57 protein-coding genes and 2 tRNA genes (2 of these 59 running past the window's edge) are annotated in these 54011 nt (G+C 67.6%); 29 read left to right on the forward strand and 30 right to left on the reverse strand.

Annotated elements, in window-relative coordinates; all coding sequences use genetic code 11:
* The 4 genes from PAM7066_RS13545 to PAM7066_RS13560 form a co-directional block, all read right to left on the reverse strand.
* A protein-coding gene (locus PAM7066_RS13545) for an FtsX-like permease family protein (RefSeq protein WP_085854765.1) crosses the window boundary here: on the reverse strand, nt 1–91 show its beginning. 2285 nt of this gene lie to the left of the window's left edge; only the first 91 of its 2376 coding nucleotides appear in the window; it begins with the start codon at nt 89–91; the stop codon falls past the left edge of the window.
* A complete protein-coding gene (locus tag PAM7066_RS13550; protein WP_085854766.1) occupies nt 88–753 on the reverse strand; it encodes an ABC transporter ATP-binding protein in 666 nt (221 codons plus the stop codon). The genes PAM7066_RS13545 and PAM7066_RS13550 overlap by 4 nt, the downstream gene beginning before the upstream one ends.
* A gap of 60 nt (nt 754–813) precedes the next feature.
* Nucleotides 814–1203, reverse strand: coding sequence for a DUF1178 family protein (locus PAM7066_RS13555; protein WP_085854767.1), 390 nt, complete (start codon nt 1201–1203; stop codon nt 814–816).
* Nucleotides 1204–1270: 67 nt separating this feature from the next.
* A complete protein-coding gene (locus PAM7066_RS13560; protein ID WP_085854768.1) occupies nt 1271–1735 on the reverse strand; it encodes an NUDIX hydrolase in 465 nt (154 codons plus the stop codon).
* 115 nt (nt 1736–1850) lie between these two features.
* Between PAM7066_RS13560 and PAM7066_RS13565 the strand changes: the two genes are divergently transcribed.
* Nucleotides 1851–3008, forward strand: coding sequence for an acetoin utilization protein AcuC (locus PAM7066_RS13565; RefSeq protein ID WP_085854769.1), 1158 nt, complete (start codon nt 1851–1853; stop codon nt 3006–3008).
* Here PAM7066_RS13565 and PAM7066_RS19000 read toward each other — a convergent pair whose 3' ends face one another.
* The 4 genes from PAM7066_RS19000 to PAM7066_RS13580 form a co-directional block, all read right to left on the reverse strand.
* Nucleotides 3009–3158, reverse strand: a complete 150-nt coding sequence (locus PAM7066_RS19000; protein WP_175484652.1) for a hypothetical protein — start codon at nt 3156–3158, stop codon at nt 3009–3011.
* Between the two features lie 113 nt (nt 3159–3271).
* A complete protein-coding gene (locus PAM7066_RS13570) occupies nt 3272–3754 on the reverse strand; it encodes a flavin reductase family protein (RefSeq protein WP_085854770.1) in 483 nt (160 codons plus the stop codon).
* Entirely contained in the window at nt 3751–4635 is an 885-nt protein-coding gene (locus tag PAM7066_RS13575) for an aldo/keto reductase (protein WP_085854771.1), read from the reverse strand. Before PAM7066_RS13575 ends, PAM7066_RS13570 begins: the two co-directional genes overlap by 4 nt.
* Complete coding sequence (locus PAM7066_RS13580) at nt 4635–5789, reverse strand: LLM class flavin-dependent oxidoreductase (RefSeq protein ID WP_085854772.1); 1155 nt, start codon at nt 5787–5789, stop codon at nt 4635–4637. The genes PAM7066_RS13575 and PAM7066_RS13580 overlap by 1 nt, the downstream gene beginning before the upstream one ends.
* A 159-nt stretch (nt 5790–5948) precedes the next feature.
* Here PAM7066_RS13580 and PAM7066_RS19355 point away from each other — a divergent pair, with 159 nt between their 5' ends.
* The 4 genes from PAM7066_RS19355 (at nt 5949) to PAM7066_RS13600 (ending at nt 8607) form a co-directional block, all read left to right on the forward strand.
* Nucleotides 5949–6221 (forward strand): twin-arginine translocase TatA/TatE family subunit, encoded by a 273-nt coding sequence (locus PAM7066_RS19355; protein ID WP_085854773.1) that lies wholly within the window; start codon nt 5949–5951, stop codon nt 6219–6221.
* Between the two features lie 33 nt (nt 6222–6254).
* Nucleotides 6255–6767, forward strand: coding sequence for a Sec-independent protein translocase protein TatB (tatB, locus tag PAM7066_RS13590; protein WP_085854774.1), 513 nt, complete (start codon nt 6255–6257; stop codon nt 6765–6767).
* The gene (tatC, locus tag PAM7066_RS13595) at nt 6764–7675 is read left to right on the forward strand and encodes a twin-arginine translocase subunit TatC (protein ID WP_085854775.1); all 912 of its coding nucleotides are present in this window, start codon (nt 6764–6766) and stop codon (nt 7673–7675) included. The genes tatB and tatC overlap by 4 nt, the downstream gene beginning before the upstream one ends.
* Nucleotides 7676–7767: 92 nt before the next feature.
* Nucleotides 7768–8607 (forward strand): ATP-binding protein, encoded by an 840-nt coding sequence (locus PAM7066_RS13600; protein WP_085854776.1) that lies wholly within the window; start codon nt 7768–7770, stop codon nt 8605–8607.
* A 2-nt stretch (nt 8608–8609) separates the two neighbouring features.
* Here PAM7066_RS13600 and uraH read toward each other — a convergent pair whose 3' ends face one another.
* Complete coding sequence (gene uraH, locus PAM7066_RS13605) at nt 8610–8960, reverse strand: hydroxyisourate hydrolase (RefSeq protein ID WP_085854777.1); 351 nt, start codon at nt 8958–8960, stop codon at nt 8610–8612.
* A gap of 126 nt (nt 8961–9086) precedes the next feature.
* On the opposite strand from uraH, the gene puuE reads away from it, so the two are divergent.
* From puuE to PAM7066_RS13625, 4 genes are all read left to right on the forward strand, one after another.
* Nucleotides 9087–10484, forward strand: a complete 1398-nt coding sequence (puuE, locus tag PAM7066_RS13610) for an allantoinase PuuE (RefSeq protein WP_085854778.1) — start codon at nt 9087–9089, stop codon at nt 10482–10484.
* Nucleotides 10481–10954 carry an ureidoglycolate lyase gene (locus PAM7066_RS13615; RefSeq protein WP_085854779.1) on the forward strand — a complete coding sequence of 158 codons (474 nt, stop codon included), beginning with the start codon at nt 10481–10483 and terminating at the stop codon, nt 10952–10954. The genes puuE and PAM7066_RS13615 overlap by 4 nt, the downstream gene beginning before the upstream one ends.
* Nucleotides 10955–10959: 5 nt before the next feature.
* Nucleotides 10960–12399 (forward strand): xylulokinase, encoded by a 1440-nt coding sequence (gene xylB / locus PAM7066_RS13620; protein WP_085854780.1) that lies wholly within the window; start codon nt 10960–10962, stop codon nt 12397–12399.
* 62 nt (nt 12400–12461) lie between these two features.
* Nucleotides 12462–12815: a hypothetical protein gene (locus PAM7066_RS13625; protein ID WP_245749687.1), complete on the forward strand. Its 354-nt coding sequence runs from the start codon at nt 12462–12464 to the stop codon at nt 12813–12815.
* On the opposite strand, the gene PAM7066_RS13630 is transcribed toward PAM7066_RS13625, so the two are convergent.
* The 5 genes from PAM7066_RS13630 to PAM7066_RS13650 all read right to left on the reverse strand — a co-directional run bounded on the left by PAM7066_RS13630 (nt 12812) and on the right by PAM7066_RS13650 (nt 19233).
* Nucleotides 12812–14380 carry a Ppx/GppA family phosphatase gene (locus PAM7066_RS13630; RefSeq protein WP_085854782.1) on the reverse strand — a complete coding sequence of 523 codons (1569 nt, stop codon included), beginning with the start codon at nt 14378–14380 and terminating at the stop codon, nt 12812–12814. The genes PAM7066_RS13625 and PAM7066_RS13630 overlap by 4 nt on opposite strands.
* Before the next feature lie 63 nt (nt 14381–14443).
* Nucleotides 14444–15175 carry an NAD(P)-binding domain-containing protein gene (locus tag PAM7066_RS13635; protein ID WP_085854783.1) on the reverse strand — a complete coding sequence of 244 codons (732 nt, stop codon included), beginning with the start codon at nt 15173–15175 and terminating at the stop codon, nt 14444–14446.
* Between the two features lie 67 nt (nt 15176–15242).
* Complete coding sequence (locus PAM7066_RS13640; protein ID WP_085854784.1) at nt 15243–17420, reverse strand: RNA degradosome polyphosphate kinase; 2178 nt, start codon at nt 17418–17420, stop codon at nt 15243–15245.
* On the reverse strand, nt 17417–18124 hold the full coding sequence (locus tag PAM7066_RS13645) for a P-loop NTPase family protein (RefSeq protein ID WP_085854785.1): 708 nt from the start codon (nt 18122–18124) through the stop codon (nt 17417–17419). The genes PAM7066_RS13640 and PAM7066_RS13645 overlap by 4 nt, the downstream gene beginning before the upstream one ends.
* On the reverse strand, nt 18124–19233 hold the full coding sequence (locus PAM7066_RS13650; RefSeq protein ID WP_085854786.1) for an AI-2E family transporter: 1110 nt from the start codon (nt 19231–19233) through the stop codon (nt 18124–18126). The genes PAM7066_RS13645 and PAM7066_RS13650 overlap by 1 nt, the downstream gene beginning before the upstream one ends.
* Nucleotides 19234–19365: 132 nt before the next feature.
* Here PAM7066_RS13650 and PAM7066_RS13655 point away from each other — a divergent pair, with 132 nt between their 5' ends.
* The 3 genes from PAM7066_RS13655 (at nt 19366) to PAM7066_RS13665 (ending at nt 22870) form a co-directional block, all read left to right on the forward strand.
* On the forward strand, nt 19366–20169 hold the full coding sequence (locus PAM7066_RS13655; RefSeq protein ID WP_085854787.1) for a glycosyl transferase: 804 nt from the start codon (nt 19366–19368) through the stop codon (nt 20167–20169).
* 64 nt (nt 20170–20233) lie between these two features.
* On the forward strand, nt 20234–21583 hold the full coding sequence (gene proS / locus PAM7066_RS13660; protein ID WP_085854788.1) for a proline--tRNA ligase: 1350 nt from the start codon (nt 20234–20236) through the stop codon (nt 21581–21583).
* 72 nt (nt 21584–21655) lie between these two features.
* Nucleotides 21656–22870, forward strand: coding sequence for a urate hydroxylase PuuD (locus tag PAM7066_RS13665; protein ID WP_085854789.1), 1215 nt, complete (start codon nt 21656–21658; stop codon nt 22868–22870).
* Nucleotides 22871–22911: 41 nt separating this feature from the next.
* Here PAM7066_RS13665 and PAM7066_RS13670 read toward each other — a convergent pair whose 3' ends face one another.
* The gene (locus PAM7066_RS13670) at nt 22912–23625 is read right to left on the reverse strand and encodes an LrgB family protein (protein WP_085854790.1); all 714 of its coding nucleotides are present in this window, start codon (nt 23623–23625) and stop codon (nt 22912–22914) included.
* On the reverse strand, nt 23618–23974 hold the full coding sequence (locus PAM7066_RS13675; RefSeq protein ID WP_085854791.1) for a CidA/LrgA family protein: 357 nt from the start codon (nt 23972–23974) through the stop codon (nt 23618–23620). The genes PAM7066_RS13670 and PAM7066_RS13675 overlap by 8 nt, the downstream gene beginning before the upstream one ends.
* Before the next feature lie 205 nt (nt 23975–24179).
* On the opposite strand from PAM7066_RS13675, the gene PAM7066_RS13680 reads away from it, so the two are divergent.
* The 7 genes from PAM7066_RS13680 to PAM7066_RS13710 all read left to right on the forward strand — a co-directional run bounded on the left by PAM7066_RS13680 (nt 24180) and on the right by PAM7066_RS13710 (nt 30428).
* Nucleotides 24180–24470: a hypothetical protein gene (locus PAM7066_RS13680; protein WP_085854792.1), complete on the forward strand. Its 291-nt coding sequence runs from the start codon at nt 24180–24182 to the stop codon at nt 24468–24470.
* A 108-nt stretch (nt 24471–24578) separates the two neighbouring features.
* A complete protein-coding gene (gene deoC, locus PAM7066_RS13685; protein ID WP_085854793.1) occupies nt 24579–25508 on the forward strand; it encodes a deoxyribose-phosphate aldolase in 930 nt (309 codons plus the stop codon).
* 7 nt (nt 25509–25515) lie between these two features.
* On the forward strand, nt 25516–27843 hold the full coding sequence (locus PAM7066_RS13690) for an aldehyde dehydrogenase family protein (RefSeq protein ID WP_217639970.1): 2328 nt from the start codon (nt 25516–25518) through the stop codon (nt 27841–27843).
* A 128-nt stretch (nt 27844–27971) separates the two neighbouring features.
* Nucleotides 27972–29609 carry an alpha-glucosidase gene (locus PAM7066_RS13695; RefSeq protein WP_085854794.1) on the forward strand — a complete coding sequence of 546 codons (1638 nt, stop codon included), beginning with the start codon at nt 27972–27974 and terminating at the stop codon, nt 29607–29609.
* A gap of 107 nt (nt 29610–29716) precedes the next feature.
* Nucleotides 29717–29793 (forward strand) — tRNA-Asp (locus PAM7066_RS13700).
* A 30-nt stretch (nt 29794–29823) separates the two neighbouring features.
* A tRNA-Asp gene (locus PAM7066_RS13705) sits at nt 29824–29900 on the forward strand.
* A gap of 90 nt (nt 29901–29990) precedes the next feature.
* Nucleotides 29991–30428: a VOC family protein gene (locus PAM7066_RS13710; protein WP_090929048.1), complete on the forward strand. Its 438-nt coding sequence runs from the start codon at nt 29991–29993 to the stop codon at nt 30426–30428.
* Between the two features lie 5 nt (nt 30429–30433).
* Here the strand turns inward: PAM7066_RS13710 and mazG are convergent, their stop codons facing one another.
* Nucleotides 30434–31264, reverse strand: a complete 831-nt coding sequence (mazG, locus tag PAM7066_RS13715) for a nucleoside triphosphate pyrophosphohydrolase (protein WP_085854796.1) — start codon at nt 31262–31264, stop codon at nt 30434–30436.
* 99 nt (nt 31265–31363) lie between these two features.
* Between mazG and PAM7066_RS13720 the strand changes: the two genes are divergently transcribed.
* The 4 genes from PAM7066_RS13720 to PAM7066_RS13735 all read left to right on the forward strand — a co-directional run bounded on the left by PAM7066_RS13720 (nt 31364) and on the right by PAM7066_RS13735 (nt 34689).
* Nucleotides 31364–31786, forward strand: a complete 423-nt coding sequence (locus tag PAM7066_RS13720; protein ID WP_085854797.1) for a DUF1499 domain-containing protein — start codon at nt 31364–31366, stop codon at nt 31784–31786.
* Between the two features lie 31 nt (nt 31787–31817).
* Nucleotides 31818–32867 carry a peptide chain release factor 1 gene (gene prfA, locus PAM7066_RS13725; protein WP_085854798.1) on the forward strand — a complete coding sequence of 350 codons (1050 nt, stop codon included), beginning with the start codon at nt 31818–31820 and terminating at the stop codon, nt 32865–32867.
* Nucleotides 32864–33688: a peptide chain release factor N(5)-glutamine methyltransferase gene (gene prmC, locus PAM7066_RS13730; protein ID WP_085854799.1), complete on the forward strand. Its 825-nt coding sequence runs from the start codon at nt 32864–32866 to the stop codon at nt 33686–33688. Before prfA ends, prmC begins: the two co-directional genes overlap by 4 nt.
* Before the next feature lie 227 nt (nt 33689–33915).
* Complete coding sequence (locus tag PAM7066_RS13735; protein WP_085854800.1) at nt 33916–34689, forward strand: DUF4167 domain-containing protein; 774 nt, start codon at nt 33916–33918, stop codon at nt 34687–34689.
* Nucleotides 34690–34702: 13 nt separating this feature from the next.
* Here PAM7066_RS13735 and rsmA read toward each other — a convergent pair whose 3' ends face one another.
* The 6 genes from rsmA to lptF are packed head-to-tail and all read right to left on the reverse strand — an operon-like array spanning nt 34703 to nt 42089.
* On the reverse strand, nt 34703–35545 hold the full coding sequence (gene rsmA, locus PAM7066_RS13740) for a 16S rRNA (adenine(1518)-N(6)/adenine(1519)-N(6))-dimethyltransferase RsmA (RefSeq protein WP_085854801.1): 843 nt from the start codon (nt 35543–35545) through the stop codon (nt 34703–34705).
* Nucleotides 35542–36528 (reverse strand): 4-hydroxythreonine-4-phosphate dehydrogenase PdxA, encoded by a 987-nt coding sequence (pdxA, locus tag PAM7066_RS13745; protein ID WP_085854802.1) that lies wholly within the window; start codon nt 36526–36528, stop codon nt 35542–35544. The genes rsmA and pdxA overlap by 4 nt, the downstream gene beginning before the upstream one ends.
* Entirely contained in the window at nt 36525–37736 is a 1212-nt protein-coding gene (locus PAM7066_RS13750) for a peptidylprolyl isomerase (protein ID WP_175484653.1), read from the reverse strand. The genes pdxA and PAM7066_RS13750 overlap by 4 nt, the downstream gene beginning before the upstream one ends.
* A 41-nt stretch (nt 37737–37777) precedes the next feature.
* Nucleotides 37778–39877, reverse strand: coding sequence for an LPS-assembly protein LptD (locus PAM7066_RS13755; protein WP_085854804.1), 2100 nt, complete (start codon nt 39875–39877; stop codon nt 37778–37780).
* Nucleotides 39877–40974, reverse strand: a complete 1098-nt coding sequence (lptG, locus tag PAM7066_RS13760; protein ID WP_085854805.1) for an LPS export ABC transporter permease LptG — start codon at nt 40972–40974, stop codon at nt 39877–39879. The genes PAM7066_RS13755 and lptG overlap by 1 nt, the downstream gene beginning before the upstream one ends.
* Nucleotides 40971–42089: an LPS export ABC transporter permease LptF gene (lptF, locus tag PAM7066_RS13765; RefSeq protein WP_175484654.1), complete on the reverse strand. Its 1119-nt coding sequence runs from the start codon at nt 42087–42089 to the stop codon at nt 40971–40973. Before lptF ends, lptG begins: the two co-directional genes overlap by 4 nt.
* A gap of 124 nt (nt 42090–42213) precedes the next feature.
* Between lptF and PAM7066_RS13770 the strand changes: the two genes are divergently transcribed.
* Both PAM7066_RS13770 and PAM7066_RS13775 read left to right on the forward strand, forming a co-directional pair.
* On the forward strand, nt 42214–43677 hold the full coding sequence (locus PAM7066_RS13770; RefSeq protein WP_085854807.1) for a leucyl aminopeptidase: 1464 nt from the start codon (nt 42214–42216) through the stop codon (nt 43675–43677).
* Nucleotide 43678: 1 nt separating this feature from the next.
* Nucleotides 43679–44137: a DNA polymerase III subunit chi gene (locus PAM7066_RS13775; protein WP_085854808.1), complete on the forward strand. Its 459-nt coding sequence runs from the start codon at nt 43679–43681 to the stop codon at nt 44135–44137.
* A gap of 68 nt (nt 44138–44205) precedes the next feature.
* On the opposite strand, the gene PAM7066_RS13780 is transcribed toward PAM7066_RS13775, so the two are convergent.
* The 4 genes from PAM7066_RS13780 to PAM7066_RS13795 form a co-directional block, all read right to left on the reverse strand.
* Nucleotides 44206–44661 carry a PRC-barrel domain-containing protein gene (locus tag PAM7066_RS13780; RefSeq protein ID WP_085854809.1) on the reverse strand — a complete coding sequence of 152 codons (456 nt, stop codon included), beginning with the start codon at nt 44659–44661 and terminating at the stop codon, nt 44206–44208.
* Between the two features lie 106 nt (nt 44662–44767).
* A complete protein-coding gene (locus PAM7066_RS13785) occupies nt 44768–45346 on the reverse strand; it encodes a retropepsin-like aspartic protease family protein (protein WP_085854810.1) in 579 nt (192 codons plus the stop codon).
* Between the two features lie 36 nt (nt 45347–45382).
* On the reverse strand, nt 45383–46012 hold the full coding sequence (locus PAM7066_RS13790; RefSeq protein WP_085854811.1) for a MarC family protein: 630 nt from the start codon (nt 46010–46012) through the stop codon (nt 45383–45385).
* Nucleotides 46009–47865, reverse strand: coding sequence for an ABC-F family ATP-binding cassette domain-containing protein (locus tag PAM7066_RS13795; protein ID WP_085854894.1), 1857 nt, complete (start codon nt 47863–47865; stop codon nt 46009–46011). Before PAM7066_RS13795 ends, PAM7066_RS13790 begins: the two co-directional genes overlap by 4 nt.
* A gap of 169 nt (nt 47866–48034) precedes the next feature.
* Here PAM7066_RS13795 and ndk point away from each other — a divergent pair, with 169 nt between their 5' ends.
* Nucleotides 48035–48457 (forward strand): nucleoside-diphosphate kinase, encoded by a 423-nt coding sequence (gene ndk, locus PAM7066_RS13800; protein ID WP_085854812.1) that lies wholly within the window; start codon nt 48035–48037, stop codon nt 48455–48457.
* A gap of 69 nt (nt 48458–48526) precedes the next feature.
* Here the strand turns inward: ndk and PAM7066_RS13805 are convergent, their stop codons facing one another.
* Entirely contained in the window at nt 48527–48937 is a 411-nt protein-coding gene (locus tag PAM7066_RS13805) for a DUF4112 domain-containing protein (RefSeq protein ID WP_085854813.1), read from the reverse strand.
* A gap of 187 nt (nt 48938–49124) precedes the next feature.
* Here PAM7066_RS13805 and PAM7066_RS13810 point away from each other — a divergent pair, with 187 nt between their 5' ends.
* Complete coding sequence (locus PAM7066_RS13810; protein ID WP_085854814.1) at nt 49125–49949, forward strand: manganese catalase family protein; 825 nt, start codon at nt 49125–49127, stop codon at nt 49947–49949.
* 35 nt (nt 49950–49984) lie between these two features.
* On the opposite strand, the gene ilvN is transcribed toward PAM7066_RS13810, so the two are convergent.
* Both ilvN and PAM7066_RS13820 read right to left on the reverse strand, forming a co-directional pair.
* Entirely contained in the window at nt 49985–50542 is a 558-nt protein-coding gene (gene ilvN, locus PAM7066_RS13815) for an acetolactate synthase small subunit (RefSeq protein WP_085854815.1), read from the reverse strand.
* 128 nt (nt 50543–50670) lie between these two features.
* Nucleotides 50671–52425, reverse strand: a complete 1755-nt coding sequence (locus PAM7066_RS13820) for an acetolactate synthase 3 large subunit (protein WP_085854816.1) — start codon at nt 52423–52425, stop codon at nt 50671–50673.
* 346 nt (nt 52426–52771) lie between these two features.
* Here PAM7066_RS13820 and PAM7066_RS13825 point away from each other — a divergent pair, with 346 nt between their 5' ends.
* Nucleotides 52772–53587 (forward strand): YihY/virulence factor BrkB family protein, encoded by an 816-nt coding sequence (locus tag PAM7066_RS13825; protein WP_139838417.1) that lies wholly within the window; start codon nt 52772–52774, stop codon nt 53585–53587.
* 99 nt (nt 53588–53686) lie between these two features.
* On the forward strand, nt 53687–54011 hold the beginning of the coding sequence (locus tag PAM7066_RS13830; protein WP_085854818.1) for a TRAP transporter substrate-binding protein. Its footprint extends 752 nt past the window's final position; only the first 325 of its 1077 coding nucleotides appear in the window; it begins with the start codon at nt 53687–53689; the stop codon falls past the right edge of the window.

The following is a 54011-nucleotide window of genomic DNA, read 5'->3' on the forward strand; positions in this document are numbered from 1 at the left end:
TCGCCGTGGCGAGCCCGACCATCAGCGTCACCAGCTGGAACGGCCGGCGCCACCAATGGGACAGCAGCGCCCGAAGCGTCGCGCCGATCATGCGACGCGACCCCGCGACAGCACCAGTCGCCGCTCCATCCGGCTGGCGAGCGCGGTGGAATGCGTCACGCAGAGAAGCGCGGCACCCGTCTCGGCCACCAGTTCGAGCATCAGGTCGACCACGCGGCTCCCGGTCTCTTCGTCCAGGTTCCCCGTGGGCTCGTCGGCCAGCACCAGCTCGGGCCTCACCGCAAGGGTCCGGCCGATGGCGACGCGCTGCTGCTGGCCGCCAGACAGTTGCTCGGGGTATTTCGACAGGTGCCCGGCCAGTCCCAGCCGCCGGGCGAGCGTGTCGCACCAGGCGGGGTCGTGCCGCCCCGCCAGCCGAGCCTGGAAGGCGAGGTTCGCGCCCACGTCGAGCGACGGGATCAGGTTGAACTGCTGGAACACGACAGACACCCGCGACCGCCTCAGCGCCGCGCGCCCCCGGTCGTCCAGTGCGGTCACCTCGGTCTCGCCCAGCCGGACCGCGCCGCCATCCGCCGTGTCGAGCCCACCCACAATGTGCAGCAGCGTCGATTTGCCCGATCCGCTTTCTCCGGTCAGCGCCAGAGTCTGCCCTGCCGCCAAGTCGAACGTGACGCCCTGCAGGACCGGCACGGGGCCATCCGCGGCAGGGAAGGACTTCTGCAGGTCGCGGACGGAAAGAAGGGGGGTGCTCATGCCGTGGCACCTAGGCTTGGCGCGGCACCCGGACAGGGGGTGCGACCGCGCGGCCGCGGGTCAGTTCGCCTTGGATTTCGGCACGAAGGGCAGGGGCGCCGCCGGGATGCCGTCCTCGATCAACGCGCGGGCCTCGGCGGGGCGGGCCTCGCCCCAGATCGGCCGGTTGGGCGCGTCGCCCTCGTGGATCGCGCGGGCCTCTGAGGCGAAGCGGGTGCCCACATAGTCTGCCTTGGTCTCGATCTCGCGCCGGAGCCGGGCGAGGGGGTGCTCGGCCTCGTCTGCGCCGGTGGCGACGCGGGGCGCCATCGGGGCCTTCTCGACTTCGGACGCACCGCATTCGGGGCAGGACAACTGTCCGGCCGCGCGCAAGCTGTCGAAGGCCCCGGCCGAGCGGAACCAGCTGTCGAAGGAATGCGCCTCGCGGCATTTTAGGGCGTATCGGATCATCTGCGAAGTCCGTAACTGGCGAGACGCTTTACATAATCGACGCCCGGCCGCCGCGCAATCGGGCGTGTCAGCGCAACAGGATCAAAAGCGTCGGGTCCGAGAGCAGCCGCGCCAGGTCGGGCTCGGATACCAGCCGTGCCGCCTTCTTCAGCGACACCCATTTCCGCTTGCGTGACTTCCGTTCATTCCAGTCGTCCAGCAGCCGTGTGACTTCCAGCGGGAAAACCGCCGAGATTACGGGCAGACCGCTGCCCTTGCTGTAGGTGAACACGCCCACGCAGCGTTCCGAGGCGATGCCGATCACGCCGGCTTCCTCGTACGCTTCGGTCGCGGCCGAGGCGGCGGGGGTCTTGCCGTCCATCGGCCAGCCCTTCGGGATGACCCAGCGGTCGCCGTCACGGGTGGTGACGAGAAGGACCTCGACCTTGCCGTCGTGACGGCGCCACGGAAGGGCGGCGAATTGTGCGCGCATGTCGCGCTTTCCCTGGTCCGCCATGTCGACGGGGCGGACGGGTTCGAAACTGCGTCCCATGGTGCTGCTCGCCTCTCTGCCTCGTTGGAAGGTCTGGTTTTTCGTCGAGGGTAAGATCTCGCCCTGCGATTGCAACAATTCTTGACGGGTGGGGCGGCGAAAATACCTCGTGCCCATGCCGGATCGCAACGCGCCCGCCCCTGACGACCCGATCCGACCGGCGCGGTTCATCGGATCCGAGATCTACCGCGGGTCGAGCTACGGCGGCGCACATCCCTTGCGGATCCCGCGGGTCTCGACCGTGATGGACCTTGCCCGGGCGTTGGGGTGGCTGCCGTCCGAACGCTACCTGACCTCGCCCCGCGCGAAACCCGCGGCGCTGACGGTGTGGCATACGCAAGACTACGTGGCCGCGTTGCAACGCGCCGAGGCGGCGCAGGCGGTCCCGGACGAGGTGCGGCTGCGCCACAAGCTCGGCACCCTGTCGAACCCGGTCTACCCAGAGGTGTTTCGTCGGCCCGCAACGGCGGCGGGCGGCACCATCATGGCGGCCGCGCTGCTGCGCGACGGCGGCCGCATCTACAACCCCGGCGGCGGCACGCATCACGGGATGCCGGACCGGGCGAACGGGTTTTGCTACCTGAACGACCCGGTGCTGGGGATCCTGAACCTGCGCCACGCCGGTGTGCGCCGGATCGCCTATGTCGATATCGACGCGCATCATTGCGACGGTGTGGTGGCGGCGTTCGGAGACGACCCCGAGGTGCTGATCGTCTCGACCCACGAGGAAAGGCGGTGGCCCTTCACCGGTAGGATCGACGAACGGGGTGCGGGGAACGTCTGGAACCTGCCGCTACCGCGCGGGACCCATGACGGCGACATGGCGCGGGCGCGGGACGAGATGATCCTGCCGCGCGTAGCGGATCACCGGCCCGAGGCGATCATCCTGCAATGCGGTGCGGACGCGATCGAGGAAGACCCGCTCTCACGCCTGTCCATGTCGAACAACGCGCATCGGGCGGTGCTGCAGGGGTTGATGCCCCTGGCGCCGCGGCTGCTGGTCCTTGGGGGCGGGGGGTACAACCCGTGGTCTGTGGGGCGGCTCTGGACCGGGATCTGGGCGACGCTGGCGGGCGAAGAGATCCCGGATCGTCTGCCGCCGGAGGCCGAGGCGGTGCTGCGGCGCCTCAGCTTCGATCACCTGAGGCTGGGTCGCAATCCGCCCGAGGCGTGGTTCACCACGCTGGCCGACCCGCCCCGGGAAGGGGCGCCCGGTGCCGGGATTCGCGAGAGGCTCACCCTGCTGAAGAACCGGGCCCGGGCCGAGGTCTGATCAGAAGAGCTCGGGATGCGCGGCCTGCATCGCGGGCGTGGCGTGCGTCCGCTCGAAGGTTGGGATGCTCGCGTTGATGCCTGCGCTGGCGGCGACGCCGGCGAGGACCATGAGGATGGCGAGGGCGGCGGTTCTGGTGGTCTTAGTCATGTCATGTTCTTTCGGTCATCGCGGAGGGTCCGCATATCAGCCGAGGAACACCGGGCGCACCAGGCAGTTGCGTGCGTTCGCGCACAGACAGGGGGCGATTTCTTGCGTCCCGGTCAGTGCGCCGAGAACACCCCGTAGCGCCCGAAGGCGAAGACCAGCGGCTCGCCCTCGCGGTGCTGGGCGTCCAGCACGCGGCCGACGACGATGGCATGGTCCCCCGCGTCGTGGACGGCATAGGTCTCGCAATGGAAGCGCGCCAGGCAGTCGTCTAGCAGGGGCGTCCCGTCCTCGGCCTCGGTCCAGGGCGTGTCGGCGGGCATGGCGCCTTCGCGCACGAAGTGTTGCGAGACGCCGTGCTGTCCTTCGCCCATGACATGGATCGCGAAGCGCTTGCATTCCGTGAAGGGCGCGAACCGGCCCGAGGCGCGGGCGGGTTGCCACAGCACCAGCGGCGGGTCGAGCGAAACCGAGGCGAAGGAATTGGCGGTAATACCGACCGGCCCGCTTGGCGCGCGGGTCGTCACCACGGTCACGCCGGTGGCAAAGCGCGAGAAGGCGTCGCGCAGTTCGCGCGCGGTGAAGGGTTCCAGGCTCATGCGACCTCGTGGCCAAGCGCGTGGGTGTAGAGTTCGAACCAGGTTTCGCGATCGATCCTGAGGTCCAAGGCCGCGCCGACCTTCGCGATCCGGTCGAGGTTGTTTGTGCCGACCACCGGCACGATCCCTGCCGGATGCGCCAGCAGCCACGCCAAGGCGACGGCGGCGCGGTCGGTGCCGGTTTCGCCAGCGATCCGGTCCATGATCTGCTGCAGGGGCCCCTCGTCGGTCATCAGGTGCCCGCCGCCCAGTGGCGACCACGCCATCGGGTGCAGCTTGCGTTCCTGCAGGAAGGCCAGTTCGCCGTTGGTGAACGGGTCGAGGCGGCCGAGGCTCATCTCGACCTGGTTGGTGACGAGCGGGGTCTGCATCGCCGACTGCAGCAACGTGAAGTCGTGGGGCAGGAAGTTCGACACCCCCACGGCGCGCACCTTGCCCGACCGCACCAGATCGTCCAGCGCGGCACCCGTCTCGGCCGGGTTCATTAGCGGGTCGGGCCGGTGGATCAGCAGCAGGTCGATCGCCTCGATCCCCATGAGCCTCAGCGAAGCCTCGACCGACGCCTCGATATAGGCGCGGGAAGTGTCATAGTGCTTGCCACGCGCATCGGCGTGACGACCGGTTGGTGCGACGATGCCGCACTTGGTGACGATCTCGATTCGGTCGCGCAGGGCGGGGGTCAGGGCGCGGCCCAGAACCTCTTCGGCCATGTAGCCGCCGTAGATGTCGGCCTGATCCATGGTGGTGATGCCATGGTCGAGGCACGCCTCGATCTTGGCCTGCACATGGGCGGGCGAGGTGTCGGCATCATCGGCCAGCCGCCACATGCCATAGGCGATGCGGCTGAAGTCGAGGTCGGGCGTCAGGCGGACGCGATCCATCAGTGGCGCTCTCCGGTTCCGAGTGGCGTTGCGGGGGTGCCCTCGGGCACCCGGCCATAGACATGGGGCAGGGAACAGGTCGTCAACTCCGGCAGGACAAGACGGCCGAACTGGCGGCATTCGTCAATATGGGGATAGCCCGAGAGGATGAAGGCGCGGATGCCCATGCGGCGGTAGTCCTCGAGCTTCGACAGCACCTGGTCGGCCGAACCCACAAGTGCCGCACCGCAGCCCGAACGCGCGCGGCCGATGCCGGTCCACAGGTGCGGTTCGACATAGCCGAACCGGTCGGCCAGTTCGCGGGCGCGGGCCTGGTGACTGACGCCGAGACTGCCGGAATCGTGCGCACGCTCGCGGATCATGCGCCCGTATTCATCGTCCAGCTGCGCCACGAGGTGATCGGCGTACTCCCTCGCCTCGGCCTCGGTGTCGCGCACGATGACGTGGACGCGCAGGCCGTAGTCGAGCGTGCGGCCGTACCGTTCCGCGACCGCGTGGACGGCACGCATCCGCTCGGCCAGTTGCTCCTGCGGCTCGGGCCACATCAGGTAGGCGTCGCAATGCTGCCCACAAAGCTCCAGCGCGTCGGGCGAGTAGCCCCCGAAATACAGCAGCGGCCCGCCGGTCTGGTAGGGCTTGGCGGGGTCGGTCGGCACGTTGTCGAACTGGTAGACCTCACCGTCGAAGTCGATCCGGTCGCGCGTCCAAGCCTGCTTGAGGATCTCGACCACCTCGCGCGAACGGCGGTAGCGGAAGGCGCTGTCGGCCTTCTCGCCCGGAAAGTCCGACGAAATCACGTTCAGCGTCAGCCGCCCTTCAAGCATATGATCGAGCGTCGCCACGGTCCGCGCCAGCATGATCGGCTGCATCTCGCCGCAGCGGATCGCGGCGAGGAAATTCATCCGGTCCGTCAGGGGCGCCATACCGGCCACGAAGCTGAGCGTGTCCTGCCCGACCTGGTAGGAAGAGGGGCATAGGATGTTGCGAAAGCCCTGCGCCTCGGCTTCCAGCGCGATGTCGCGGCAATGTGCCCAGGACGAACGCAGGTCATCCTCGGGCACCCCGAGCTGGCGGTAGTCGTCGGAGCAGAGCGCCGAGAACCACGACACCTCGGCGGCATCGAGATCGGCGGACGTGACGGGCACGACGGTCATGGCTGGATCCTCCCCTTCGCGCAGGCCTAGCAGCCCGTCGCGAAGCCGGCAATTCGCCCTGCGGAGGGCATGCCTGAAGACGTGAACGGTTTCTCCTTCAATTCGGCCAAGCGATCCTATAGATAGAGGCCGTTACAGCCGGGGGATTAGGAGTTACCCATGCTCAACAATATCGGCCTTCCGGGCCTGCTGCTCATCGCGATCGTCGTGCTCGTCCTCTTCGGCCGGGGCAAGATCTCGTCGCTGATGGGCGAGGTCGGCAAGGGCATCACCGCCTTCAAGAAGGGCGTGGGCGAAGGGTCCAAGGAAGACGAGGACGAGACGGCTGCCAAGAAGGACCGCGAGCTTGCCGCGCCCTCCGTGCGCAACGAGTCCGTGGCCCCTGCGACCGACAGCACCGAGCGCGAGACGGTCGAGAGCCGCAACAGCTGAACCTGACCTGACCGCCCCGGGAGGCGCGTACCCATGTTCGACATCGGGATGACCGAGCTTCTGGTCATCGGCATCGTCGCGTTGATCGTGGTGGGGCCGAAGGACCTGCCGGGAATGTTCCGCACGCTCGGCCGGTTCACCGGAAAGATGCGGTCGATGGCGCGCGAGTTCCAGCGCGCCATGGAGGACGCGGCCGACGAATCGGGCGTCCGCGATATCCACAAGGACCTGAAAGGCTATTCGAATCCCAAGAAGTACGGCCTCGACAAGCTGAACGAGGCCGCAGACAGCTTCGACAAGTGGGATCCGATGAAAGAGCCGCGCAAGAAAGGCAGCGCCGGAAGCGGCCCCGCCACGCAGGCGCTCAGCGAAGAGCGCCGAGAGAAGGCCGAGAAGTTCAAGCAGGCGGCGGCCGACCGGGCGCAAGCGCGCCGTGACCGCGAGGCCGCCACAAGCGCCGCCGATGGGCCCGCGACCAGCGCTCCGGCAAAGGATACCGGCACGGCCGCCGACACGCCGCTGACCTCCGAGGATGACAAGGCATGAGTGCCGCCGACGACCGGGACGACCTCGAAGACAGCTCGGCCCCGCTGATCGAACACCTGGCCGAGCTTCGAAAGCGGCTGATCCGCGCGATGATCGCCTTCATCATCGGCATGGTGATCTGCTTCACCGTCGCGACGCCGATCTTCAACTTCCTGACCCAGCCGCTGTGCCAGCAGCTGGCGCAACGCGGGCAGGATTGCGACCTGATCTTCATCTCGCCGCAGGAAGGCTTCTTCGTCGCCGTGAAGGTGTCGCTTCTGGGGGGGCTGTTCCTGTCCTTCCCGATGATCGCCTACCAGCTCTGGCGGTTCGTCGCGCCCGGCCTCTACCGGACCGAGAAGGGCGCGATGCTGCCCTTCCTGATCGCGTCGCCCTTCATGTTCGCCATCGGCGCGGCCTTCGCCTTCTACGTGGTGACGCCGCTGGCCTACGACTTCTTCCTGGGCTTCCAGCAATTCGGCACCGAGGGCGAGGCCCTAACGCCTGAGGTCGGCGCGCCGCTTTCGGTGGTGTTCCAGGGTTCGGCGCAGGAATACCTGAACCTGACAATGAAGTTCATCGTATCGTTCGGGCTATGTTTCCAGCTTCCGGTGCTGCTGACCCTTCTGGGCAAGGCCGGACTGGTGTCGTCCAAGGGGTTGGCCGACGTGCGCAAGTACGCGGTCGTGGGCATCCTGGTGCTCGCCGCCTTGGTCACGCCTCCTGACGTCATCACGCAGCTCATTCTCTTCACCGTGGTCTACGGTCTTTACGAGGTGTCGATCTTCCTGGTGCGGCGGGTCGAGAAGAACCGGGTCGAGCAACTCCGTGCCGAGGGCGTGCTGGGCGAGGACGAGGACCTCTACGATCTCGATGATGACGAGGACCTGGCCGACGACGAGCCCGAGGACGACACGAAACGTCCATGAGCGGCTTGCGGAAACGGGGGCGGGCAGGGGTGACCTTGCCCGCCCCCGTTTCGTGACATACCCACGGCGAAACGGGTGAATGGGCGAGCGACATGGATGCGAACGGGCTGAACCGAATTGCCGCGGCGCTGGAGCGGATGTCTCCGCCGCCGGCTCCGCTGCCCGAGATCTCGGCGGCCGATGCGTTCCTGTGGCAGACCTCGCCCGACCGGCTGACGCCGGTTCAGCGCGTGAACCGGGTCGAGCTGTCGCTGCTCGTGGGGATCGACCGGTCCAAGGCGACTCTGCTGGAGAACACCCACCAATTCGCCCGCGGATTCGCTGCAAACAACGCCCTGTTATGGGGTGCCCGCGGGATGGGAAAATCTTCCCTTGTCAAAGCGGTACACGCCAAAGTTGCGACGGAACATCAACTGAAGCTGGTCGAGCTGTCGCGCGAGGACCTGTCCTCGGTCACGCGGCTTCTGGAGGTGCTGCGGGCAGCGCCCGACACAAGGTTCCTGCTCTATTGCGACGACCTGTCGTTCAGCCATGACGACCAGCATTACAAGTCGCTCAAGGCGGTGCTGGATGGCGGGATCGCGGGGCGGCCGGACAACGTGCTGTTCTACGCCACCTCGAACCGGCGCCACCTGATGCCCCGCGACATGATCGAGAACGAGGCCGGCCGCGCCATCCATGCCGCCGAGGCGGTGGAAGAGAAGGTCTCGCTTTCGGACCGGTTCGGGCTGTGGCTGGGCTTTCACCCCTGCGACCAGGATGAATACCTCGCGATGATCCGAGGTTATTGCGATGCCCACGGGGTTGAGATCGACGACGCCACCCTGCGCGCCGAGGCGATCGAGTGGCAGGCCACGCGCGGCAGCCGTTCGGGCCGTGTCGCGTGGCAGTTCTTCACCGACCTGGCAGGACGCCGCGGCGTCCGGGTCTGAGGTCAGCTGCCCCGGTAGGTGGAATAGCCGAACGGCGAAAGCAGCAGGGGCACGTGGTAGTGATCCTCGACCGCCATGCCGAAGCGGATCGGCACTTCGTCGAGGAACAGCGGGTTGGGCAGGCCTTCCCCGGTTTGGCGCAAGTAGTCTCCGGCATGGAACACCAGTTCATAGGTGCCCGGGGTGAACTTGGCCTCGGGCAGGATCGGCCCGTCCGTCCGGCCATCCGCGTTGGTCACGGCCGAGGCGACCTCCAGGCGAGTCTCGTTCACTCGGAACAGCGTGATCCGCAGTCCCGCTGCGGGGCAGCCGCGGGCGGTATCGAGGACGTGGGTCGTCAGGTATCCGGGCATGGGGGCCTCCTTCGATCTCGTCTCCCGGAGTAGAGCGCGTGGGGCCGGCGGCGCAAGCCTTGCGCCGAGGCCTTTTCCCCGGTGCGGGGATGAGGATAGGGTGCGCCGGCGACGAGGAGCACCGTGATGAACAGATACCCCCGCGACATGAGAGGCCACGGCCCCACACCGCCCGACGCCGCCTGGCCGAACGGCGCACGGATCGCGGTCTCGCTGGTGCTGAACTACGAGGAGGGGGGCGAAAACAACGTCCTCCACGGCGACGCGGCCTCCGAGGCGTTCCTGTCCGAGATCACCAACGCCGCCCCGTGGCCCGGTCAGCGGCACTGGAACATGGAGTCGATCTACGAATACGGCGCGCGAGCCGGGTTCTGGCGGCTCCACCGGTTGTTGTCGGACACGGCGGTGACTGTGTACGGGGTGGCAGATGCGCTGGCCCGCAGCCCCGAACAGGTCGAGGCGATGCAGGCCGCCGGATGGGAGATCGCCAGCCACGGCCTGAAATGGGTCGAGCACAAGGACATGCCCGAGGCCGAAGAGCGCGCGCAGATCACCGAGGCGACGCGCCTTCATGCCGAGGTGACGGGCGCTGCGCCGAAGGGCTGGTATACCGGACGCTGCTCGGTGAACACGGTGCGGCTGGTGGGCGAAACCGGGCTCTTCGACTACGTGTCCGACAGCTATGCGGACGACGTGCCCTACTGGATCGAAGTGAGCGAGCGCGACCAGTTGATCCTGCCCTACACGCTCGACGCCAATGACATGCGCTTCGCCATCCAGGCGGGGCACCCGGACGGCGCGTCATGGGAGCGCTACCTGATCGACTCGTTCGACACCCTCTATGCCGAAGGGGGGCGGATGATGTCGGTCGGCCTGCATTGCCGCCTGGCTGGCCGTCCGGGGCGGGTGGCGGCGCTGCGGCGGTTCCTCGACCACGTGCGCGGGCATGACGGCGTCTGGATCGCGAGGCGGGAAGACATCGCCCGGCATTGGGCCGAGGCGCATCCTCACCACCGACACGAGCGTACCTCGCAGATGGACCGCGCGGAATTCGTCGACCGGTTCGGCGGGGTCTTCGAGCACTCCCCGTGGGTTGCCGAGCGGGCCCACGCGCTGGAGCTTGGCCCCGCGCATGATTGTGCCGCCGGGGTCCACAATGCCCTGTGCCGGGCCTTCCGCACCGCGCCGCAATCCGAAAGGCTCGAGGTGCTGCGTGCGCATCCGGACCTCGCCGGGAAGCTTGCCGATGCCAAGCGCCTGACGGCCGAGTCCACCGGAGAGCAGGCCAGCGCGGGCCTCGACGCGCTGACCGATGACGAGCGCGCGCGGTTCAGCGACCTGAACACGCGCTACATGGACAAGCACGGCTTCCCCTTCATCATCGCGGTGCGCGACCACGACAAGGCGGGCATCCTGTCCGCCTTCGAGCGACGGATCGACAATGCCCGCGAGGCCGAGTTCGACGAAGCCTGCCGCCAGGTCGAGCGCATCGCGCGGCTGCGCCTCGGGGCGATGCTGGGATGATCGCGCCCCGTCCTCTGACGGCCGAGGCGTTTCGCCCCTTCGGCGACGTGCTCGAGGCCACGGGCGAGCCCGACCGGATCATCAACCAGGGCCTCTGCGGGCGTTTCCACGACCGCGCGCGGCTGGATTTCGGGGACGGGCGGGCCGGTGTCTCGATCTTCGAGGCGAAGCCGCGGTCGCTGCCCTACCGGCTGGAGATGGTCGAACGCCACCCCGCAGGCAGCCAGGCCTTCGTGCCGATGTCACACGCCCCGTTCCTCGTGATCGTGGCCGAGGGTGCAGGTGCCCGGCCGGGTCCCGTCCACGCATTCCTCTCCGAGCCGGGACAGGCGATCAACCTTTTGCGCGGGACGTGGCACGGGGTCCTGACCCCGCTGCACGCGCCCGGACTTTTCGCGGTGATCGACCGGATCGGCGACGGTGCCAATCTGGAAGAGCACTGGTACGACCACCCCCTAACCATCGGATGACAGGCATGTTTCTGGGACTTGATATCGGCACTTCGGGCGTCAAGGCGCTGTTGATCGACGAACGCGGCAGCGCGGTGGGGCAAGCCCATGCCGAACTGACCGTTCAGCGCCCCCATCCCGGCTGGTCCGAACAGGACCCGGACCACTGGATCGCCGCCTGCGAAAGCGCCATCGACGAGTTGGCGAAACAGCAGCCCGAGGCCATGCGGCAGCTCCGCGGGATCGGCCTGTCGGGCCAGATGCACGGTGCGACCTGCCTCGGCGCGGATGACAAGCCGCTGCGCCCCGCGATCCTGTGGAACGACGGGCGCAGTGCGGTCGAATGTGGCGAACTGGAAGAGCGCGGCGATTTCCGCGGGATCGGCGGCAACATCGTCATGGCTGGCTTCACCGCGCCCAAGCTGCGCTGGATCGAGAAGCACGAGCCCGAGATCTTCGCCAAGATCGCCAAGGTGCTGTTGCCCAAGGATTACGTCCGCCTGTGGCTGACGGGCGGTCACACAAGCGACATGAGCGATGCTGCGGGGACGCTGTGGCTCGACGTGGCGGCGCGGAACTGGTCGGACAAGCTGCTGGAGGCGACGAACCTCAGCCGCTCGCAGATGCCGGGCCTTGTCGAGGGGTCGGAACGCTCAGGGATTCTGCGGGCGGCGCTGGCCGAGCGATGGGGCGTGTCGGAGGTGCCGGTGGCGGGCGGCGGCGGCGACAACGCTGCAACCGCTTGCGGCATGGGCCTGACGAAGCCGGGCACGGGTTTCCTGTCGCTTGGCACCTCGGGCGTGCTCTTCGCCACCACGGACCGGTTCGCGCCGAATACCGAGGCCGCCGTGCACGCCTTCTGCCACGCAGTCCCCGACACCTGGCACCAGATGGGCGTGATCCTGTCTGCCGTGGATAGCCTGACCTGGCTGGGCGAGATCACCGGCAAAACGGGTCCCGAGCTGACCGCAATGCTGCCCGAGCGGATCGAGGGTCCCTCGGCCGCGACCTTCCTGCCGTATCTGTCCGGCGAGCGGACGCCCCACAACGCGCCCGACGCGACCGGGGCATTCCTGGGCCTGCAGCGCGGGATGACGCTGCCGGACCTCGTGCACGGGGTGCTTGACGGGGTCGCCTTTGCCTTCGCCGACTGCGCGACGGCCCTGCGCGATGCGGGCACCTCGATCGACAGCGCCTTCGCCGTGGGCGGTGGGGCCAAGTCCGAGGCGTGGCTGCGGATCGCCGCCGCGGCGACGGGGCTGACGCTGCTGAAGCCCGTCTCCGGCGATTTCGGCGCGGCGTTCGGCGCCGCTCGTCTCGGGGCGCTCGCTGCTGGCGCAGACCCGGCCGAGATGTTGACGGCGCCGGCGGTCGAGGCCGAGATCGCGCCTGATCCGACGCTTACTGATGCCTACGCGGACGCCTATGCGCGCTACCGTGAGGCATGGTCACGGCTGTCGAACTGAGCGGCTCTATCACCATATCGTGAGGCACGCGCCGAGGGAGGCTCTCGGCGCGTTGTATGGCCATGAAAACTGCAATCACTCTTGTCCTCGGCGCGTTTCTGCTCGCCACCCCCTCCTTCGCCCAGGAACGCGACGGCCCCCTGAATAATGGAGAGGGGGGTGCATCGGATCTCGAAGAGGGGATGGACCTGCTGAGCGAAGGCGCGCGCCGGCTTCTCGAAGGGCTGGTGGGCGAGGCTGAACCCCGCATGCGCGAACTTGCCGACGCGCTGAGAGACTTCGACTTCGACCAGCTGAACATCGACGACCTGAGCGCCTACCATCCGCCCGAGAGATTGCCCAACGGGGACATCATCATCCGGCGCAAGCGGCCGGCGGACGACCCGGCTCCGATGGATGACGAAATCGAGATCTAGCCCGTCGCCCGCGCACCGCGGAACCGCTTGACCTCGGATGTTGCGGACAGGGCGTTCACGAGAGCCTTGAAGCGCGACTGAGCGACCTCTCCGAACAGGTCGAGCGCGTCGTCGGTCAGCCTCAGTTCCAAGTGGCGGCGCTTCGGAAACCAGCGCATCTCACCGTGACTGAGGGGTTCCGTGGCCGAGAACATTGCCCCGAAGCGCATCGCCCGGCCGACAACCTCGGCCTGCAGCATCTCGTCTTCGGACAGGATGCCGTTCATCTGGTCGAAGCGCGTGCCCTTGTGCGAGCCCTTGTAGCGGTGCAGCAGGGCGAGGCCGAGGAACAGGCGCTCCTCGTGCGTCAGGCCACCCAGGTTCGCCCGCGTCGCGCTGTCGAAACAGGCCTCGTGGCGGTAGTCGGGGTGGGCGCGCCAGTTGACGTCGTGCAGCAGGCAGGCCGCCCGCACGATCCTGAGCCGTCCCGCCGACCGAGAGCGGAAGAGCGGCAGGATGAAGTGGTAAAGGGCGCGGCCGAAGCCGGGCTGCCGGGCGTCTTTCTGTTCGGCGAAGCGGCAGGCTTCTATCAGCGGGTTCCGGTCGCGCAGCGGTTGGGGCATCTGTTCGTAGAGCACGCCCTCGCGGATGCCGTAGGACGACACGGCGATCTCCTTCGGTTTCAGGCGGCTGACCACCTCCTTGAGAACAAGGCTCGCCAGAGGCACCAGCGACATGCGGCTTTCGCCGATGCCGGTCGCCGCGCGCAGATCGGCGACTGGGGTCTTCTGGATGAACTTCACCGTCTCGCGCACCTGCTTGGGCGACATGCGGTATTCGTGCAGGACGTTGAGCGGATAGCCCCGCCGCTCCATGTCGATCCGGGCGATCGCGCGCCACGATCCGCCGACGAGGAACAGGCGGTCGTGATGAACGCCGACCTCTTCGCCAAGGCCCGTGACGACCTCCCGGATATGGGTGGCTAGGGCCTTCTTGCCGCCCTTGACCCCCTGCAGGCGCAAGGGCCCGAGCGGGGAGGTCAACCTCGTGCCGACCGTGCCGCCGCCGCCGATCCGGGCAAGCTCCATTGAGGATCCGCCGATGTCGCAGACCAGCCCTTCGGCGTCCGGCCAGCCGACGAAGACGCCTTGCGCGGACAGGCGCGCCTCTTCCTCGCCGTTGATGATGGTGATGGCGATGCCAGTCTCGGCCTCGACCTCATCGCGGAATTCGGGGCCGTCCTCGGCTTCGCGCATCGCTGCGGTCGCGATCGCGATCACGGGGGACGCTCCCATGCCCTTCACGAGCTGCGCGAAGCGGCGCATCGCGGCCATGGCGCGGATTTTGCCCTGGGGGTTCAGGCGCCCCGTCTCGGCAAAGCCTGCGCCGAGGCCGGCCATGACCTTCTCGTTGAAGAAATAGGCGGGCGAGCGGGCTGCCCCGTCGAACACCACCATCCGGATCGAGTTCGAGCCGATGTCGATCACGGCGACCCGGCTGAGGGCGCGCGCGCTGGGGTCGTCGAACAGCGGCGGACCGAAGGGTCCGAACTCGTCAGGGGGCGGTGGGGGCGGGGCCATCGTCATGTCTCCGGGTCCATGCGCGGGGTGTGTGCGCCAAGGTGCTTGCGGGTCAACCGTGACCGGCCGTCAGGGGTTGCGAGAAAGTCTGTCGAATGTGGCGTGGAGGGCATTGGGCACGTCGGCCTCTTCCATCGCCACCCGCATCCTCTGGTTATAGCCTCCGGGCGTGTCGAGCTGGGCCAGCAGCGTGTCCGAGTCTTGTCCGTCGAGGGCCGAGGCGATCAGGCGGCGCAGGAAGGCCTCGGCCTCGGCCGGCTCGGCGACGCGCGGGGCGAGCCATTGCGCGGTCCGGGACACCATGAGCGCGGCGGCGGACAGGAGCGATTGAGCGACCATGTAGGCGGCGAACTCGTTCTCGGCCGCCAGCGGCAAGACCGTGTTGCGGGCGCCGAACAGGACCTCGATCAGGGTGGTGTCACCGAGGGCGAGGATCGGCGAGCCGCCTCGGGAAATGGCGGGGAAGGGGATCATAACGGCCGCGGCCTCGGCCGGCGCGACAAGGCGCGCGACATCGGCCAGGGTCGCGTCGGCCATCAGCGAGACGACCCGTTGCCCCTCGCGGAAGCGCAACGGGGCCAGGATGTCGGGCGCGGCGCTCGCCATCAGCCCCAGGAACACCACGTCGCTGGCGTCGAGCACGGCCTGATTGCCGGCCACGCTCACCTCGTCGAAGCGCTCCGCCAGGTCCTGCGAACGGGTCCGGCTGCGTTCCGAGACGGTGATCCGGTGGCCGTCACCGGCGAGGCCCTCGACCACGGCCGCGGCGATGGTTCCGGTCCCGATGATGCCGATGCGCATGCACATCCCTCGCGTGGCTCCGATGCCGAGTGATGCACGTCCCCGCGAGGGAAGGCAAACGATGCCGCTATTCCTGGGTGTGGGTCAGTTCGGGCACGTCCTTGGCACCGGCCGATCCGCGCCCGGACAGCGAGGGGTTCTCCATGAAGAAGCGGTGGCACGAGAAAGGTCGCGCGTCCTGGTCGGGGCCGGGACGGTCGAAGGTGCCGTCGGGGCGCAGAATCCAGCTCTGCGCGGTGTCGGCCATGTTCGCCGCCATGATCTGGCTGACGATCTGGGCCTTCACCGTGGGGTTCTTGCACTCCACCAGCGTCTCGACCCGGCGGTTCAGGTTGCGGCCCATCCAGTCGGCAGACGAGATGAACACCCGGCTTTTCCCCGAAGGGATGTCGGACCCGTTGCCGACGCAGACGATCCGCGAATGTTCGAGGAAGCGACCCACGATCGACTTGATGCGGATGTTGTCCGAGATGCCCTTGATGCCGGGCCGCAGGCAGCAGATGCCGCGCACCACGAGCGACACCTTCACGCCGCGCTGGCTGACCTCGTAGAGCTTGTCGATCACGTCGATCTCGGTGATCGAGTTCATCTTGGCCCAGATCGCGGCCGGCTTGCCGGCCTCGGCGTTCAGGGCCTCCTGCTCGAACATGTCGAGAAGCTTCTGCTTCAGCGTCATCGGCGAGACGCCGAGATTCTCGAGGTCGTCGGGCTGGGCGTAGCCCGAGAGGAAGTTGAACAGCCGCGTCATGTCGCGCCCCAGCGCGGGATCGGTCGTGAAGAACGACAGGTCGGTATAGATGCGCGCGGTGATGTGGTGGTAGTTGCCGGTGCCGAAATGGCTGTAGGTGACGGTCTTGTCGCCCTCGCGCCGGATCACCGCGCTGAGCTTTGCATGGGTCTTGAGGCTGATGAACCCGTAGACGACGTGGACGCCGGCACGCTCCATCTTGCGGGACTGGCGGATGTTGGCGGCCTCGTCGAAGCGCGCCTTCAGCTCGACCAGCGCCGTGACCTGCTTGCCGGCCTCGGCCGCGTCGCAGAGCGCGTCGACGATGGGGCTGTCCTGGCTGGTGCGATAGAGCGTCTGCTTGATCGCCACCACGTTCGGATCGGCCGCCGCCTGGTTGAGGAATCGCACCACCATGTCGAACGTCTCGTAGGGGTGGTGCAGCAGCATGTCCTTCTGGCGGATCGCGGCAAACATGTCGCCCTCGTGATCCTGCACCCGTTCGGGCACGCGGGGCGTGAAGGACGGCCACAGAAGGTCGGGGCGGTCCTTCAGGACAAGTTCCGAGACGTGGCTGACGCCGATCAGGCCGTCGGTCTCGATCGTCTCGTCCTCCTTCACGGGCAGTTCGTCCATGATGACGCGCCTCAGGCCCGCGGGCGCGTGGGCCGAGATGTTCAGCCGCACGACCTCGCCCCGGCGGCGGCGCTTCAGGGCGACCTCGAACTCGCGCACGAGATCCTCGGCCTCGTCCTCGACCTCGAGGTCGCTGTCTCGCAGGACGCGGAAGGTGCAGTGGCCCTTCACCTTGTAGCGTGGGTAGAGCGTTCCGACGTGAAGGAGCAGCAACTCTTCGAGGGGAATGAACCGCGCCTCGCCCTCGGCGCCCGAGAGGCGCACAAAGCGGTCGATCTGCTGCGGGATCGGCAACAGCGCGCGCAACGTCCGCTTGTCGGCGATGCGTTCGAGGTCGAGCGCGAGGCTGTAGCCGGTCGAGGGGATGAAGGGGAACGGGTGCGCGGGGTCGATCGCCAGGGGCGAGAGGATCGGGAAGACCTCGTTCAGGAAGACCTCGTCCAGCCGCGTGCGGTCGTCCTTCGACAGCTCGTCGCGGGTCAGGATGTGGATCCGCTCGTCGGCCATCAGGCGCCGGAGCTCGGCGAAGACCACCTGCTGGCGGTCCATCAGCCGCCGGGCGTTCTCGTTGATCCGGGTCAGCTGCTGCGCCGGGGTCAGCCCGTCGGCGGCGGGCGTGGTGTTGCCGTTCAGCGCCAGCTCGCGCAGGCCGGCGACGCGCACGGTATAGAACTCGTCGAGGTTGCTGGCCGAGATCGACAGGAACCGCAGCCGTTCCAGCAGCGGAACGCGCGGGTTCTCGGCCTCTTCGACGACACGCCAGTTGAAGGCCAACCACGACAGCTCGCGGTTGAAGAAGCGGGCGGGGCCGGAGAGATCCTCGTCCCGGCCGGGCTTCACGGGATCGGGGAAGGGGGCAGAGAGGAAGTCTGTAACGGTCATGGCGCGTCCTTTGCCTCCGGTTCATGACGGGACGATGACATCCGAGACAACGCCTCTTTCGCCAGCTCGCGGCCGACCCCGCGCTTGCGGCTGAGGGACAGGCGGTCGATCTCGACGGCAAGATCGCGCGCTGCCTCGGCCGTGCGAGGCATCCGCGGGACGAGGTAGGTCAGCACCGACATGTCCGGCTCGAGCCCCAGATCCCGGAGCTGCTTTTCCAGAAGCGAGCCCAGAAGCGCGTCGTCCGGCGGGTCGAGCTGCGCCACGGTCAGCGCAGAAAGGCGCGAGCGCAGGTCGGGCAGGGCGACGGACCAGCGCGCCGGCGGTTCGCGCCCGGTGACCAGAAGCCGGCCGCCACTGCTGCCGAGGCGGTTGTAGAGGTGGAACAGCGCCGTCTCGGGCGCGCGCTGCCCGGCGATGGCCGGCACGTCCTCGACCGCGACGCGTCCGGCGCTCGCCAGCGTCGCGATGTCGAGCCGCGGCAGCTCCCTAGCGCCGACCACGACGGCCCCGGCCCCTTCGGCCCAGACATGGGCAAGATGGGTCTTGCCGCTCGCCGCGGGGCCGGTCAGCGCGAGCCGCCCGCCAGGCCAGCGGGGGCTTTCCAGCATCCCAAGCGCCACCGCGTTCGAGGGCGTGACGACGAAGTCCTCGCGCCCGAGGGCAGGACGGAAGGGCAGGTTCAGGGGAAGCTGCTCTGCCATCAGGCCTGTGGCCCCCGTCCCGATCCCTGGTAGAGCGCGCTCGCCTTGTAGCGCGCGGTCATGAAGCGCGCGATCACGCCGATCGCGGCGGCCAGCGGCACCGCCACCAGAAGCCCGACGAAGCCGAAGACCGACCCGAAAGCGGCCAGCGCGAAGAGAAGCCACACGGGATGCAGCCCGACGCTGTCGCCCACCAGCTTTGGCGTCAGGAAGTTGCCCTCGACGAACTGGCCCGACTGGAAGATCGCCCAGACCGCGATGATCCAGACCCAGTCACCCCAGAACTGGAACAGCGCCAGGCCGATCGCCAGCACCCCGCCTACCAGCGCGCCCACGTAGGGAATGAAGGTCAGGAACCCCGCAATCGCCCCCACGATCAACCCGAACTGCAACCCGACCAGCGCCAGCGCGGCGGCGTAATAGACCCCGAGGATCAGGCACACGAGACCCTGTCCCCGCACGAATGAGGCCAGCGTGTCATCCACCTCGCGCGCGAGGCTGCGGATCACCGGGGCGTGGTCCCGGGGCAGGAGGCTGTCGATCTTGGCCATCATCCGGTCCCAGTCGACCAGCAGGTAGACCGACACGACGGGCACGATCAGGAACAGGACGAGCACGTTGAACAGGCCCGACACGCTGGCGACAGCGCCTTCGATCAGCGTCCCGGCCCGCTCGCGCAGACCCGCGGTCACGCTCTGCAAGAGGGTGCCGAGGGTGGTCTCGATCTCGTCGGGCTCGGGCAGGTTGTCGACGAGGCCCGGATACTCGGTGGTCAGCCACTGATGGGCGCTGGCCACCGTGTTGGGCGCCTGCTCGATCAGCAGGGCGATGCGCTCGGACAGGGCCGCGGCCTGGCTGACGAGCGTCGGGATCACCAGCACGACGCAAGCCACGAAGAACAGCAGCATCCCGACGGTGATGATCGCGACCGAGACGACGCGCCCCAGCCCCACCGCCTGCAGCCGGTCGGCGATCGGGTCCAGAAGATAGGCCACCGCCGCCCCCAGAACGAACGGCAGGATGACGTCGCCCAGCCACCACAGCAGGAACAGGAACACCACGAGGGCGGCGCCCCAGTATTTCAGCTGATCTCGGACGGTGAGGGTCATGGGCTCTCGTGCTCGCGGCGTTTGCGCTTATCGGGACATTGCGGGCGGGGATCAATCAGGGCCCCCTCATTCGATAGCGCATGTCGAGCCGCGCTTGTAGCGCCCTTGCGCGACGCCTATCAGGGGCGAGGAATGAAACAGGTCATCTGCATCAATTGGGGCACGAAATACGGCCCCCCCTACATCAATCGCCTGTATGGCATGGTTGCGCGCAACATCACGCCGCCCTTCCGCTTCGTCTGCTTCTGCGACGATTCCACCGGCATCCGGCCCGAGGTCGAGACGCAGCCGCTGCCCGAGATCGACTACGAGATCCCGCAGACCAAGACCGGGATCTGGCCGAAATCGCGCCTCTGGGGTGCGCGGCTGGGCGATCTTTCGGGGCCGGTCCTGTTCCTTGATCTCGACATGGTGGTGACGGGCTCGCTGGACGGGTTCTTCGACTACGGCGACCCCGAGGACGTGATCCTGTCGCGCAACCCCTCGAACCCGCTCGAGCGGTTGGGCCAGACCTCGGTCTTTCGCTTTCCCGTCGGCAAGCTGCTGCCCTTGCAGGAGAAATTCCGCGCCGATCCGCTGGGGGTTGCGGAGAGCTACCGCTACGAGCAGCGCTTCGTGACCCGCAATGCGCCGGGCGGCGTGAAGCTGTTTCCGCGCGGCTGGGTCGTTCATTTCCGCCGGCACTGCCGCCGGATCACGCCGCTGAACTACCTGTTGCCGCCGAAGCTGCCCGCCCGCGCGAAGATCGTCATCTTCCCCGGCCACCTGACGCCGGGCGACGCCATTGCAGGCCGCTATGGACCCAGGCGCGCCGACAGCGTCGCGGGGCACCTGAAACTGCTGTTCGACCGACGCCGCCGCAGGGGCGGGCCGATCACCCACCTGCGCCATTTCATCCGGCCCGCCCCCTGGGTCGCCGACCACTGGCGAGAGTGACTTGCGGGGGCGGTGTATTTTCGCCTACCCCCGTCAACGCATCGCGCCGAAGGAGCCACAACCCATGCGCCTCTCCCGCTACTTCCTGCCCGTCATGAAAGAGACCCCTGCGGACGCGCAGATCGCGAGTCATCGCCTGATGCTGAGGGCGGGCATGATCAAGCAGGCCAGCGCGGGCATCTATTCGTGGCTGCCGCTGGGCTACAAGGTGCTCAAGAACATCGAGCGCATCGTCCACGAAGAGCAGATCGCCGCCGGCCACATCCCGATGCTGATGCCGACGCTGCAACCGGCCGACCTGTGGCGCGAGAGCGGCCGCTACGACGCCTACGGCCCGGAAATGCTGCGGATCCGCGACCGGCAGGACCGCGACATGCTTTACGGTCCCACGAACGAAGAGATGATCACCGACATCTTCCGCAGCCATGTCTCGAGCTACCGCGACCTGCCGCTGACGCTGTACCATATCCAGTGGAAGTTCCGCGACGAGGTCCGCCCCCGCTTCGGCGTCATGCGCGGGCGCGAGTTCTACATGAAGGACGGCTACAATTTCGACCTCACCTACGAGGACGCGATGCACGCTTATGACCGCCACATGGTCAGCTACCTGCGCAGCTACGAGCGCATGGGCCTGCGCGCGATCCCGATGCGCGCCGATTCGGGCCCGATCGGTGGCGAGGACACGCACGAGTTCCTGGTGCTGGCCGACACGGGCGAGTCCGAGGTCTTCTACGACAGCACGATCCTCGACATGAAGCTCGGCGACCGGGGCATCGACTACTACGACCGCGCCGGCCTGCGGAACATCTGCGAGACTTGGACCACGCCCTACGCCCGTACGGACGAAACGCACGACCAGTCGCTGTTCGAGAAGATCCCCGAGGACCGCCGCCGCGAATCGCGCGGGATCGAGGTGGGGCAGATCTTCTACTTCGGCACCAAGTATTCCGCCGCCATGGGCGCCACGGTCGCCGGGCCGGACGGGGCGAAGGTGCCGGTGCACATGGGCTCGCACGGGATCGGCGTCAGCCGCCTCGTCGGCGCGCTGATCGAGGCGAACCACGACGAAAAGGGCATCATCTGGCCCGAGGGCGTGACGCCGTTTCACGTCGGCATCGTGAACCTGCGGCAGGGCGACGGCGATTGCGATGCTGCGTGCGAGCGTCTGCTGGAGGCGACGACCGCGCTGGGGCTCGAGCCGCTCTACGACGACCGGAACGAGCGGGCAGGCGCGAAATTCGCGACGATGGATTTGATCGGACTACCGTGGCGCATCACCGTCGGCCCGCGCGGCCTGAAGGAGGGCAAGGTCGAGCTGACCTCGCGCCGCACCGGCGAAAGCGAAGAGATGTCGCCCGAGGCCGCCATTGACCGGATCGCTCAGATCTACGGGATAGGCCATACGCCCGAATGATCCCGACCGCGGCGCTTGACCGGCGCCGCGGGATGGCCAGACTGCGCGGTCGGGACGAACGAAGGGGCCGGGATGTACGATTATGCCATCATGTGGGAGTGGATGGCCTTCGCCGCCCGCTGGCTCCACGTCATCACCGCGATCGCGTGGATCGGCTCGTCGTTCTATTTCATCGCGCTCGACCTAGGGTTGAACCGGAACATCCCCGGACCGGCCGATGGCGAGGAATGGCAGGTCCACGGCGGCGGCTTCTACCACATGCAGAAATACCTGGTCGCTCCACCCCAGATGCCCGAGCACCTGACCTGGTTCAAATGGGAGAGCTACTGGACCTGGCTGTCCGGCTTCGCCCTCCTGATGATCCTCTACTGGGCGGGGGCCGAGCTTTACCTGATCGACCCCGACAAGGCGGACCTTGCGACGTGGCAGGCGATCCTGATCTCGCTCGCCTTCATCGTCGGCGGCTGGATCGCCTATGACGCGCTGTGCAAGTCGCCCCTGAAGGAGCGGCCCACGGCGGTCATGCTTGTCCTCTTCGCCGGGATCGTGGCGTCGTCCTGGGCGCTGAACCACATCTTCACCGGGCGGGCGGCCTTGCTGCACCTGGGCGCGATGACGGCCACGATCATGACGGCCAACGTCGCCCACATCATCATCCCCAACCAGCGGATCGTGGTGGCGGACCTGAAGGCCGGGCGCACGCCGGACCCGAAATACGGGAAGATCGCCAAGCTGCGCTCGACCCACAACAACTACCTGACCTTGCCGGTCGTGTTCCTGATGCTGTCGAACCACTACCCGCTGGCCTTCGGGACCGAGAACGCCTGGATCATCGCGTCGCTCGTCTTCCTGATCGGCGTCTCGATCCGCCACTTCTTCAACACGATGCACGCCCGCGGCAGCGCGCCGTGGTGGACCTGGGGCGTGACGGCGGTGCTGTTCGTCATCCTCGCCTGGCTGTCGACCGCCCCGCTACGCACCGCCACCGTCGAGGCCGCACCGTTGAGCGGCGCCGCCCTCCGCTACGCCGAGGCCGAGCATTTCGACGCGGTAAGCTCGATCGTCATGGGGCGCTGCTCCATGTGCCATGCGCACGAGCCCGCGTGGGAGGGGATGCTCTGGGCTCCGAAGGGCGTCGTCCTCGATACGCCGGAAGCCGTCGCTCGCGAAGCGCGCCGCATCTACCTGCAGGCCGGCGTCAGCCACGCCATGCCGCCGGCGAACCTGAGCTTCATGACAGAGGACGAGCGCGCGACGCTCCGCGCCTGGTTCGAGGGGGCGTCCTGAGGGTGCAGGCGGCGCGGCCACCCGCGTCGCGCGCAGAGGGATCAGAAGAAGAGCGAGATCAGGAACGGCGCCAGCACCGCCGTCAGCATCGCGTTGAGCCCCATTCCGACGCCGGCGAACGCTCCCGCCGTCGAGTTGACGCGGAACGCGTGCGCCGTGCCGATTCCATGCGCCGCGATTCCCACGGCGAAACCCCGCGCGCGCCAGTCGGTGAACCCGCAGGCGTTCAGAAGGGGCGTCGCGATGACGGCGCCGATCACGCCGGTCAGGATCACCAGAACGGCCGTCAGCGAGGGCAGACCGCCGATCTGCTCGGCCACGCCGATGGCGACGGGGGCGGTGGCGGATTTGGGCGCGACCGACAGCAGCGTCTCGCCCCGGACCCCGAGCGCCCAGGCCACGCCGACGGCCGAGCCGATGGCGGTGACGCTGCCCGCGACAAGGGCTGCGATCATCGGCAGGAAGGTCCGCTTCAGCCGTGGCAGGTTGGCATATAGCGGCATCGCGAGGGACACGGTGGCCGGGCCCAGCATGAAGTGGACGAACTGCGCGCCTTCGAAATAGCGCTGGTAGGGCACGCCGGTGACGAGCAACACTGCCCCGATCAGGATGACCGAGATCAACACCGGGTTGGCCAGCGGATGGCGCGAGCGGCCCGCGATCGCGTCGGCGGCGAGGTAGGCGACGAGGGTCAGCGTCAGCCACAGCAGCGGCTCTTGTTCGAGGTAGGACCAGAGGGCGACAGCGTCATTCATCTTTCTCGGCCCCCGTCAGGCGCACCACGCCGCGAAAGGCGAGCGTGGCGGCGAGGATTGACAGGCCGGTGCTGATCGTCAGGGCGACGATCAGGGCGGGGCCGTTGCGACCGAACGTATCGATATGGGCGATGACGCCCACGCCCGCCGGCACGAACAGCAACGACAGATGGCCGAGGATCGTATCCGTGGTCGGCTTCAGCAAGTCCCGCAGCGCCGGGCGCAGGACGAGCGCGCAGAAAAGCGCCGCGAGCCCGATCACCGGGCCGGGCACCGGGACGCCGAGGCCACGGGACAGGAGCTCTCCGGCCAGCTGGAACAGAAGGAGGATCGCGAGGGCGCGGATCATTTGCAGGTGCTCCGGCGCGGTTGCCGCGGATCAGGAAGGGCGTCGAATGGCAGCTCTGGCATTGAGAATCCTGTCGCGGCGTTGCGGGGCACGTAGGTCGCGAAGGTCGCCCGGAACAGGTGGTGCGGGTCCCTCATTCGCCGAATCAGCTTTAACTTTGCAGTCGCAGCATTAAATGCTGCAGGAGCGAATACAGGAGTGCCGCATGGGTAACCAAGGCTATGTTACGAATATGTTTGCCGCGATGCGGATGATGACCGAGGCGCAGGCCGTGATTTCCTACCGTGTGCTGGGGGTCGCCGGCCTCTGGCCCGTCGCGCCGTCAGAGGTGTGGCGCATGTCGCTGGAGAAGGGACCCGCCTTCGCGGCGGCCTCGCAGGCGGCGTGGACCTCGGCGCTGGCGGGGCAGTCGCCCGACAAGGTCGCCGCGGCGTGGCTGAAGCCGATTTCCGGGCACACGCGGTCGAACGAGCGGCGATTGTCGCGGCGTCGCTAAGCCCCGACGCCCGTGGACAGTCGCGCCGCTTTGGCGCAGCTTGGCCTCCGAACGACGACGGAGGCCTTTTTCGTGACCACTTCAGCGGGACATCCGCGCAATCCCGGCATGGCGCTCGATCTGTCGTTGATCGAAGGCGTCCGCGTGAACAGGTCGGCGGCCGAACGGCGGGCGGCCGGGTTCGGCAGCCGACGCTCTGTCAAGAAGACACACCAGGCGGCGTGGCTGGTCAACGCCATCCGCCTGATCGACCTGACCACGCTCTCGGGCGACGACACCGCCGGCAAGGTCAAGCGCCTGTGCGCCAAGGCCCGCGCGCCGCTTGCCCGGCGGATCGTCGAAGGGCTGGGGATCGAGGATGTCGGCCTGAAAGTGGGCGCGGTCTGCGTCTATCCCACCATGGTCCCCCACGCCGTAGAGGCGCTGGAAGGGTCCGGCATTCCGGTGGCGAGCGTCGCAACAGGCTTCCCCGCGGGCCTGATGCCGCTGGACCTGCGCCTGAAAGAGATCGAGTGGGCCGTCGCGCAGGGTGCCGCCGAGATCGACATCGTCATCAGCCGCGAGCTGGCGCTGAAGGGCGACTGGCAGGCGCTTTACGACGAGGTGAAGGCGATGCGCGAGGCCTGCGGCGAGGCGCATCTGAAGGCCATCCTTGCCACCGGCGAGCTCGGAACGCTGACCAACGTGCACGCCGCTAGCATGGTCGCGATGCAGGCCGGGGCAGACTTCATCAAGACCTCGACGGGGAAAGAGGGCGTGAACGCGACGCTTCCGGTGTCGCTGACCATGGTGCGGGCGTTGCGCGACTATGGTGAGGCGACGGGCTACAAGATCGGCTTCAAACCCGCCGGTGGGATCAAGGCGGCAAAGGAAGCGCTCGCCTGGCAGGTCCTGATGAAGGAGGAGTTGGGCCGCGACTGGCTCGAGCCGGACCTGTTCCGCTTCGGCGCCTCGTCCATGCTGGGCGATATCGAGCGGCAGCTCGAACACCACGTCACCGGGCGCTACGCCGCCTCGCACCGCCACGCGATGTCGTGAGGGACAGATGAGCATTCAGGATATCTTGCGCACCATGGATTACGGCACCGCCCCCGAGGACGCGTCCATTGTCACCGCCTGGCTCGAGAAGCACCAGAACGGGCTGGGGCATTTCATCGACGGCGCCTTCACCGACCCGGGCGAGACCTTCGAGGTCGCGAACCCCGCCACGGGCGAGGTCATCGCCCATGTCACCCAAGGGTCCGAGGCCGACGTGGATGCCGCCGTCGCCGCCGCGCGCAGGGCGCAGCCGAAATGGGCAGCGCTGTCGGGGCACGAAAGGGCGCGGTATCTCTATGCGATCGCGCGGCATGTGCAGCAGCACACGCGGTTTCTCGCGGTGCTCGAGACGATCGACAACGGAAAGCCGATCCGCGAATCCCGCGACATCGACGTGCCGCTGGTTGCGCGGCACTTCTACCACCACGCCGGTTGGGCCGAACTGGCCGAGGACGAGTTCGCGGGCACCGAACCCTACGGCGTCTGCGGACAAGTGATCCCGTGGAACTTCCCCCTGCTGATGCTCGCGTGGAAGATCGCCCCGGCGCTCGCTGCGGGCAACACGGTCGTGCTGAAACCGGCGGAATACACGCCGCTGACGGCGCTCGCCTTTGCCGAGATCTGCGTCGAGGTGGGCCTGCCCGCTGGCGTCGTGAACATCGTGACCGGCGACGGCGCGACGGGCGCGGCCATCGTGGCGCACAAGGGCGTGGACAAGGTGGCCTTCACCGGCTCGACCGAGGTGGGCCGGCGCATCCGCGAGCAGACGGCCGGCACGGGCAAGGGCCTGACGCTGGAGCTTGGGGGCAAGTCGCCCTTCGTGGTCATGCAGGACGCCGATCTGGACGCGGCGGTCGAAGGGGTCGTGGACGCGATCTGGTTCAACCAGGGGCAGGTCTGCTGTGCGGGCGCCCGTGTGCTGGTGGCCGAGGCGGTCGAGGATCGCCTGGTGGCGAAGCTGACCGCGCGGATGAAGACGCTGCGCGTGGGCGATCCGCTGGACAAGAACACCGACATGGGCGCGATCGTCCATCCGGTGCAGCTGGCCCGCATCCGGCGGCTGATGGAGGAAGGCGCGGCCGAAGGCGTGACCATCACGCAAGGCGAGGCGCCCGAGGGCTGCTTCTACCCGCCGACGCTGGTCACGGATGTCGCCCCCGCCAGCGTGCTGTCGACCGAGGAAATCTTCGGCCCCGTGGTCACGGTGACGCCGTTCCGCACCCCCGACGACGCGGTCGAGCTGGCGAACAATACGGCTTACGGTCTCGCGGCCTCGATCTGGTCCGAGAACGTGAACACCTGCCTGGACCTCGCGGGGCAGATCAAGGCGGGCGTCGTCTGGATCAACTGCACCAACGTCTTCGACGCGGGCGCGGGGTTCGGCGGCTACCGGGAAAGCGGCTTCGGCCGCGAAGGCGGGCGCGAGGGAATGATGGCCTATCGCCGCCATCATGCGCGCCGGGGCGAGGTGGTCGAGCCTGCCGAACCTCACGCGATACCGGGCGAGAACGCGGGCGCGGGAATCGACCGGACGGCGAAGCTCTATATCGGGGGCAGGCAGGCGCGCCCCGATAGCGGCTATGTCTATCAGGTGCCGGGCGGCCTTGCCGGGCTGGGCAATCGCAAGGACATCAGGAACGCGGTCGAGGCGGCGGCGAAGGCCGGCAGCTGGGGCGCGCAGACCGGGCACAACCGGGCGCAGGTGCTCTATTACCTGGGCGAGAATCTGTCGGCGCGGGCGGCGGAGTTCACTGAACGTCTGGCGGCGTTCGGTGCTTCGAAGGCCGATGCGAAGGCCGAGGTCGATTGCGCCATCCGCCGGTGCTTCTGGCACGCCGCACAGGCCGACAAGTTCGACGGGGCGGTCCACGCCACCAAGTCGGCCCATGTGACACTGGCGATGCACGAACCGCTGGGGATCATCGGGATCGTCTGCCCCGACGTGGCGCCGCTGGCAGGGCTGATTTCGCTGGTGCTGCCGGCCATCGCCATGGGCAACCGGGTGGTCGTGGTGCCATCGCAGAGCAAGCCGCTCGCGGCGACGGACTTCTACCAGGTGCTCGAGACCAGCGACATGCCGGGCGGCGTGGTCAACATCGTCACCGGTCCGCGGGACGCACTGGCCAAGACGCTGGCCGAGCATGATGGCGTCGACGGCATGTGGTACGTTGGCGGCGCGGGCGCGATGGTCGAAAAGGCCAGCGCAGGCAATCTCAAGCAGACGTGGGTCGAGCCCGACCGCGCCCGCGACTGGATCGGCGCCGATGGGCAGGGCAGGGGCTTCCTGCACCGCGCGACGCAGGTGAAGAACATCTGGGTGCCCTACGGCGCCTGACCCCTCCCGCGGGCGCCCGTTCATGGGGCCGCCTGCGGGTAAATGCCGCTTTGCCGCCCCCGACATGCCTCGGCGGGGTTGACGGAAAGGCGATCCGGCTCATCGTCTGCCGAAATTCGGAGGACGACATGACCGAAGCGCCATGGTGGCAAAGAGCCGTCGGATACCAGATCTGGCCGCGGAGCTTTCAGGATTCGAACGGGGACGGGATCGGCGATCTGCCGGGCATCATCTCGCGCCTCGACCATCTCGCCGATCTGGGGGTGGGGTTCGTGTGGCTGTCGCCCGCCTATGCCTCGCCGCAGGCGGATATGGGCTACGACATCTCGGACTACCAGGACATCGCACCGGAATACGGCACGCTGGACGACATGGACCGGCTGATCGCCGAAGCCGGCAAGCGCGACATCGGCATCGTTATGGACCTCGTCGTGAACCACTCGTCCGACAAGCACCACTGGTTCGAGGCCGCCCGCAACGACCGCAACGCGCCCGAGCGGGACTATTATATCTGGGCCGACCCCGGCCCTGATGGCGAGCCTCCCTCGAAGCTGCGGGCGTGCTTCGGGGGCCCGGCATGGAACTGGTGCGAACGGGCACAGCAATACTACCTGGGCTACTTCTCGCCGTTCCAGCCGGACCTCAACTGGCGCAACCCGGCGCTGCGCCGCGAGATCTGGGACATGATGAACTGGTGGTTCGACCGCGGCATCGCGGGGTTTCGCATGGACGTGATCTCGCTGATCGGGAAGGACGTGGACAACGAGGTCTTCGAAGAGGGGCCGTTCCTGCACGAGTACCTGCAGGAGATGCACCGCGAGACGTTGCGTGGCCGCGACGTGGTGACGATCGGCGAAAGCTGGTCCGTCAGCCGCGAGACGGCGCCTCTTTACTGCGCAAAGGACCGGGACGAGCTGTCGATGGTCTTCCAGTTCAACCACATCAAGAGCCAGTGGCACGACATCCACGGCAAGTGGAAGCCCAAGCCCTTCGACCTCGTGTCGTTCAAGGACGAACTCTTCGGCTGGCAGACGGCGCTGGCGGACGAGGGGTGGAACTCGCTGTTTCTGTCGAACCACGACCTGCCGCGGCAGGTCTCGAAATACGGCGATCATGGCGAGTATCACGAGCGGTCGGCGAAGGCGCTGGCGACGATGACGCACCTGATGAAGGGCACGCCGTTCATCTACCAGGGCGAAGAGATCGGGATGACGAACATCGCGCTCGAGCGGCTCGACCAGTTCCGTGATCTCGAGGCGATCGGTCTGTGGCACGAGGAGCACGAGCGCGGCGTCAGCTGGGAGACGTTCCTGGCCGGCGCCAACGAGAACGGCCGGGACAATTCCCGGACGCCCGTGCAGTGGGACGATGGCGAGAATGCCGGCTTCACCACCGGGCACCCGTGGATCAAGGTGAACGACAACTACCGCGAGGTGAACGTCGCCGCCGAGCGCAGCCGCCCCGACGGGATCATGGCGCATTACAGGGAGCTCGTGCGCCTGAGGCGCGATCGGGACGTGGTGGCACTGGGCCGGTTCGAGGGCGTGGCCGAGGATCACCCGCACGTGGTCGCCTATCTGCGCCACCTGGGAGACGAGCGGCTGGCCGTGGTCGTCAACATGACCGGCGAAGAGGTGCGCTTCGATCCGCCCGAGACGCTTCGGATCGAAGGAGAGGGCCTTCTGGCGACTGTCGAGCCGCGGGACCGCATCGACGGCCCGCTGACCCTCGCCCCGTGGGAGAGTTTCGCGATCCACGCCCGCTGATCCCGGGCGGAGAAAAAACCGGATGCACAGGGGCAATAGTCGCTTGACGCTTCCGGGGGTGCTGAATAGAACGCCCCTCACGTTCGGGACACCCGATCGGGCATTGGGCGGTTGTAGCTCAGTTGGTTAGAGTACCGGCCTGTCACGCCGGGGGTCGCGGGTTCGAGCCCCGTCAACCGCGCCACCTTTGCCCGAGGTCATACCGACGAAGAATGCGGTTGTAGCTCAGTTGGTTAGAGTACCGGCCTGTCACGCCGGGGGTCGCGGGTTCGAGCCCCGTCAACCGCGCCACTTTCTTCGAAAAGCCCCGCGGCGATGGCCGTCGGGGCTTTCGTCGTTATAGGGTCCGGCTATCCACTACGGAAAGGATCGACCATGGCACTGCCACGTGAACGCGTCACGCTGATCACCCTCGGCGTCCGGGACATGGACCGCGCGAAAGCGTTCTACCGCGACTGGGGCTGGCGGCTCCACCCTAGCTCGCAAGGTGGCTTGACCGTCTACCAGATGAACGGCGCGGCTTTGGCCCTGTTCGAACTCGAGGCACTGGCCGAGGATCAGTCGGTCGCGGTCGAAACCCTCGGCACCGGCGCCTCGACCCTGGCGCAGAACTGCGCTGACCGGGCAGAGGTCGACACCGTCTGCCGCGCCGCGGTCGCGGCGGGGGCGACGCTGCTGAAAGAGCCCGAAGAGGTGTTCTGGGGCGGGTATTCCGGCTACGTCGCCGATCCCGACGGTCATGTCTGGGAGATCGCGCACAACCCGTTCTGGCCGTTGAACGACGATGGATCCCTGACGCTCCCGGACGAGGCAGGCTGAACGCGTCAGCCTCCAGCGTCGCCGCGCTCGGCCGCTTTCGCGGCGTTCCACAGCGCGTCCATTTCGGTCAGGTTCGATTGCGCGGGCGTCGTTCCGGCCTTGGCAAGTGCAGCCTCGATGAACCTGAAACGGCGCGAGAATTTCTCGTTCGTGCCGCGCAGGGCCGTTTCGGGGTCGACCCCCATGTGGCGCGCCAGGTTGGTGACGGCGAAGAGCAGGTCGCCCATCTCTTCGGCGATCTTCTCTTGCGGCAGCGAGTCGCGCGCTTCGGCCAGTTCGCGGGCCTCTTCGGCGATCTTGTCGATCACCTCGCCGGTCGTGGGCCAGTCGAACCCGACCCGCGCCGCCCGCTTCTGCAGCTTTTCCGCCCGCATCAGCGCCGGCAGACCAAGCGCCACGCCGTCCAGCGCCCCCGTCTCGCCACGGCGGGCGCGTTCGCGGGCCTTCTCGACCTCCCAGTCGGCGGTCTGCTGGTCCGCGGACTTCTCGCGCGACTGGTCGCCGAAGATATGCGGATGACGGTCGATCATCTTGTCGGTGATGCCCCGGATGACGTCCTGCAGGTCGAAGGCGCCGGCCTCTTCCGCCATGCGGGCATGAAAGACGGACTGGAACAGCAGGTCGCCGAGTTCGCCCTTCAGGTCCTCCATGTCGCCGCGGCGGATGGCGTCATCGACCTCGTAGGCTTCCTCGATCGTGTAGGGCGCGATGGTGCCGAAATCCTGCTCGATATCCCATGGGCAGCCGGATTGTGGGTTGCGCAGACGGGCCATGACGGCGCGCAGGCGCTCCATTCCCTCGGGGACGTCGTAGATCGGGTCGGTGGTGTCGGTCATCGCGGGGCCTCCTTCCTGCCCGTCTTGGCGCGACCGGGCGGCACTGTCCATTGCGGGATGCGGCAGGGGAATTAGGTCCGGCGGAAAGGGAACCGCGCCATGCTGAAGATCGCCGCCATCATCGCCATCGTGACCGCGCTTGCCGCCCTCGGCGTCGCCATCTGGGTGCGCAACATCTCGGTCCCCGTCGCGCGCTATCACGAGCGGTTCGAGGTCCTGCAGGAGGACAGGCTGTCCCAGGGCGGCTTCGTCGCGGTGCGGCCGACCGATGACGAGGGGTTCGCGCGGCTGGTCGAGGTGATCGCGACAAGCCCGCGCACCACCTCGCTGGCCGGGCGGGTCGAGGAGGGGCATGTGTCCTTCGTCACGCGGACGCGCGTGATGGGCTTTCCCGACGTGACCAACGTGACCCGCACCGAGCGCGGCCTCGCGATCCGAGGGCACCTGGTGGTGGGCAAGGGCGACATGGGGGTGAACCGGCGCCGGATCGAAGGATGGCTGGCCGAGGCCGGCCTCTCTTGACCGGGCGCCGCCTTCGCGCGAATGAGCGCGCATGGTTCCACAGGACAGACTGAAGCAGATCGTCGCGCGTTTCGAGTATCTCGAAGCGGCCATGTCCGCGGGCGGCGGCGATATCGCGGCGCAGGGGCGGGAATATGCCGAACTGCGCCCGGTGGTCGAGACTGCGCGGATCTGGGAAACGACCCATGACGAGATCGCCGAGGCAGAGGCGATGCTGGGCGATCCCGAGATGCGCGGCCTTGCCGAAGAGGAACTGCCCAAGCTGCGCAAGCGGTTGGACGCGGCCGAAGAGGCGCTGCGCCTGGCGCTTCTTCCCAAGGACGCCGCCGATGCGCGGCCCGCGATCCTCGAGATCCGGCCGGGTACGGGCGGGGAAGAGGCCGCGCTGTTCGCCGCGGACCTGATGCGCATGTACCAGCGCTTCGCCGAGTCGCAGGGCTGGCGCTTCGACATTGTCGAGCGGGCCGAGACCGAGTTGGGCGGATTGAAGGAACTGGTGGCGAACGTGGCCGGCGACGGCGTCTTCGCCCGTCTGAAGTTCGAATCCGGCGTCCACCGCGTGCAGCGGGTTCCGACAACGGAATCGGGCGGGCGAATCCATACGTCGGCCGCGACGGTTGCCGTCCTGCCCGAAGCCGAAGAAGTGGACGTGGCCATCGCGCCCGGCGACCTGCGCATCGACACGATGCGGTCGAGCGGCGCGGGCGGCCAGCACGTCAACACCACGGATTCGGCCGTGCGAATCACCCACATCCCCACCGGGATCGTCGTGACGTCGAGCGAGAAGTCCCAGCACCGCAACCGCGAGATCGCCATGCAGGTGCTGCGCGCGCGGCTCTTCGACATGGAGCGGCAGCGCGCCGCCACCGAGCGGGCCGATGCGCGCAAGTCTCAGGTCGGGACGGGCGACCGGTCCGAGCGGATCCGCACCTACAACTTCCCCCAAGGCCGGCTGACCGATCACCGGATCAACCTGACGCTCTACAAGCTTGACCAGGTGATGCAGGGCGATCTGACCGACGTGATCGACGCGCTGGTGTCCGAGGATCAGGCCGCCCGGCTGGCCCAGTTCGAGGCATGAGCCCCGACGACGCGCTGCGGATGGCGCGCACCCGGCTTGGCCATTGTCCCGACCCGATGCGCGACGCCCGCCGCCTGCTGGCTGACGCCGCAGGGCTGGACCCCGGCGCCCTGCACCGGCTGGACGACACGCTGCCAGCCGAGACGCGTGCGACGTTCGAGGCCCTCGTGGCGCGCCGAGCGGGCGGAGAGCCGCTGGCGCGCGTCCTTGGTTACCGCGATTTCTGGCGGCACCGTTTCCAGATCACGCCCGACGTGCTCGACCCCCGCGCCGATACCGAGACGCTGGTGGCGCGCGCGCTGGAGGTTCCGTGGCAGAGGGTCCTCGACCTCGGCACCGGCTCGGGCTGTATCCTGCTGAGCCTTCTGGCCGAACGCGGGGACGCGCAGGGCGTGGGCACCGACATATCGGATGCGGCGCTCGACGTGGCGCGTGGCAATGCGGCGGTGCTGGGCCTGGCGGACCGGGTTCGCTTCGCACGTGCGGACTGGTGGCAAGGCGTCTCGGGGCGCTTCGACCTGATCGTGTCGAACCCGCCCTACATCGCCACGGACGAGATGGACGAACTCTCGCCCGAGGTCCGCGACCACGATCCGCGCCTTGCCCTCAGCCCCGGTGGCGACGGGCTGGAAGCCTACCGGATCATTGCAGGCGGCGCGGCTGACATGCTTGAACCCGGCGGAACGCTCATGGTCGAGATCGGCTGGCAGCAAGGACCTGCCGTCACGCGACTGTTTTCCGCCGCCGGTCTTGCAGATGTCGCCCTGCATACCGATCTTGAGGGAAGGGACCGCGTCGTTTCGGCACGGCGGCCCCCTTAGAGACCGCAAAAACTGCCTTCTGCGCGCAAAAGGATTGAAAATTAGCGGAATCGGCTTGCCAAGGCCTCTCACACATGGTCTTGCTGAGCCTGCAGAGTGTGAAACGCGCTAGAAGCGTTTGCCTCTGACACTGCCGGAACATGCCCGCCACAGCCGCCGATGTTACTCGGCCGGATCAGGCAAGGGCTGCCACATGCCAAAAAAACACAGGCCGGACCATCTCCGACATGCGCTCTTCCAACAAACGCTCGCGGTCAAAGAACAACCGCAACCGCCCCTCTGGCGGCAACGTCGTCAATCGCGTCTTCGAAAGCTCCGGCCCCGAGGGGAAGGTGCGCGGTACGCCGCAGCAGATCATTGACAAGTACAACCAGCTGACCCGTGACGCGCAGCTTTCTGGCGACCGCGTGGCCGCCGAGAACTTTGCCCAGCATGCCGAGCATTACACCCGCATGCTGGCCGAAGCGCAGCGCGAGATGAACGAGCGTCAGGACCAGAACCAGAACCGCCAGCAGAACAACAATCAGCAGGGCGGCAACCAGCAGAACGACCAGCAGGGTCGGGGTGGTTCTCAGGACGGCAATCAGCAGGGCTCGGACGACCGGGGCGATTCGCGGAACGACCGCCGCGACGAGCAGTCGGACAACCGTGACGCGCAGAACGACCGTCGCGACGCGCAGCCCGACAATCGCGAAACGCGAAGCGATCGCCGGGATGCACAGCCGGACGACCGCGACACCCCAGCCGACACCCGCGATGCGCAACCGGCCGAGGCGGCCGAGGCGAAGCCGGCACCCAAGCGCACCCGTCGTCCGCGCAAGAAGGACGACGACGTGATCGACGCGCCCAATGCGGACGAGTCGACGCTTGTCGAAACGCCGGAATCCAAGCCCAAGCGGACCCGCGCGCGCAAGCCGAAGCCTGCCGACACCGGTGGCGGCACCGACGAGGGCAACTCCGGCGAGACCGGCGGCAGCAGCGAAACGCAGAAGGTGGAGTGATCCACCGTGCCCCTCAGCCCCGGGCGACTTCCCGGGCGAGGGCGCAGAACTCCTCGAGCGACAGCTCTTCGGCCCGCTGCGTGGGCTTGATGCCCGCCGCGACGATCCGGTCCTCGATGTTCGGGGTCAGCCCCTTCAGCGAGGCGCGCAGCATCTTTCGCCGCTGGTTGAACGCCTGCGCCGTAACGCGGAACAGCACCTTGGCCTCGGCCGGGTAGCGCGGTTCGGACAGGGCAGTCAGATGCACCACAGCCGAGTGGACCTTGGGCGGCGGCGTGAAGGCTTCGGGCGGCAGCTCCATCACGATCTGCGCTTCGGTCCGCCACTGGGCGAGCACCGCGAGACGTCCATAGGCCTTGCTGCCAGGCGCCGCAGTGATGCGTTGCGCGACTTCCTTCTGGAACATGAGCGTGAGGCTCGACCAAACCGGCGGCCACGGCCCCGGATCCAGCCAGCGCGTCAGAAGCTCGGTGCCCACGTTGTAGGGCAGGTTTGCGACGATCCGGATGGGCGGCGTCAGGTGCGCCAACGGGTCGATCTCGAGCGCGTCGGCGTTCAGGACCTCGAGCTTGCCGGGATATTCCCGCGCGATCTCTTCCAGCGCCGGCAGGCAGCGACTGTCCTTTTCCACCGCCAGAACGCGCCGCGCGCCCTCGGCCAGCAAGCCGCGGGTCAGGCCGCCTGGGCCGGGACCGATCTCGAGCACGTCGGAATTCGTCAGGTCGCCCGCGCGCCGGGCAATCTTGGCGGTCAGGTTCAGATCCAGAATGAAGTTCTGGCCCAGCGACTTGCGGGCCGAGAGCCCGTGCCGCGCGATCACGTCGCGCAGGGGGGGCAGGTCGTCGATGGCGCTCATGCGGGCGCTCCTGATGCGCGAAGGTCTGCCATGCGGCGAGCCATCCTCAGGGCGGCGAGGGTCGAGGTCGGGTCGGCGGCACCCGTTCCGGCGATGTCGAACGCGGTGCCGTGGTCGGGCGAGGTGCGGATGAAGGGAAGGCCGAGCGTGACATTGACGCCGCCCGCAAAGTCGATCGTCTTGATGGGGATCAGTGCCTGGTCGTGATACATCGCCACGGCCGCATCGTAGAGGCGGCGCGCATCGGCATGGAACATCGTGTCGGCCGAGGAGGGGCCACGCAGGGACAGTCCCTCGGCCCGAAGGCGCTCGATCAGCGGGGCGATCCAGTCGATCTCCTCGCGGCCCATGGCGCCTTGCTCGCCCGCGTGGGGGTTCAGGCCGGCAACGGCGATCCGGGGCGCTTCGATGCCGAAGAGGTCGCGCAGGCCGTCATGGGTGATGCGGATGGTCCTTTCGAGCGAGGCGGGGGTGAGGGCACGGGGCACTTCGGACAGGGGAATGTGGATCGTCGCGGGCACCACGCGCAGCGTCTCGCAGGCGAGCATCATCACCACGTGATCGACCCCGGCTAGCGCCGCCAGATACTCGGTGTGCCCGGGATAGGCGAAGTTGGCCCCGTCGATCAGCGCCTTCTTGTTGATGGGCAGGGTGCAGATGCCCGCCGCCGCGCCCGAGCGGGCCAGGTCGACGGCCCGGGCGATGATCTCGACGACGTGGGGGGCGTGCGCGGGGTGGGGCTGGCCGGGACGCGCGGGCGGGCCCATATCCACGGGCAGAACCGCTAGGCCGCGTTCCGAGGCCTCGACCGCGTCCTGCGGCGCCTCGATTTCGATGATCGGCGTGCCGGCCGGCAGGTGGCGCGGATCGCCGATGTAGAAGAACGGCAGGGCCGGCCCGAGGGCGGCCCATGCTCTTGCGGCGATTTCGGGGCCCACGCCCGCCGGCTCACCGCAGGTCAGGGCAATGGGAGCCGGGCTCATTCGTAGCGGATGCTGGCGTTGGCGCGCAGCTCGGACAGGTAGCTGTCGGCCCGCTCGGAGGCGCGGCTGGCCAGGAGCGCGTTACGCAGGCGACCGAGGTCAGGCTCTTCCGCGTCGGCCGGGCGGTAGGAGCGGTTGCACAGCATCAGCACCACCAGTGTCTGGCCGTCCGCACGGGTCAGGCTGGTCGAGATTTCGCCGGGATCGAGCCGCGCGAGTTCCAGCGCAACGTCCTGCGGGATCTGCGCGACCGGCAGCGTGTCGCGCTGTGCCGGGCCCATCGTCTCGAGCCCGTCGCAGGTGTCGACGCGCGCGGCGATCTGCGCAGCTTGCGCCAGCGTCGCTTCCGAGCGTCCGCCCGGCAGGTAGAGCGCCGCGTATTCCAGCGTGGTCGGGCCGCTGCGCGCGGCAACCTCGCCGATCTGGCGCAGCTGGAAGAAGGCCAGCGCGTTCGGTAGCGGGATCGGCTGCGTGACCTCTCCTGGGGACAGGTTCAGGATCAGCTGGCCGATCTGGGGCGGCAGGTTGCTGATCTCGAGCCAGTCGATCGCCCCGCCCTGGTCGCGGGACGGGGTCGCCGAGTATTCCCGTGCGGCAGCCGCGAAGGCGTCGGAGCTGTTGATGGCGCTGATCCGCGGCGCGAGCGCCTGGGCCTGTTGCGCCCGTTGGGGCGTGTTGGCGGGCAGGATGATCTCGTTCACCAGCACGCGCAGGCCGGGTTCGGGCGGGGCGTCAGCGGCGCGGGCGACGTCCCGGTCCGAGACCTGAACCTGGCCGGGCCCGAATTGCTGCTGCACGACCTTGCGCCATGCGACACCGGCGCGGACGAAATCCGCGAAAGTGGCGGGATCGACGCCGTCGCTTTGAAGTTGCGCGATGAACGCCTCGCGCGACAGATCGGCACGAGCGGCGAACTCTTCCTCGCCCTCGATCTGCTCGGTCGGGGTGACGGTGATGCCACGACGGGCAGCCTCGTTCAGTTGAAGGCGCTCGTCCACCAGGTCGTCCAACGCGGCCTGACGAGTGGCGTCGGGGGCGCGGAACACTTCGAGCATCCGCTGCCGCTGGTCGACCTCGAACCCGGTGATGATGGTCTCGTTGACATGGGCCGCGGGCGAGAAGGGCGACTGCGCGGTCACGGGGGACGCCACCGCGATCCCGAGGGTGAGGGCAAGGGCCGCGGCAAGGCGGAGGGGCGCAACGGTCATGAGCGGTCTCTTTCGGGTCAGGCGTTTGGGCCGGGCATATATCATCCCCGGCACTGGGTGCGATAGCTTTCGTCCACGGCGTCCGAGCCGAAGCCAAGCAGCTCGACCGCGAAGGTGATCGAACTGGTGGGGTCCTCGTCGTCGTCGTTGCGATAGTAGGTCCGGCTGGCATCGAGACCGATCACGATGCACTCGGTCTGGTAGCTCAGCCCGAAGGTGGCCTGGTCGATGCCGTCGGTGTCGATGTCGTAGCGGCCGCCGGCGCTGACGGTCCAGTGTCGGCCCAGGCGGGTATTCCCGGCAAGGCTGATCTCGTGCGTGTCGTCGGGCCGGTTCTCGAGTGGTTCGGCGTCAAGATAGAGATACGTGCCGGACAGGCCGTACCCTTCGCCGCTGTATCCTGCCAGGGCCTCGACCTTGGTCGCGTCGAAACCCGTATCGATCAGCGCGCGAGCGCCAAGGTCGAACGACGCCCAGTCCAGGCTGACCGAGGTGAGCCAGTCCGACGCGGTTCCATCGAGGCCGCTGCCGGGGAAGAAGTCGGCGTCGGCGTCGTGTCGGAACACCCGCCCCATGGTGAGGCCAAGCTCGGCGTCCTCGAAGCGGCCGGTATAGCCGAGGCCGATATTGGCCGTGACGCCCTGTTCGATCCGGTCGTCGCCGGGAAAGCGGGACAGCGCGAGGAGGTTGCCTTCGTCGAACTCGACCAGGTTGCTGTCCTCGTTCGGCACGGCGTCGTCGGATTCGGACCATGCAACACCGATGACCGGCTCCAGCAGGTGATAGCTGCCACCGGGCCCGGATTTCTGCAGGGGCAACCGCAATTCCGTCGAGACGGCCGCAGAGGATCGGGCCACGTCGTCGAAGCCGCTGTCGTCCCCGACCTTGTAGACGCCGGCCGTGACTCGGGCCTGGTTCGACAGGACGAGGCCGGATGCGAAGGTGCGGCGGGTCCGGTATTCGGCGAAGGTGCCCAGCTCGGCCACGTCGCGGCCAAGGGCATCCGCGCTGCTTTCACGCTCGATCGCCGAGGCGTCCAGGCCGAAGGTGAGCTGCCCCGGCCCTATATCGGCCCGCCGTTCGATGTAGGCATCGGCGACGACCGACGGCAATTGGTCGGCGATGGCGATGTCGTCGGACCTGAGCGGCGTGTAGTTCGCCACCTCTGCGCGGAACATGCCGTCGCGCCCGGCCGTCGAGAGCTTCGCCCGATCGCGCAACAGCGGGACGGATGCGTAGTCGTAGTCGCCCAGGTAATCTCTGTCGGACACGTTCTGGATCTCGATCTCGAGAAGGAGGTCGCGCGGCAGGGTGAACGCGGCATCGGCGAACAGGTAGCTGCGTTGATCGTCGGTGACGATGTCGTCGTCCGAGAAAGCCCCGGCGACGTTCACTGCGCCGAAGGTGAAGTTCTGGCGGTAGCGCGCCTCGAGCGTGCGCGTACCCGAGGCGATGTAGGGCGTCAGCGTCAGGTCGGCATAGGGGCCGAGCGCGATGAAGTAGGGGATCTTCGCCCCGAACCCGAGGTCGCTGTTGAAGACGAGGCGCGGCGAGAGAAGGCCGGTCGACCGCTCGTTGTTCGCGGACGGCAGGCGCAGCCGGGGGATATAGGCCACCGGCACGCCCATGATGCGGAACTGCGCGCGGTCGAAATAGAGCTGTTCCTCGACCTCGTCATAGATGACGCGGCGGGCGCGGATCTCCCACAAGGGGCGGTCGCTGTCGTTGCAGACGTCGCACGAGGACGCGACTGTGTTCGACAGCTGCGTGTAGCGGTCGTCCACGCGGGCGATCTCGGTCGCGGCAAGCTGTAGCTGGCGGTTCAGCACAAGCCGGGCCGAGGTGAGGATCCCCTCGCGCAGCTCGTCCTCGAGCGCGGCGCTGTCGGCCAGCAGGATCGTGCCGTCCTCGTCGGTCAGGGTCAGCGGCCCCTCGATCGCAAGCGTGTTGGCGGATTGGTCGTAGGTGATGCGGCTGGCCGACAGCAGCGTGCCCTCGTAGGACACCTGCACATCGCCCTCGGCCACGAGGATGTCGTTCTCTTGCAGGTAGACGGTATCGGCCACCAGCGCGGCCGTGCCCTGGGCCTCTGCCAGGACGGGCCATGTCGCGATCGTCAGGGCGGCGAGCCAGGCCCGCATCAACCGTCCTCCCAGTGCAGTATCAGCCCCAGCGGCAGGCAAAGCGATGCCACGGGCGGTCCCCAGGCGGCCAGTATCGGAGAGATCTGACCGTTCTCCCCCAGGATCTGCGCGAAATCGCGCAGGAAGAAAAGCCCGAAGCCGGTGGCGAGCGCGGCCAGCACCATGGACCCCGTGCGACCGAACCGCGTGTGCCGCATGGTGAAGCCCGCGCCGACCAGCATCATCGCGGTCAGCATCAGCGGTGTCGCGAGCTCGGAATGGAAATAGACGAGGTGGCGCTGCGGCGAGAAGCCGGCGGCCTCCATGTCGGCGATGAATCCCGGCAGCTTCCAGATCGGGATTTCGTCGGGGTCGGCGAAGCTGTCGGCGATATAGTCCGCGGACAGGTCCGAGGGGACGTTCCAGGTGTCGAAGCGGCGGGCGTCGGCCTCGGGGTTGGGCAGGGTGAAGTCCCACCTTTTCGCGTCGCGCAACGCCCACTGCCCATCGGCGAGCGTGGCGCTTGTGGCATCGACGCGCGCCCGCACCGTTCCCTCGGCGTCGAACCGGTAGAAGCTGACGTCTTCCAGCTCGGTCCCGCCGCCGCCCATGGCTTCGGCGGCGATCACGGTGCGCCCGCCCATGCCGTCTGCCTGCCGCAGCCACAGCCCCTCGTCCCCGACCGACAGGGTCGGGGCAGGGATGCCCCGCAAGCGGTCTGACAACCGGTCGTATTGCGCCGTGGCAGCGGCCACCACGGGGTTATAGGCCCCGACGGCCACGATCCCGATCAGCAGCATCACCGCCACCGGCCCATAGAGCGCCTTGATCGCCGACCGCCCCGAGGCGCGGCTGACCACGAGTTCCGAGGTTCGTGCCAACGTCAGGAACAGGGTCAGCGTCGCGATGATCGTGATGAGCGGCAGGATGGTGTAGAGCGTCTGGGGCACCGACAGCAGCGTCAGGCCGACCAGTGCGGAAAAGGCAACTCCGTCGCCTTCGAACCGCCGGACCTGGTCCACCAGGTCGATCAGCAGCACGACCCCGAGGAAGATCCCGAGGACCAGGAAGAACGTCGCGGCGAAGCGACGGGCGAAGTAGGCGTGCAGGATCATGGCGCGATCCTCCGTCCGCGCCCGATACGGCCCATCCCGGCGACCTGGAGGCAGGCCAGCGACAGCGCCGCGAAGGCCAGCGAGGGCAGGAGGATCACCCAGACCGGCGCCGTCGTGTTCAGTGCCGCGTCGAACGTGACGCGGTAGGCCAGCTCGTATATCACGAGGGCCACGATCGCGCCGGTGACCTGGCGCCACGCCGAAAACCGCGAGAACCCACCGAGCATCATCGCGGCGAACCCCAGGATCGGGGCGACGAAGCTTTGCAATCCCTGCGAGGTACGCTCGGCAATCTCCGTAGCGATTTCGCGCGGGGTATCGCCGGTCGCCGCGACGGTGCCGGCGAAGTCCGCCATGATCGCGATGGTCGGCAGCCCGCCTAGCCGGACGCGGCCGCCACCCTCGCTACCGCCGGGATCTACGCGGACCGTGTATTCGTCGAAGGATGTGGTCTCGAGCCGGTTCGTCTCGTAGTTGAGGGTCTGCGAGAGACCGTCGAAGAGGACGAGGAACGCTTCTCCGTCGCGGCTGGCGAGGATCGCGCGATCGGCGGTATAAGTCGTCTGCCGCTTTTCGCTGCGCCGGTCGCTCAGAAAGACCTGCCCCAGCGTTCCGTCATTGCCGATCTCGTCGATGAACAGGGTCACGCCGTCGACGGGGTGGATGAACTGCCCCGGGGTCAGAAGCCCCGCGCTGACGTCCATCGCGATCTCGTCGTCGCGAACGTCGAGCCGCCCTTCTGCGATCGGCGCAAGGACATGGGTAAGGATCAGCGTGATGACCGCGCAGGTCGCGCCGAACACCACCGCGGCGCGCGCGCCTCGCATCGGCGACAGCCCGGCGGCCTGCGCGATGACCAGCTCACTTTCGGCGCGCATCCGGTTGGCGACCCATACCGCGGCGGCAAAGGCGGCCACCGGCAGCACCAGCCGCACGACGTTCGGCAGCGCCAGAAGCGAGAACTCGAGGAACACGGCCGCCGAATGGCCGTTCGCGATCAGTCGGTCGAACAGGCTGACGGCGCGGTTCACCCAGTAGACCGCGACGAGCACGAGGCTGAAGAAGCCGAACAGGCTCAGGAACTGCGACAGCAGGTATCTGTCGTATTTCGGCAAGCTCTGTCCTTCGTGATCGTCCTCCGACCAGAGCCTACCGCACCGGGTGGCGGCCGGAAACAGACTTCTGGCCAACAGGCGCTGTGCCTCCTAACAAGAGGCGGACACACGAACGGAGACCACCATGACCGCACCCGCCCCGATCCGCCTATCCGAGCCCGACATCGACGCCCTGGCCACGGCCGAGGGAACCGTCGCCGTCCTCGTCGGCACCGAAGGCGAGATGGACACGATGGCCCGCCGCGCCAACAAGCTGTCGCGCGGCGCGGTCGAACGTGCCACGGCGGCCGAGGCCTGGCAGAAGGCCGACGAGGGCGAGGTGGTCTCGCTGTCCTGGCCCTCGGGGATGGCGGCCGAGCGGCTTCTGGTGGTCAAGCTGGGCCGCAAGGCCGAGGCCGACCTGGCGCGCAAGACCGGTGTGGCGATCGCACAGGCGTCCGCGAAAGGCGGCCTGACCCTGTGCCTCGGCCGCGTGAAGCACGCGCGCGAGGTGGTGCTGGGCGCGATGCTGCGCCGCTATGACTACACCGACCAGAAGTCGAAACCCGACGGCAAGCCCGCGGGCGAGATCATGGCGATGATCGCCAAGCCGGACGACGTCGACGCGACCGACCTGACGGCGCTGGCCGAAGGCGTGTTCTTCTGCCGCGACCTGGTGAACGACCCCGCCAACGTGCTGACCACCACCACCTATGCCGAGCGCCTGCAGGCCCTGTCCGAACACGGGCTCGAGGTCGAGGTGCTGGAAGAGGACAAGCTGCGCGAGCTGGGCATGGGCGCGCTTCTGGCCGTGGGGCAGGGGTCCGACAGCCCGTCGAAGGTTGTCGTGATGAAGTGGATGGGCGGTGGCGACGAAGCTCCGCTGGCGCTGGTCGGCAAGGGCGTGGTGTTCGACACGGGGGGCATCAGCCTCAAGCCTGGCGCGGGCATGGAAGACATGACCATGGACATGGGCGGCTCGGCGGTGGTGGCCGGCGTGATGAAGACGCTGGCGATGCGCAAGGCCAAGGCCAACGTGGTCGGTCTGGTCGGGCTGGTCGAGAACATGCCCTCGGGCCGCGCCTACCGCCCCGGCGACGTGGTGACGTCGATGAAGGGCGACACGATCGAGGTCATCAACACCGACGCCGAAGGTCGCCTCGTGTTGGCCGATGTCATGTGGTACGCGCAGGAGACGTTCGAGCCCTCGGGCCTGATCGACCTCGCGACGCTGACCGGGGCGGTCATCATCGGGCTGGGCCACCACAACGCGGGCCTTCTGTCGAACGACGACGGCTTCGTGAACGGCATCCTGAAGGCCGCCGGGACCGAGGGCGAGGGCGCGTGGCGCCTGCCGCTGGGCAAGGAATATGCGGACCAGCTGAAAAGCCGGATCGCGGACGTGAAGAACGTGGGTGGCCGGCCCGCGGGCACGATCACCGCGGCCGAGTTCCTGCACCGCTTTGTCAAGGAGGGCACGCGCTGGTGCCACATCGACATCGCGGGCGTCGCCTCGACCTCGTTCGACTCGCCCTATGCGCCGAAGGGGGCCTCGGGTTGGGGCGTCCGCGCGCTCGACCGGTTCATCCGGGACACCTGCGAGGCATGAGATGGGCGCCGCCTACTTCTACCACCTGACCCGCCGGCCGCTCGAGGAGGTGCTGCCACAACTGCTCGAGCGGTCGTTGAAGCAGGGATGGCGCGTGCTCGTGCGGGGGCGGAACGCGCGCCGGATCGAGGCGCTCGACCTGCATCTGTGGAGCTATGCCGAGGACAGCTTCCTGCCTCATGGCCTCGCGGGAGGCGCGCATGACGCAGCCCAGCCCGTGCTGCTGACGGCCGATCCGCTGCCTGCCGACGGGCGCCCCTGCGTGATGAGCGTGGAGGGTGCCGACGTCACGGCCGACGAGGTCGTCGCGGCGGAACGGGTCTGCGTGATCTTCGACGGGAACGATCCTTCGGCGCTGGACCGGGCGCGCACCCAATGGCGGACCCTCACGGGGGCCGGGGCCAATGCGCAATACTGGTCGGAGGAGTCGGGCCAGTGGGAGAAGAAGGCGGAAAGCTGAAGCCGCCCGATCGCAAACGAAAGAGGCCCTCCGAAGAGGGCCTCTGGAAGGTCAGATGTCAGGCGTGATCAATCCCACCAGCCTTCGTCAACGTCTTGCTGCGCCTCGAGTTCTTCCTCGGTCAGGCGCGTGACATAGGCGTACTCGTCCGCGGCCATCAGGCTGACGTCATCCACCGAGATCAGGACGTGCTTGTCCGCGATGTCGAGGAACCCGCCGACCTCGGCCACGATGCCGCGCATCTCGCCCGACTGGTCGAGAACGATGTCTTCGATCTCGCCGATCTGGTTCCAGTCGGCGCCAACCGTATCGTATACGGTCGTGGAATCCCAGGTTTCCCCCTGCGCTTCAGCGGAGGAGTAGATCGGGCTGCCGGTGATGTCGCGGCTCCGGATCAGTTCGCTCTGCAGTTCCTGCAGGTCGAGGCTCGTGGTCACCTCGTTCTCCATCACGTGCTGTTCGGCGAAAGCGGCCGAACCGGTGGCGGTGGCGAGGGCGAGGGTGGTAGCGGTGAGAAGCTTCATGGTCGTTCTCCTGTGTTTCTTCGGATTCACAGGGAGAACAAGGTACCCCCCGGGGTGCGTTCCATCCAAAAGCCGAATTCTTGCAATTCGGGCGCGAAATGGGGGCTTATCGCGTCAATGTGAGGACGTCGTTCTCGATCGAGATGCGACCGAATCGGCTGAGATAGCTCATTCCAAGAAGCGAGCCGTTCATCTCGCCGCCATTCACGCTGGCCGGGACGCCGCGCTCGACCTCTTCGCCCAGGCTCACCCGGTCGAGGCTGACGCGGGCCAGCGGCACGGTCCCGTTGGCCGTCTGGGCCCGGCCGAGATAGGCGAGGCTGTCCGGCTCGATCCCCGCGCGGCGGGCGTCCTGCTGGCTGAGGACGATGTCCGACGCGCCGGTATCCACCACGAACGAGATCGGCTCGCCATTGATGCCGAGGGTCACGTGGTAATGCCCGTCGAGCCCGCGCGGCACCTCGAGACTGCCGGTGGAGGTGTAGCTCTGCCGCGGCACGACCTCGTCCCGGATCGAGGGCCAGAGGCCGGCGGCGGCGATCACGCCGAGGAAGATCAGTGCCCATAGCGCAAGCTGGCGCATCGTGGTGCCAAGGCCCTGCCGGTTCGCGGCGATGAAATAGCCGAGGATCGCGGTGCCCAGAAGGACGAGGTAGATGAGGGATGCGGTGTCGTTTCCTGCCATGCCCCTGATATGGGGGCCGAATGGCGGGATGGGAAGTCAGGGACCGAGCCCCGCGTTCGTCAGCCCGTCCAGCACGAACTGCACAGACAGCGCCGCCAGCAGCATTCCCAGCAGGCGCGTCACGACGAGGATGCCCGTCTCGCCCAGCCCCCGCTCGATGGTGCCGGCGGCCAGGAACAGCCCGTAGCAGATCACGTAGATCACGGCGATCACCACGATGAGGCCCGACAGCGTCAGCCACCCGCCGCCGCCCTGGTCGGTCAGCAGGATCAGCGAGGCGATGGATCCCGGCCCCGCCAGCAGGGGGATCGCGAGGGGAAAGACCGAAGGGTCGTCCGAGGGGTCCTCGTCCACGATCTCGGTCTGGGACTGGCGGCGCTGCGTCCGGCGGCCGAACAGCATTTCGAGCGCGGTGAGGAACAGCAACAGACCCCCGGCGATGCGGAAGGCGGGCATCGAGATGCCGATGAAGCCCAGAACCGCTTCGCCGAACAGGCCGAACGCGACAAGGATCAGGAAGCCGACCACGCAGGCGCGAAACGCGATGGCGCGCCGCCGCGCCGTGGTCATGCCGTTGGTCAGCGCGACGAAGATCGGCGTGGTCCCGACAGGGTCGATCACCACGAAGAGGGTGACGAACGCGGTGACCAGGAATTCCGGGGTCATGCCGTCTCGGCCGCGTCCAGCTTCTCGAGAGCGGCCATCCATAGCGCCTCGGCCCGCTCCATCGCCGTCCGGACCTCGGCATATTTCTTGTTCCAGGTCTCGAGTTCGCCCACGCGCGTATCGTCGTAGAGCGCCGGGTCGGCCAGCTTCTTGGCCAGCTTGTCGCTCATGTCCGACAGCTTCTCGACGCGGGCCTCGGCCTTGCGCACCTCGGACCGCAGCGCCATCACCTGGTCGCGCGAGGGCTTCGGAGCCTTCGGCTGGGCCTTGGGTTTTTCGGGCTTTGCCTGATCCTCACCCGACAGCAGCATCTTGCGATAGGCGTCGAGGTCGTCCTCGTAAGGCTCGACGCGCCCACCTTTCACCAGCCACAGGCGGTCGGCGACAAGGGACAGCAGGTGCATGTCGTGGCTGACGAGGATCACGGCGCCGGAATAGGCGGTCAGCGCCTCGACCAGCGCCTCTCGGCTTTCGATGTCGAGGTGGTTCGTCGGCTCGTCGAGGATAAGAAGATGCGGCGCGTCGAGCGTCGCGATCAGAAGCGACAGTCGCGCCTTCTGGCCGCCGGACAGGCCGGCCACCGCCATGTCGGCCTGGTCCGCGGTAAGGCCGAAGCCGGCCAGACGCGCGCGCAGCCGCGCCGGCGTCTCGCCAGGGCGCATCCGGCGCAGGTGGTCGAGCGGTGTCTCGTCGATGCGCAGCTCGTCCACCTGGTGCTGGGCGAAGTATCCGACGCGCAGCTTGGTCGCCGTCGTCATCCGTCCGCCCATGGCGTCGAGCCGGCCGGCGAGCAGCTTGGACAGAGTCGACTTGCCCTCGCCGTTCCGCCCCAGAAGCGCGATGCGGTCGTCCTGGTCGATCCGCAGGTTCAGCTTCGACAGCACAACGGTGTCGCCATAGCCGACGCTGACGGATTCGGTGTTGATGATGGGGGGCGACAGCTCCTCGGGCTCGGGGAAGGAGAAGGCGCGCAGGGCGGCCTCCTGCGGGGTCTGGATCGTCTCCATCCGCTCGATCATCTTCAGCCGCGACTGGGCCTGCTTGGCCTTGCTGGCCTTGGCGCGGAAGCGGTCCACGAAGGATTGCAGGTGGGCGCGGCGCGTTTCCTGCTTGCTGATCTCAGCCTCTTTCGCGGCAAGCCGTGCGGCGCGGGTCCGGGCGAAGGTGTCGTAGCCGCCCGAATAGAGCGTCAGCTTGCGGTCCTCGAGATGCAGGATCGACGTGACCGACCGGTTCAGAAGCCCGCGGTCGTGCGAGATCACGATGACCGTGTGGGGGTAGCGCGCGAGATAGGCTTCGAGCCAGAGCGCGCCCTCGAGGTCGAGGTAGTTCGTCGGTTCGTCCAGCAGCAGCACGTCTGGCTGGGCGAAGAGCACGCCGGCCAGCGCCACGCGCATCCGCCACCCGCCCGAGAAGGCCGAGCAGGGCATGGCGATCTCGGCCTGGGTGAAGCCGAGGCCACGCAGGATCTGGGTGGCCCGTGCCTCGGCCGACCACGCGTCGATATCGGCGAGGCGGGTCTGGATTTCGGCGATGCGGGTGGGGTCTGCGGCCGTCTCGGCCTCGGCCATAAGGCCCGACCGCTCGGGATCGGCCGCCAGCACGGTATCCAGCAGCGAGACGTCCGAGGACGGCACCTCCTGCCGCACGCCGCCGATGCGGGCGTGCTTCGGCAGGCCGATGCTGCCGCCTTCCAGCGCAAGCTCGCCCCGGATCAGGCGGAAGAGCGTGGTCTTGCCGGTGCCGTTGCGGCCGACGACGCCGACCTTGTGGCCCTCGGGGATGTCGGCGGAGGCGCCCTCGAACAGGGGGCGGCCGGCGATGGCGAATGAGATATCGTTGATGCGAAGCATGCGCGCGAGGTAGCACCGGCCCGTCACGGGGAAAAGCCGCTTCGGCCGTCCGCGCTCTTTTGGTGCACGCAACCGGGCAACAGTCGCTTTTCAGGGCAGGAGACGCATGGTAGCAGGGCGCCGAGATGTGCAGCCCGCACGGGGTGGGCTGCCAAGACATGAGGCACCCATGGCCACCGAACGCACCCTTTCGATCATCAAGCCCGACGCGACGCGCCGTAACCTGACCGGCAAGATCAACGCCAAGTTCGAGGATGCCGGCCTGCGCATCGTCGCGCAGAAGCGAATCCAGCTGACCAAGGCCCAGGCCGGCGAGTTCTACAAGGTCCACGCCGAGCGTCCCTTCTACGACGAACTGTGCGAGTTCATGGCGTCCGAGCCGGTCGTCGTGCAGGTTCTCGAAGGAGAAGGCGCGATCGCCAAGAACCGCGAAGTGATGGGCGCGACGAACCCCGCCGACGCCGATTCAGGCACGATTCGCGCCGAGTTCGCCGAGTCGGTTGGCGAGAACTCCGTCCACGGCTCGGACGCGCCCGAGACCGCGAAGGACGAAATCTCGTTCTTCTTCGCGGACCTCGAGATCGTCGGCTGAGCTGGCTTCAGCTTTGCCAAAGGGCGCGGCCGGGGGAAACCGGTCGCGCCCTTTTTCTTTGCGGTTGCCTCAGCTGCGGCGAACGGGCCGCGACTCGACCGTCTCGCCGCCGACAGGCCTTGCCGCGGCCGCGACGCGGGCTTCGACATGCTCGCGCAGGATCCCCACGTTCCGGCGGTTCGCCTTGAACCCGATGTCGAACACGTCACCCACCAGCGGGATCAAGCCGACGAGCGAGTCTATTCCGACATTCACGACCTGCCGGGCGACCTTCTCGGGCGGCAGGCCCATCCTGTGACTCTCTAGCACGATATAGGCCGCCGGGGCGACGGTCAGGGCGTCGCCGATGCCGGGGACGAGGCCGAGCAGACCGTCCCACCCGATCCGCCGTCCGATGATCGGAATGCGGAACGCCGTGTCCATGCGGCGCGAGAGGCGATCCAGTCGTTCGAGGCGGTTCAGGTCGGGATGCAATGTCATGTGCTGGAAACGGTGCCGCCTCGCCGCGGGTTCCGGAGCCGGATGCGCCTGCCAACGGAAGCCCGAGCCGTCTGCTCGTGTTGACGCCACGGGCGGGGAACCGTGGGGGACGAAGATAGTTGCCGGGTCAGCGCAGCCGCAGCGACTGCGTGTTCGACAGTTCGCAACAGTGCAGTAGGAAAATACGATGTTCCACCATTCCTCCAAGCTTCAGTACCAGGTCCGCGTCGACAAGCCGGATCCGGTTTTCGCGAAGTATCTCCAGCAGGCGATCGGCGGCATCGAGGGCGAGATTCGCGTCGCCATGCAGTATTTCTTTCAGGCCATGGGTGCCCGGGGTGACGCGAAATATCGCGACATGCTGATGATGACCGCCACCGAAGAGCTCAGCCATATCGAGTTCCTGGGCCACGCGGTCGCGCTGAATCTCGAAGGCGCGCCGGTCTCGGCGCAGGAAGAAGCGGCGAAGGACCCGATCGTCCACGCGATCATGGGCGGCGCCAACCCGCGCCACATCCTGTCATCCGGCCTGTCGGCGATGCCGGTCAACGCCAACGGCGTGCCCTTCGACATGAGCCATGTCTACGCCACCGGCAACCTGGCGGCTGACATGATGGCCAACGCGACGGCCGAATCCGGCGGGCGCGTGCTGGCCTCGCGCCTCTACAACATGACCGACGACGCGGGCATGAAGGACATGCTGTCCTTCCTGATCGCGCGCGACACGATGCACCAGCAGCAGTGGCTGGCGGTGATCGAAGAGCTCGGCGGGTGGGAAAAGCAGCTGCCGATCCCGAACTCGACACCCGAAGATCACGAGGCCACCGAGCACAGCTACTACTTCCTGAACACCTCGCTGGACGAGCCGACCCCCGAAGGCCGCTGGACCTCGGGTCCCTCGCTGGACGGCAAGGCCGAGTTCACGATCAAGAAGCAGCCCGAGCCGCAAGGCCAGAAGCCGGATCTGGGCAAGGCCAAGCCCGGCAGCGGTGCGCAGACCGAACAGGTCTGATCGCGACGGGGCCGGTCCGCCGGCCCCGTTCCGTCTCAGCCGCGGGCCAACGCGGCGATGCCGGTGCGGGCCATCTCGGTCAGGCCGAGCGGCCGCATGAGGTCGGCGAAAGCGTCGATCTTCTCGGACGAGCCCGTGATTTCGAACGTGAAGTTCTTCAGCGTGGAATCGACCACGCTCGCGCGGAAGATGTCCGCGAGGCGCAGCGCCTCGACCCGCTTCTCGCCATCCCCCGACACCTTGAACAGCGCCAGTTCCCGCTCGACGCTCGGGCCTTCGACGGTCAGGTCGTGGACCTCGTGAACCGGCACGATGCGCCCGAGTTGCGCCTTGATCTGCTCGATCACGGCCGGGGTCCCGGTGGTCACGATGGTGATGCGCGAGGTGTGGCCGGTATGGTCGATCTCGGCCACGGTCAGGCTTTCGATGTTGTAGCCGCGCCCCGAGAACAGGCCGATGACGCGCGCCAATACGCCGGCCTCGTTGTCTACGATCACGGCCAGCGTGTGCCTTTCGATCAGGTCGGCATTCGGATTCCGCAGGTCGTAGGCCGAGTGGCGGGACGATCCCTGTTCGATATTCAGCCGGTTCATCGGGTTGTCCCTCCTGGGTAGGTTGGGTTCATCGGGTGCTCGTTTGTTGGCGGCCGCCGGGACCGTCTTCATCCTGCCGGAAATACTCTGCGGGGGCGTGGGGGTGCAAAACCCCCACCTCCATCGGTTCAGACCAGGACGGCGCCGGTTCCGGTGATCTGCCCCTGCGTCTTTGCGTTCGGCAGCAGCATCGTGTTGTGCGCCTCGCCGCTCGGGATCATCGGGAAGCAGTTCTCGTGCTTCTCGACGAGGCAGTCGAAGATCACCGGGCCGTCGTAGTTCAGCATTTCCATGATCGCGTCATCCAGATCGGCAGGATCGCTGCACTTGATGCCCTTCGCGCCGAACGCCTCGGCCAGCTTCACGAAGTCCGGGAGCGCCTCGGACCAGCTTTGAGAGTATCGCTCGCCATGCAGAAGCTCCTGCCACTGGCGCACCATGCCCAGCCGCTCGTTGTTCAGGATGAACTGCTTCACGGGCATGCGGTACTGCACCATCGTGCCCATTTCCTGCATGTTCATCAGCCACGACGCCTCGCCTGCGACGTTGATGACGAGGCTGTCGGGATGCGCCATCTGCACGCCCATCGAGGCCGGCTGGCCGTAGCCCATCGTGCCGAGGCCGCCGCTTGTCATCCACCGGTTCGGCTCGTCGAAGCGCAGGTATTGCGCCGCCCACATCTGGTGCTGGCCGACCTCGGTGGTGATGTAGCGGTCCATCCCGCGCGTCAGCTCTTCGAGGCGCTTCAGCGCGTGCTGCGGCTTGATGACCTTCTCGGAGTTCTCGAAGCCCAGGCAGTCCACCGCGCGCCATTCGTCGATCTGGCGCCACCATTCGGCCAGCGCTTCCTTGTCGGTCTTGCGGCCCTGGCTCTTCCAGATGCGCAGCAGATCCTCGAGCACGTGGGCGACGTCGCCGATGATCGGCATGTCGACATGGATGACCTTGTTGATCGACGAGGGATCGATGTCGATATGGGCCTTCACGCTGTTGGGACTGAAATCGCCGGTGCGGCCGGTGATGCGGTCGTCGAAGCGGGCGCCGATGTTGATCATCAGGTCGCAGCCATGCATCGCGAGGTTGGCTTCGTAAAGGCCGTGCATCCCCAGCATCCCGAGCCACTTGTCGCCGCTGGCCGGATAGGCGCCGAGGCCCATCAGGGTCGAGGTGACGGGAAAGCCGGTTTCCTCCGCCAGCTCTCGCAGAAGCTGGCTGGCCACGGGGCCCGAGTTGATGACACCGCCGCCCGAGTAGATGATCGGGCGCTTGGCCGTCGCCATCGCCTCGGCCAACATGGTCAGGATCGCCGGGTCGCCCTTGAGGCGCGGCTGGTAACGGCTGACATCGGTCTTGCTCTTCTCGACATAGGCGCCGGCGGCGAACTGGACGTCCTTGGGGATGTCGACGAGCACCGGCCCCGGCCGCCCGCTGCGCGCGACGTGGAAGGCTTCGTGGAGGATGGGGGCAAGCCGGTCCGTGTCCCGGACCAGCCAGTTGTGCTTGGTGCAGGGCCGGGTGATGCCGATCGTGTCGGCCTCCTGGAACCCGTCGGTGCCGATCATGAAGGTCGGGACCTGGCCCGAGATGACCAGGATCGGGATCGAATCCATAAGCGCGTCGGTCAGGCCGGTGACCGCGTTCGTGGCACCCGGCCCGCTGGTGACGATGGCGACGCCGACCTTGCCGGTCGAGCGGGCATAGCCTTCGGCGGCGTGGACGGCGGCCTGTTCGTGCCGGACGAGGATGTGCTTGATCCCCTCCTGCAGGAAGATCTCGTCATAGATCGGAAGCACGGCGCCGCCCGGATATCCGAACACCACGTCCACGCCCTGATCCTTCAGGGCCTGCACTACCATCTGGGCGCCGGTGATGGGCTTGGTCATCGTGTTCTCTCCGTCTTGCGTCTTGCCCAAGAAAAAGCCCCCGAGGGTGAGGTCGGGGGCGCGTCGGAAGTCCTCTCCGGGGTGGATGTCACCCCGCGCGCCTGTCTCGCCATACTACTACGATAGGGTTCGCCATGATCGGTCTCCGAGGTCGTGAAGCGAGCGATAGTCCCCACATGCGGCACGGTCAACCGCCATTCGACACGTTTCGTATCACGAAAGGACGAACCGACGCAGCATTGTTGCTTGGGCACCCGCATCGGCAGGCATTTCCGCAAAGGACGGAACGCCCTGACGGTCGAACCGTTACGTGACGTCGGAATTGCAAGAAGAACGGGGGAACGCGGTGTTCGGAACGGCCAAGCGCGTCTGGGCAGAGATGGGACGGACCAAGCTCACGCTGATCGCGGCAGGTGTCGCGTTCTACGGTCTGCTCGGGCTTTTCCCTGGCATCGGTGCGCTGATGGCGATCGGGGGGATCGTCGCGGAACCGTCGCAGGTTGCCGAGACGCTGGGCTCGCTGGGCAGCGTGATGCCACAGGCCGCCGAAGAGATCATCATCGGCCAGGCACAAGAGGTCGCGAGTGGTCCGCCCGAGCAGCTGGGCCTCGTCGCGGTCGTGGGCCTTCTGCTGACGCTCTATTCTGCGTCCAAGGGGATGCAGGCGCTGATGGACGGGCTGAACCTGGTCAACGACCGCGAGGATGACCGCAGCCTCGTCAAATCGACGGCGATCAAGCTGGTGCTGACCTTCGGGATGCTGGTGGGGGTATTGCTGTGCGTGGCGGTCGCCGTGGTGGTGCCGGCGGTGCTTGCGTGGTTGCCCTTGGGGAGCAGTACCGAGCTTCTGGTCATCATCGCCCGATGGCCGGTCCTGCTGGTGATCGCCGGTGCGGGGATCGCGCTGACCTACCGCATCGCACCCTCGGGCGAGCATACGCCGTGGCGCTGGATCATTCCCGGTGCAGCGCTCGCCTGCGCCCTTTGGCTGGCCGGCACCGCGGGTTTCGCCGTCTACGTGCGGATGTTCGGGTCCTACCAGGAGACGTTCGGCGCGCTCGGCGGCGTGGTGATCCTGCTGATGTGGCTGTGGGTCTCGGCCACTGTGGTCCTGCTCGGGGCGCTCGTCAGCCGAGTCCTGCGCGAGGAAGGCGGAACCTAGGGCTTTTCCCCGCCGCCTTGGTATCCTACACCCGTTTGCGAAATCTTGTGTCCCGCAGCCCTTGCGCGGCACATCTTTGTTCACGAGGGAGGAGACTTCATGAAACGCCGGCAATTTCTGAGCAGCGCCGCGACCGGCGCCGCCGCAGCGGGCCTCGCCGCGCCCGCCTATGCGCAAGGCAACCGGACGCTGACGATGGTGACGAGCTGGGGCCGCGGCCTCGCAGGTGTCCACGACAGCGCGCAGTACATCGCCGACTCGATCACCGCCATGTCCGACGGTGAGCTCACGGTCGATCTGCGCGCGGCCGGCGAGCTCGTCGGCGCGTTCGAGAATTTCGACGCCGTGACCGCCGGACAGGCGGACATGTACCACGCCGCCGACTACTATTTCACCGGTCAGCACCCCGCCTTCGCGTTCTTCT

The sequence above is a fragment of the Palleronia marisminoris genome, from assembly GCF_900172315.1.
GTDB classification, from domain to species: domain Bacteria; phylum Pseudomonadota; class Alphaproteobacteria; order Rhodobacterales; family Rhodobacteraceae; genus Palleronia; species Palleronia marisminoris.

Bases quoted from the DNA above. Each gene is read 5' to 3' on its own strand.
- PAM7066_RS13550 (WP_085854766.1), bottom strand. From the start codon at position 753: ATGAGCACCCCCCTTCTTTCCGTCCGCGACCTGCAGAAGTCCTTCCCT.
- PAM7066_RS13555 (WP_085854767.1), bottom strand. From the start codon at position 1,203: ATGATCCGATACGCCCTAAAATGCCGCGAGGCGCATTCCTTCGACAGC.
- PAM7066_RS13560 (WP_085854768.1), bottom strand. From the start codon at position 1,735: ATGGGACGCAGTTTCGAACCCGTCCGCCCCGTCGACATGGCGGACCAG.
- PAM7066_RS13565 (WP_085854769.1), top strand. From the start codon at position 1,851: ATGCCGGATCGCAACGCGCCCGCCCCTGACGACCCGATCCGACCGGCG.
- PAM7066_RS19000 (WP_175484652.1), bottom strand. From the start codon at position 3,158: ATGACTAAGACCACCAGAACCGCCGCCCTCGCCATCCTCATGGTCCTC.
- PAM7066_RS13570 (WP_085854770.1), bottom strand. From the start codon at position 3,754: ATGAGCCTGGAACCCTTCACCGCGCGCGAACTGCGCGACGCCTTCTCG.
- PAM7066_RS13575 (WP_085854771.1), bottom strand. From the start codon at position 4,635: ATGGATCGCGTCCGCCTGACGCCCGACCTCGACTTCAGCCGCATCGCC.
- PAM7066_RS13580 (WP_085854772.1), bottom strand. From the start codon at position 5,789: ATGACCGTCGTGCCCGTCACGTCCGCCGATCTCGATGCCGCCGAGGTG.
- PAM7066_RS19355 (WP_085854773.1), top strand. From the start codon at position 5,949: ATGCTCAACAATATCGGCCTTCCGGGCCTGCTGCTCATCGCGATCGTC.
- tatB (WP_085854774.1), top strand. From the start codon at position 6,255: ATGTTCGACATCGGGATGACCGAGCTTCTGGTCATCGGCATCGTCGCG.
- tatC (WP_085854775.1), top strand. From the start codon at position 6,764: ATGAGTGCCGCCGACGACCGGGACGACCTCGAAGACAGCTCGGCCCCG.
- PAM7066_RS13600 (WP_085854776.1), top strand. From the start codon at position 7,768: ATGGATGCGAACGGGCTGAACCGAATTGCCGCGGCGCTGGAGCGGATG.
- uraH (WP_085854777.1), bottom strand. From the start codon at position 8,960: ATGCCCGGATACCTGACGACCCACGTCCTCGATACCGCCCGCGGCTGC.
- puuE (WP_085854778.1), top strand. From the start codon at position 9,087: ATGAACAGATACCCCCGCGACATGAGAGGCCACGGCCCCACACCGCCC.
- PAM7066_RS13615 (WP_085854779.1), top strand. From the start codon at position 10,481: ATGATCGCGCCCCGTCCTCTGACGGCCGAGGCGTTTCGCCCCTTCGGC.
- xylB (WP_085854780.1), top strand. From the start codon at position 10,960: ATGTTTCTGGGACTTGATATCGGCACTTCGGGCGTCAAGGCGCTGTTG.
- PAM7066_RS13625 (WP_245749687.1), top strand. From the start codon at position 12,462: ATGAAAACTGCAATCACTCTTGTCCTCGGCGCGTTTCTGCTCGCCACC.
- PAM7066_RS13630 (WP_085854782.1), bottom strand. From the start codon at position 14,380: ATGACGATGGCCCCGCCCCCACCGCCCCCTGACGAGTTCGGACCCTTC.
- PAM7066_RS13635 (WP_085854783.1), bottom strand. From the start codon at position 15,175: ATGCGCATCGGCATCATCGGGACCGGAACCATCGCCGCGGCCGTGGTC.
- PAM7066_RS13640 (WP_085854784.1), bottom strand. From the start codon at position 17,420: ATGACCGTTACAGACTTCCTCTCTGCCCCCTTCCCCGATCCCGTGAAG.
- PAM7066_RS13645 (WP_085854785.1), bottom strand. From the start codon at position 18,124: ATGGCAGAGCAGCTTCCCCTGAACCTGCCCTTCCGTCCTGCCCTCGGG.
- PAM7066_RS13650 (WP_085854786.1), bottom strand. From the start codon at position 19,233: ATGACCCTCACCGTCCGAGATCAGCTGAAATACTGGGGCGCCGCCCTC.
- PAM7066_RS13655 (WP_085854787.1), top strand. From the start codon at position 19,366: ATGAAACAGGTCATCTGCATCAATTGGGGCACGAAATACGGCCCCCCC.
- proS (WP_085854788.1), top strand. From the start codon at position 20,234: ATGCGCCTCTCCCGCTACTTCCTGCCCGTCATGAAAGAGACCCCTGCG.
- PAM7066_RS13665 (WP_085854789.1), top strand. From the start codon at position 21,656: ATGTACGATTATGCCATCATGTGGGAGTGGATGGCCTTCGCCGCCCGC.
- PAM7066_RS13670 (WP_085854790.1), bottom strand. From the start codon at position 23,625: ATGAATGACGCTGTCGCCCTCTGGTCCTACCTCGAACAAGAGCCGCTG.
- PAM7066_RS13675 (WP_085854791.1), bottom strand. From the start codon at position 23,974: ATGATCCGCGCCCTCGCGATCCTCCTTCTGTTCCAGCTGGCCGGAGAG.
- PAM7066_RS13680 (WP_085854792.1), top strand. From the start codon at position 24,180: ATGGGTAACCAAGGCTATGTTACGAATATGTTTGCCGCGATGCGGATG.
- deoC (WP_085854793.1), top strand. From the start codon at position 24,579: ATGGCGCTCGATCTGTCGTTGATCGAAGGCGTCCGCGTGAACAGGTCG.
- PAM7066_RS13690 (WP_217639970.1), top strand. From the start codon at position 25,516: ATGAGCATTCAGGATATCTTGCGCACCATGGATTACGGCACCGCCCCC.
- PAM7066_RS13695 (WP_085854794.1), top strand. From the start codon at position 27,972: ATGACCGAAGCGCCATGGTGGCAAAGAGCCGTCGGATACCAGATCTGG.
- mazG (WP_085854796.1), bottom strand. From the start codon at position 31,264: ATGACCGACACCACCGACCCGATCTACGACGTCCCCGAGGGAATGGAG.
- PAM7066_RS13720 (WP_085854797.1), top strand. From the start codon at position 31,364: ATGCTGAAGATCGCCGCCATCATCGCCATCGTGACCGCGCTTGCCGCC.
- prfA (WP_085854798.1), top strand. From the start codon at position 31,818: ATGGTTCCACAGGACAGACTGAAGCAGATCGTCGCGCGTTTCGAGTAT.
- prmC (WP_085854799.1), top strand. From the start codon at position 32,864: ATGAGCCCCGACGACGCGCTGCGGATGGCGCGCACCCGGCTTGGCCAT.
- PAM7066_RS13735 (WP_085854800.1), top strand. From the start codon at position 33,916: ATGCGCTCTTCCAACAAACGCTCGCGGTCAAAGAACAACCGCAACCGC.
- rsmA (WP_085854801.1), bottom strand. From the start codon at position 35,545: ATGAGCGCCATCGACGACCTGCCCCCCCTGCGCGACGTGATCGCGCGG.
- pdxA (WP_085854802.1), bottom strand. From the start codon at position 36,528: ATGAGCCCGGCTCCCATTGCCCTGACCTGCGGTGAGCCGGCGGGCGTG.
- PAM7066_RS13750 (WP_175484653.1), bottom strand. From the start codon at position 37,736: ATGACCGTTGCGCCCCTCCGCCTTGCCGCGGCCCTTGCCCTCACCCTC.
- PAM7066_RS13755 (WP_085854804.1), bottom strand. From the start codon at position 39,877: ATGCGGGCCTGGCTCGCCGCCCTGACGATCGCGACATGGCCCGTCCTG.
- lptG (WP_085854805.1), bottom strand. From the start codon at position 40,974: ATGATCCTGCACGCCTACTTCGCCCGTCGCTTCGCCGCGACGTTCTTC.
- PAM7066_RS13770 (WP_085854807.1), top strand. From the start codon at position 42,214: ATGACCGCACCCGCCCCGATCCGCCTATCCGAGCCCGACATCGACGCC.
- PAM7066_RS13775 (WP_085854808.1), top strand. From the start codon at position 43,679: ATGGGCGCCGCCTACTTCTACCACCTGACCCGCCGGCCGCTCGAGGAG.
- PAM7066_RS13780 (WP_085854809.1), bottom strand. From the start codon at position 44,661: ATGAAGCTTCTCACCGCTACCACCCTCGCCCTCGCCACCGCCACCGGT.
- PAM7066_RS13785 (WP_085854810.1), bottom strand. From the start codon at position 45,346: ATGGCAGGAAACGACACCGCATCCCTCATCTACCTCGTCCTTCTGGGC.
- PAM7066_RS13790 (WP_085854811.1), bottom strand. From the start codon at position 46,012: ATGACCCCGGAATTCCTGGTCACCGCGTTCGTCACCCTCTTCGTGGTG.
- PAM7066_RS13795 (WP_085854894.1), bottom strand. From the start codon at position 47,865: ATGCTTCGCATCAACGATATCTCATTCGCCATCGCCGGCCGCCCCCTG.
- ndk (WP_085854812.1), top strand. From the start codon at position 48,035: ATGGCCACCGAACGCACCCTTTCGATCATCAAGCCCGACGCGACGCGC.
- PAM7066_RS13805 (WP_085854813.1), bottom strand. From the start codon at position 48,937: ATGACATTGCATCCCGACCTGAACCGCCTCGAACGACTGGATCGCCTC.
- PAM7066_RS13810 (WP_085854814.1), top strand. From the start codon at position 49,125: ATGTTCCACCATTCCTCCAAGCTTCAGTACCAGGTCCGCGTCGACAAG.
- ilvN (WP_085854815.1), bottom strand. From the start codon at position 50,542: ATGAACCGGCTGAATATCGAACAGGGATCGTCCCGCCACTCGGCCTAC.
- PAM7066_RS13820 (WP_085854816.1), bottom strand. From the start codon at position 52,425: ATGACCAAGCCCATCACCGGCGCCCAGATGGTAGTGCAGGCCCTGAAG.